This window comes from Streptomyces sp. NBC_01013 (assembly GCF_045162765.1).
Classification (GTDB): Bacteria; Actinomycetota; Actinomycetes; order Streptomycetales; family Streptomycetaceae; genus Streptomyces.
The window spans coordinates 7097501-7154074 of sequence record NZ_CP108687.1; the positions used below are offsets into that span (position 1 = coordinate 7097501).

At 69.7% G+C, this 56574-nt stretch carries 48 protein-coding genes, 3 rRNA genes and 1 riboswitch (2 of these 52 only partly in view); of the genes, 28 read left to right on the top strand and 23 right to left on the bottom strand.

What is annotated here, in order from left to right; translation table 11 throughout:
* The 13 genes from OG538_RS30960 to OG538_RS31020 all read left to right on the top strand — a co-directional run.
* A 16S ribosomal RNA gene (locus OG538_RS30960) occupies window positions 1-12 on the top strand; it begins 1514 nt to the left of the window's first position.
* A 298-nt stretch (window positions 13-310) separates the two neighbouring features.
* Window positions 311-3435, top strand: a 23S ribosomal RNA gene (locus tag OG538_RS30965).
* A 79-nt stretch (window positions 3436-3514) separates the two neighbouring features.
* Window positions 3515-3631 (top strand): 5S ribosomal RNA (gene rrf, locus OG538_RS30970).
* The 16S, 23S and 5S rRNA genes sit together here, the layout of an rRNA operon.
* A gap of 146 nt (window positions 3632-3777) precedes the next feature.
* Entirely contained in the window at window positions 3778-4386 is a 609-nt protein-coding gene (locus tag OG538_RS30975) for a CDP-alcohol phosphatidyltransferase family protein (protein ID WP_406098734.1), read from the top strand.
* A gap of 112 nt (window positions 4387-4498) precedes the next feature.
* Entirely contained in the window at window positions 4499-6994 is a 2496-nt protein-coding gene (locus tag OG538_RS30980; protein ID WP_406098735.1) for a sugar phosphate nucleotidyltransferase, read from the top strand.
* Between the two features lie 153 nt (window positions 6995-7147).
* Entirely contained in the window at window positions 7148-8071 is a 924-nt protein-coding gene (locus OG538_RS30985) for a DUF881 domain-containing protein (RefSeq protein WP_406098736.1), read from the top strand.
* The gene (locus tag OG538_RS30990) at window positions 8068-8400 is read left to right on the top strand and encodes a small basic family protein (RefSeq protein WP_003970459.1); all 333 of its coding nucleotides are present in this window, start codon (window positions 8068-8070) and stop codon (window positions 8398-8400) included. Before OG538_RS30985 ends, OG538_RS30990 begins: the two co-directional genes overlap by 4 nt.
* 5 nt (window positions 8401-8405) lie before the next feature.
* Entirely contained in the window at window positions 8406-9194 is a 789-nt protein-coding gene (locus OG538_RS30995; RefSeq protein ID WP_406098737.1) for a DUF881 domain-containing protein, read from the top strand.
* A gap of 190 nt (window positions 9195-9384) precedes the next feature.
* Complete coding sequence (locus OG538_RS31000) at window positions 9385-10173, top strand: FHA domain-containing protein (protein WP_406098738.1); 789 nt, start codon at window positions 9385-9387, stop codon at window positions 10171-10173.
* A 41-nt stretch (window positions 10174-10214) separates the two neighbouring features.
* Window positions 10215-10958, top strand: a complete 744-nt coding sequence (locus tag OG538_RS31005; RefSeq protein ID WP_406098739.1) for a MerR family transcriptional regulator — start codon at window positions 10215-10217, stop codon at window positions 10956-10958.
* A gap of 54 nt (window positions 10959-11012) precedes the next feature.
* On the top strand, window positions 11013-11486 hold the full coding sequence (locus OG538_RS31010; RefSeq protein ID WP_006123076.1) for a bifunctional nuclease family protein: 474 nt from the start codon (window positions 11013-11015) through the stop codon (window positions 11484-11486).
* Between the two features lie 166 nt (window positions 11487-11652).
* Window positions 11653-12270, top strand: coding sequence for a MerR family transcriptional regulator (locus tag OG538_RS31015; protein WP_406098740.1), 618 nt, complete (start codon window positions 11653-11655; stop codon window positions 12268-12270).
* Window positions 12271-12363: 93 nt separating this feature from the next.
* Complete coding sequence (locus OG538_RS31020; protein ID WP_406098741.1) at window positions 12364-13833, top strand: DNA polymerase IV; 1470 nt, start codon at window positions 12364-12366, stop codon at window positions 13831-13833.
* Here the strand turns inward: OG538_RS31020 and OG538_RS31025 are convergent.
* Window positions 13758-14126 (bottom strand): PRC-barrel domain-containing protein, encoded by a 369-nt coding sequence (locus OG538_RS31025; RefSeq protein ID WP_406098742.1) that lies wholly within the window; start codon window positions 14124-14126, stop codon window positions 13758-13760. The genes OG538_RS31020 and OG538_RS31025 overlap by 76 nt on opposite strands.
* Window positions 14127-14238: 112 nt before the next feature.
* A riboswitch (glycine riboswitch) is annotated at window positions 14239-14335 on the top strand.
* 192 nt (window positions 14336-14527) lie between these two features.
* Between OG538_RS31025 and gcvP the strand changes: the two genes are divergently transcribed.
* Window positions 14528-17413 carry an aminomethyl-transferring glycine dehydrogenase gene (gene gcvP / locus OG538_RS31030; protein ID WP_406098743.1) on the top strand — a complete coding sequence of 962 codons (2886 nt, stop codon included), beginning with the start codon at window positions 14528-14530 and terminating at the stop codon, window positions 17411-17413.
* A 93-nt stretch (window positions 17414-17506) separates the two neighbouring features.
* On the opposite strand, the gene OG538_RS31035 is transcribed toward gcvP, so the two are convergent.
* Window positions 17507-17713 carry a DUF5999 family protein gene (locus tag OG538_RS31035; protein ID WP_406098744.1) on the bottom strand — a complete coding sequence of 69 codons (207 nt, stop codon included), beginning with the start codon at window positions 17711-17713 and terminating at the stop codon, window positions 17507-17509.
* A 318-nt stretch (window positions 17714-18031) separates the two neighbouring features.
* Complete coding sequence (locus OG538_RS31040) at window positions 18032-18625, bottom strand: hypothetical protein (RefSeq protein WP_406098745.1); 594 nt, start codon at window positions 18623-18625, stop codon at window positions 18032-18034.
* 481 nt (window positions 18626-19106) lie between these two features.
* Here OG538_RS31040 and OG538_RS31045 point away from each other — a divergent pair, with 481 nt between their 5' ends.
* The gene (locus OG538_RS31045) at window positions 19107-20612 is read left to right on the top strand and encodes a glutamate-cysteine ligase family protein (RefSeq protein ID WP_406098746.1); all 1506 of its coding nucleotides are present in this window, start codon (window positions 19107-19109) and stop codon (window positions 20610-20612) included.
* A gap of 119 nt (window positions 20613-20731) precedes the next feature.
* Here OG538_RS31045 and OG538_RS31050 read toward each other — a convergent pair whose 3' ends face one another.
* Window positions 20732-22519, bottom strand: coding sequence for a substrate-binding and VWA domain-containing protein (locus OG538_RS31050; RefSeq protein ID WP_406098747.1), 1788 nt, complete (start codon window positions 22517-22519; stop codon window positions 20732-20734).
* A gap of 184 nt (window positions 22520-22703) precedes the next feature.
* Between OG538_RS31050 and OG538_RS31055 the strand changes: the two genes are divergently transcribed.
* Window positions 22704-23483 (top strand): CPBP family intramembrane glutamic endopeptidase, encoded by a 780-nt coding sequence (locus OG538_RS31055; protein WP_406100376.1) that lies wholly within the window; start codon window positions 22704-22706, stop codon window positions 23481-23483.
* A 66-nt stretch (window positions 23484-23549) separates the two neighbouring features.
* On the opposite strand, the gene OG538_RS31060 is transcribed toward OG538_RS31055, so the two are convergent.
* Entirely contained in the window at window positions 23550-24371 is an 822-nt protein-coding gene (locus OG538_RS31060; RefSeq protein ID WP_406098748.1) for a PhzF family phenazine biosynthesis protein, read from the bottom strand.
* A 272-nt stretch (window positions 24372-24643) separates the two neighbouring features.
* Here OG538_RS31060 and OG538_RS31065 point away from each other — a divergent pair, with 272 nt between their 5' ends.
* Complete coding sequence (locus OG538_RS31065; RefSeq protein WP_406098749.1) at window positions 24644-25276, top strand: PadR family transcriptional regulator; 633 nt, start codon at window positions 24644-24646, stop codon at window positions 25274-25276.
* 102 nt (window positions 25277-25378) lie between these two features.
* Here OG538_RS31065 and OG538_RS31070 read toward each other — a convergent pair whose 3' ends face one another.
* Complete coding sequence (locus OG538_RS31070) at window positions 25379-25810, bottom strand: SRPBCC family protein (RefSeq protein WP_406098750.1); 432 nt, start codon at window positions 25808-25810, stop codon at window positions 25379-25381.
* Window positions 25811-25871: 61 nt separating this feature from the next.
* Window positions 25872-26084 (bottom strand): hypothetical protein, encoded by a 213-nt coding sequence (locus OG538_RS31075; RefSeq protein WP_406098751.1) that lies wholly within the window; start codon window positions 26082-26084, stop codon window positions 25872-25874.
* A gap of 244 nt (window positions 26085-26328) precedes the next feature.
* On the opposite strand from OG538_RS31075, the gene OG538_RS31080 reads away from it, so the two are divergent.
* The 3 genes from OG538_RS31080 (at window position 26329) to OG538_RS31090 (ending at window position 29074) form a co-directional block, all read left to right on the top strand.
* Entirely contained in the window at window positions 26329-26856 is a 528-nt protein-coding gene (locus tag OG538_RS31080) for a Clp protease N-terminal domain-containing protein (RefSeq protein ID WP_406098752.1), read from the top strand.
* Window positions 26857-26954: 98 nt separating this feature from the next.
* Window positions 26955-27959, top strand: coding sequence for an EamA family transporter (locus OG538_RS31085; protein ID WP_406098753.1), 1005 nt, complete (start codon window positions 26955-26957; stop codon window positions 27957-27959).
* Between the two features lie 158 nt (window positions 27960-28117).
* Window positions 28118-29074, top strand: a complete 957-nt coding sequence (locus OG538_RS31090; RefSeq protein WP_406098754.1) for a DMT family transporter — start codon at window positions 28118-28120, stop codon at window positions 29072-29074.
* 52 nt (window positions 29075-29126) lie between these two features.
* Here the strand turns inward: OG538_RS31090 and OG538_RS31095 are convergent, their stop codons facing one another.
* A complete protein-coding gene (locus OG538_RS31095) occupies window positions 29127-29822 on the bottom strand; it encodes a pyridoxamine 5'-phosphate oxidase family protein (RefSeq protein ID WP_406098755.1) in 696 nt (231 codons plus the stop codon).
* Window positions 29823-29857: 35 nt separating this feature from the next.
* Between OG538_RS31095 and OG538_RS31100 the strand changes: the two genes are divergently transcribed.
* Window positions 29858-31189: an aminotransferase class I/II-fold pyridoxal phosphate-dependent enzyme gene (locus OG538_RS31100; protein ID WP_406098756.1), complete on the top strand. Its 1332-nt coding sequence runs from the start codon at window positions 29858-29860 to the stop codon at window positions 31187-31189.
* A 1-nt stretch (window position 31190) separates the two neighbouring features.
* On the opposite strand, the gene OG538_RS31105 is transcribed toward OG538_RS31100, so the two are convergent.
* Window positions 31191-32198 carry a DMT family transporter gene (locus OG538_RS31105; protein ID WP_406098757.1) on the bottom strand — a complete coding sequence of 336 codons (1008 nt, stop codon included), beginning with the start codon at window positions 32196-32198 and terminating at the stop codon, window positions 31191-31193.
* Window positions 32199-32272: 74 nt separating this feature from the next.
* Here OG538_RS31105 and OG538_RS31110 point away from each other — a divergent pair, with 74 nt between their 5' ends.
* Window positions 32273-33193, top strand: a complete 921-nt coding sequence (locus tag OG538_RS31110) for a LysR family transcriptional regulator (protein ID WP_406098758.1) — start codon at window positions 32273-32275, stop codon at window positions 33191-33193.
* 30 nt (window positions 33194-33223) lie between these two features.
* Here the strand turns inward: OG538_RS31110 and OG538_RS31115 are convergent, their stop codons facing one another.
* On the bottom strand, window positions 33224-33700 hold the full coding sequence (locus tag OG538_RS31115) for a pyridoxamine 5'-phosphate oxidase family protein (protein ID WP_406098759.1): 477 nt from the start codon (window positions 33698-33700) through the stop codon (window positions 33224-33226).
* A 112-nt stretch (window positions 33701-33812) separates the two neighbouring features.
* Between OG538_RS31115 and OG538_RS31120 the strand changes: the two genes are divergently transcribed.
* Window positions 33813-34490: a cysteine hydrolase gene (locus tag OG538_RS31120; protein ID WP_406098760.1), complete on the top strand. Its 678-nt coding sequence runs from the start codon at window positions 33813-33815 to the stop codon at window positions 34488-34490.
* Here OG538_RS31120 and OG538_RS31125 read toward each other — a convergent pair.
* From OG538_RS31125 to OG538_RS31175, 11 genes are all read right to left on the bottom strand, one after another.
* Window positions 34474-34929, bottom strand: coding sequence for a Rieske (2Fe-2S) protein (locus OG538_RS31125; protein ID WP_406098761.1), 456 nt, complete (start codon window positions 34927-34929; stop codon window positions 34474-34476). The genes OG538_RS31120 and OG538_RS31125 overlap by 17 nt on opposite strands.
* A gap of 73 nt (window positions 34930-35002) precedes the next feature.
* Window positions 35003-37180 (bottom strand): prolyl oligopeptidase family serine peptidase, encoded by a 2178-nt coding sequence (locus tag OG538_RS31130; RefSeq protein WP_406098762.1) that lies wholly within the window; start codon window positions 37178-37180, stop codon window positions 35003-35005.
* A 179-nt stretch (window positions 37181-37359) separates the two neighbouring features.
* Window positions 37360-38967, bottom strand: a complete 1608-nt coding sequence (locus tag OG538_RS31135) for an MDR family MFS transporter (RefSeq protein WP_406098763.1) — start codon at window positions 38965-38967, stop codon at window positions 37360-37362.
* 111 nt (window positions 38968-39078) lie between these two features.
* Entirely contained in the window at window positions 39079-39684 is a 606-nt protein-coding gene (locus OG538_RS31140) for a TetR family transcriptional regulator (RefSeq protein WP_406098764.1), read from the bottom strand.
* Window positions 39685-39944: 260 nt separating this feature from the next.
* A complete protein-coding gene (locus OG538_RS31145; RefSeq protein WP_406098765.1) occupies window positions 39945-42449 on the bottom strand; it encodes an ABC transporter permease in 2505 nt (834 codons plus the stop codon).
* Window positions 42446-43261, bottom strand: a complete 816-nt coding sequence (locus tag OG538_RS31150) for an ABC transporter ATP-binding protein (protein WP_406098766.1) — start codon at window positions 43259-43261, stop codon at window positions 42446-42448. Before OG538_RS31150 ends, OG538_RS31145 begins: the two co-directional genes overlap by 4 nt.
* Before the next feature lie 221 nt (window positions 43262-43482).
* The gene (locus OG538_RS31155; RefSeq protein ID WP_406098767.1) at window positions 43483-44271 is read right to left on the bottom strand and encodes an SDR family oxidoreductase; all 789 of its coding nucleotides are present in this window, start codon (window positions 44269-44271) and stop codon (window positions 43483-43485) included.
* Between the two features lie 35 nt (window positions 44272-44306).
* A complete protein-coding gene (locus OG538_RS31160) occupies window positions 44307-45380 on the bottom strand; it encodes an acyl-CoA dehydrogenase family protein (RefSeq protein ID WP_406098768.1) in 1074 nt (357 codons plus the stop codon).
* Window positions 45377-46369, bottom strand: a complete 993-nt coding sequence (locus OG538_RS31165; protein ID WP_406098769.1) for an acyl-CoA dehydrogenase family protein — start codon at window positions 46367-46369, stop codon at window positions 45377-45379. Before OG538_RS31165 ends, OG538_RS31160 begins: the two co-directional genes overlap by 4 nt.
* Window positions 46369-47544 (bottom strand): acyl-CoA dehydrogenase family protein, encoded by a 1176-nt coding sequence (locus OG538_RS31170; protein ID WP_406098770.1) that lies wholly within the window; start codon window positions 47542-47544, stop codon window positions 46369-46371. Before OG538_RS31170 ends, OG538_RS31165 begins: the two co-directional genes overlap by 1 nt.
* The gene (locus OG538_RS31175; RefSeq protein WP_406098771.1) at window positions 47544-48392 is read right to left on the bottom strand and encodes an enoyl-CoA hydratase; all 849 of its coding nucleotides are present in this window, start codon (window positions 48390-48392) and stop codon (window positions 47544-47546) included. The genes OG538_RS31170 and OG538_RS31175 overlap by 1 nt, the downstream gene beginning before the upstream one ends.
* Before the next feature lie 46 nt (window positions 48393-48438).
* Between OG538_RS31175 and OG538_RS31180 the strand changes: the two genes are divergently transcribed.
* The 3 genes from OG538_RS31180 (at window position 48439) to OG538_RS31190 (ending at window position 51740) form a co-directional block, all read left to right on the top strand.
* Entirely contained in the window at window positions 48439-49641 is a 1203-nt protein-coding gene (locus OG538_RS31180; protein ID WP_406098772.1) for an acyl-CoA dehydrogenase family protein, read from the top strand.
* The gene (locus OG538_RS31185; protein ID WP_406098773.1) at window positions 49638-50423 is read left to right on the top strand and encodes an SDR family oxidoreductase; all 786 of its coding nucleotides are present in this window, start codon (window positions 49638-49640) and stop codon (window positions 50421-50423) included. Before OG538_RS31180 ends, OG538_RS31185 begins: the two co-directional genes overlap by 4 nt.
* Before the next feature lie 159 nt (window positions 50424-50582).
* On the top strand, window positions 50583-51740 hold the full coding sequence (locus OG538_RS31190; RefSeq protein ID WP_406098774.1) for an acetyl-CoA C-acetyltransferase: 1158 nt from the start codon (window positions 50583-50585) through the stop codon (window positions 51738-51740).
* Between the two features lie 291 nt (window positions 51741-52031).
* On the opposite strand, the gene OG538_RS31195 is transcribed toward OG538_RS31190, so the two are convergent.
* Window positions 52032-53399: a M64 family metallopeptidase gene (locus tag OG538_RS31195; RefSeq protein ID WP_406098775.1), complete on the bottom strand. Its 1368-nt coding sequence runs from the start codon at window positions 53397-53399 to the stop codon at window positions 52032-52034.
* A gap of 234 nt (window positions 53400-53633) precedes the next feature.
* Here OG538_RS31195 and OG538_RS31200 point away from each other — a divergent pair, with 234 nt between their 5' ends.
* The gene (locus tag OG538_RS31200) at window positions 53634-55049 is read left to right on the top strand and encodes a helix-turn-helix domain-containing protein (protein WP_406098776.1); all 1416 of its coding nucleotides are present in this window, start codon (window positions 53634-53636) and stop codon (window positions 55047-55049) included.
* An 82-nt stretch (window positions 55050-55131) separates the two neighbouring features.
* The gene (locus OG538_RS31205; RefSeq protein WP_406098777.1) at window positions 55132-55602 is read left to right on the top strand and encodes a nuclear transport factor 2 family protein; all 471 of its coding nucleotides are present in this window, start codon (window positions 55132-55134) and stop codon (window positions 55600-55602) included.
* A gap of 116 nt (window positions 55603-55718) precedes the next feature.
* Here the strand turns inward: OG538_RS31205 and OG538_RS31210 are convergent, their stop codons facing one another.
* On the bottom strand, window positions 55719-56574 hold the 3' portion of the coding sequence (locus OG538_RS31210) for an NAD(P)H-dependent flavin oxidoreductase (RefSeq protein ID WP_406100378.1). It continues 149 nt past the right edge of the window; 856 of the gene's 1005 nt are visible here — the last part of the coding sequence; its start codon lies beyond the right edge, outside the window; its stop codon occupies window positions 55719-55721.

The window sequence follows — 56574 nt, forward strand, 5'->3', positions numbered from 1 at the left end:
ATCACCTCCTTTCTAAGGAGCACTTCTTACCGAGTCCGCTCGGTCAGAGGCCAGTACACCGGCGAATGTTCGGTGCTGGTTGCTCATGGGTGGAACGTTGACTATTCGGCACGACAGGTTGTTTTCACTAGTACTGCTTCGGCGTGGAACGTGAGGGTGATCGGTCGGGTCGGGCACGCTGTTGGGTATCTGAAGGTGCGGCCGTCATGGTCGTCCTTCGGTTGCCGGCCCCAGTGAACTCGCCTGTAAGGGTGGGGTGATGGGTGGCTGGTCGTTGTTTGAGAACTGCACAGTGGACGCGAGCATCTGTGGCCAAGTTTTTAAGGGCGCACGGTGGATGCCTTGGCACCAGGAACCGATGAAGGACGTGGGAGGCCACGATAGGCCCCGGGGAGCTGTCAACCAAGCTTTGATCCGGGGGTGTCCGAATGGGGAAACCCGGCAGTCGTCATGGGCTGTCACCCGCTGCTGAACACATAGGCAGTGTGGAGGGAACGAGGGGAAGTGAAACATCTCAGTACCCTCAGGAAGAGAAAACAACCGTGATTCCGGGAGTAGTGGCGAGCGAAACTGGATCAGGCCAAACCGTATGCGTGTGATACCCGGCAGGGGTTGCGCATGCGGGGTTGTGGGATCTCTTTTTCACGGTCTGCCGGCCGTGAGACGAGTCAGAAACCGTTGATGTAGGCGAAGGACATGCGAAAGGTCCGGCGTAGAGGGTAAGACCCCCGTAGCTGAAACATTAACGGCTCGTTTAAGAGACACCCAAGTAGCACGGGGCCCGAGAAATCCCGTGTGAATCTGGCGGGACCACCCGTTAAGCCTAAATATTCCCTGGTGACCGATAGCGGATAGTACCGTGAGGGAATGGTGAAAAGTACCGCGGGAGCGGAGTGAAATAGTACCTGAAACCGTGTGCCTACAAGCCGTGGGAGCGTCGCTGTGTGTGCTTGCACATGCAGTCGTGACTGCGTGCCTTTTGAAGAATGAGCCTGCGAGTTTGCGGTGTGTTGCGAGGTTAACCCGTGTGGGGAAGCCGTAGCGAAAGCGAGTCCGAATAGGGCGATTTAGTAGCGCGCTCAAGACCCGAAGCGGAGTGATCTAGCCATGGGCAGGTTGAAGCGGAGGTAAGACTTCGTGGAGGACCGAACCCACCAGGGTTGAAAACCTGGGGGATGACCTGTGGTTAGGGGTGAAAGGCCAATCAAACTCCGTGATAGCTGGTTCTCCCCGAAATGCATTTAGGTGCAGCGTCGTGTGTTTCTTGCCGGAGGTAGAGCACTGGATAGGCGATGGGCCCTACCGGGTTACTGACCTTAGCCAAACTCCGAATGCCGGTAAGTGAGAGCACGGCAGTGAGACTGTGGGGGATAAGCTCCATGGTCGAGAGGGAAACAGCCCAGAGCATCGACTAAGGCCCCTAAGCGTACGCTAAGTGGGAAAGGATGTGGAGTCGCAGAGACAACCAGGAGGTTGGCTTAGAAGCAGCCACCCTTGAAAGAGTGCGTAATAGCTCACTGGTCAAGTGATTCCGCGCCGACAATGTAGCGGGGCTCAAGCGTACCGCCGAAGTCGTGTCATTCACACATATAGGGCCAACGCCTGTGTGGATGGGTAGGGGAGCGTCGTGTGCCGGGTGAAGCAGCCGCGGAAGCGAGTTGTGGACGGTTCACGAGTGAGAATGCAGGCATGAGTAGCGATACACACGTGAGAAACGTGTGCGCCGATTGACTAAGGGTTCCTGGGTCAAGCTGATCTGCCCAGGGTAAGTCGGGACCTAAGGCGAGGCCGACAGGCGTAGTCGATGGACAACCGGTTGATATTCCGGTACCCGCTTTGAAACGCCCAATACTGAATCAGGCGATGCTAAGTCCGTGAAGCCGGCCCGATCTCTTCGGAGTTGAGGGTAGTGGTGGAGCCGACGAACCAGACTTGTACTAGGTAAGCGATGGGGTGACGCAGGAAGGTAGTCCAGCCCGGGCGGTGGTAGTCCCGGGGTAAGGGTGTAGGCCGTGTGGTAGGTAAATCCGTCACACATTAAGGCTGAGACCTGATGCCGAGCCGATTGTGGTGAAGTGGATGATCCTATGCTGTCGAGAAAAGCCTCTAGCGAGTTTCATGGCGGCCCGTACCCTAAACCGACTCAGGTGGTCAGGTAGAGAATACCGAGGCGTTCGGGTGAACTATGGTTAAGGAACTCGGCAAAATGCCCCCGTAACTTCGGGAGAAGGGGGGCCATCACTGGTGAGGGAACTTGCTTCCTGAGCTGGGGGTGGCCGCAGAGACCAGCGAGAAGCGACTGTTTACTAAAAACACAGGTCCGTGCGAAGCCGTAAGGCGATGTATACGGACTGACGCCTGCCCGGTGCTGGAACGTTAAGGGGACCGGTTAGCTGACTTTCGGGTCGGCGAAGCTGAGAACTTAAGCGCCAGTAAACGGCGGTGGTAACTATAACCATCCTAAGGTAGCGAAATTCCTTGTCGGGTAAGTTCCGACCTGCACGAATGGCGTAACGACTTCTCGACTGTCTCAACCATAGGCCCGGTGAAATTGCACTACGAGTAAAGATGCTCGTTTCGCGCAGCAGGACGGAAAGACCCCGGGACCTTTACTATAGTTTGATATTGGTGTTCGGTTCGGCTTGTGTAGGATAGGTGGGAGACTTTGAAGCGGCCACGCCAGTGGTTGTGGAGTCGTCGTTGAAATACCACTCTGGTCGTGCTGGATGTCTAACCTGGGTCCGTGATCCGGATCAGGGACAGTGTCTGATGGGTAGTTTAACTGGGGCGGTTGCCTCCTAAAGAGTAACGGAGGCGCCCAAAGGTTCCCTCAGCCTGGTTGGCAATCAGGTGTTGAGTGTAAGTGCACAAGGGAGCTTGACTGTGAGACCGACGGGTCGAGCAGGGACGAAAGTCGGGACTAGTGATCCGGCAGTGGCTTGTGGAAGCGCTGTCGCTCAACGGATAAAAGGTACCCCGGGGATAACAGGCTGATCTTCCCCAAGAGTCCATATCGACGGGATGGTTTGGCACCTCGATGTCGGCTCGTCGCATCCTGGGGCTGGAGTCGGTCCCAAGGGTTGGGCTGTTCGCCCATTAAAGCGGTACGCGAGCTGGGTTTAGAACGTCGTGAGACAGTTCGGTCCCTATCCGCTGTGCGCGTAGGAATATTGAGAAGGGCTGTCCCTAGTACGAGAGGACCGGGACGGACGAACCTCTGGTGTGCCAGTTGTCCTGCCAAGGGCATGGCTGGTTGGCTACGTTCGGAAAGGATAACCGCTGAAAGCATCTAAGCGGGAAGCCTGCTTCGAGATGAGTATTCCCACCCTCTTGAAGGGTTAAGGCTCCCAGTAGACGACTGGGTTGATAGGCCAGATGTGGAAGCCCGGTAACGGGTGGAGCTGACTGGTACTAATAGGCCGAGGGCTTGTCCTCAGTTGCTCGCGTCCACTGTGTTAGTTCTGAAATAACGAACGGCCGTGTTTTGTTCCGGTGTTGGTTAATTTCATAGTGTTTCGGTGGTCATTGCGTTAGGGAAACGCCCGGTTACATTCCGAACCCGGAAGCTAAGCCTTTCAGCGCCGATGGTACTGCAGGGGGGACCCTGTGGGAGAGTAGGACGCCGCCGAACAATCATTGTAGAAAGCCCCGTGCCCTTGTGGCACGGGGCTTTTCTGCGTTTCCCGGGAGTCCTCAGCACCCCCGTGCATCCGCCGGCCGTGGCTGAGGGTAAGGTCAGGGGGCACCATTGGCACGTTCCTCACAGGAGGCCCCCGGGTGGAGGTCCAGGAGACTCGCGTTCAGACGAACCGAGTACTCACCATCCCCAACATCCTCAGCATGGCTCGCCTCGTTGGCGTACCTGTCTTCCTGTGGCTGATTCTCCGTCCTGAGTTCGGCGGGCCCAAGAGCGATGGCTGGGCACTGCTGGTACTGATGTTCAGCGGTGTGAGCGACTACCTCGACGGGAAGCTCGCGCGCCGATGGAATCAGATCAGCAGCCTCGGGCGGCTGCTCGACCCTGCTGCAGACCGTCTCTACATTCTTTCCACGCTGGTCGGTCTGACCTGGCGGGAGATCCTCCCGCTCTGGCTCACCGCCGCGCTCCTCGCCCGGGAACTGATGCTTCTCGTGATGGTGGGAATCCTTCGCCGTCATGGCTACCCGCCGCCCCAGGTGAACTTCCTGGGCAAGGCGGCCACGTTCAACCTGATGTACGCATTTCCCTTGTTGCTGCTCAGTGACGGAAGTGGTTGGCTGGCATCGCTGGCCACTGTTTTCGGATGGGCGTTCGCAGGATGGGGTACAACGCTCTACTGGTGGGCAGGGATCCTCTACGTGGTTCAGGTCCGCCGGCTGGTCAAGGCGGATGAAGTAGCCGACTGAGCTTGTTGATGCGGTGCCGCGCGACGTGGCCGGCCCGCGGCTGATGACACAGATGCTGCCCCGACGGGCGAAGTCGGCTAGACCGTCGTCTCTTCAAGGAGGACGTTCCGACATGAAGGCCGTCGTGATGGCAGGTGGTGAAGGCACTCGCCTTCGCCCCATGACCTCAAGCATGCCCAAGCCGCTCCTGCCCGTGGCCAATCGGCCGATCATGGAGCATGTGCTGCGGCTGCTCAAGAGGCATGGGCTCAATGAGACGGTCGTGACCGTCCAGTTCCTTGCGTCGCTCGTGAAGAACTACTTCGGGGACGGCGAAGAGCTCGGGATGGAGCTCAGCTATGCGAACGAGGAGAAACCGCTCGGTACCGCGGGCAGTGTGAAGAATGCCGAAGAGGCGCTGAAGGACGACACCTTCCTCGTGATTTCGGGTGATGCACTCACCGACTTCGACCTCACCGATCTCATCGCCTTCCACAAGGAAAAGGGTGGGCTGGTCACGGTCTGTCTCACCCGAGTGCCGAATCCACTGGAATTCGGCATCACCATCGTGGACGAAGCCGGTCAGGTCGAACGCTTCCTGGAGAAGCCGACCTGGGGGCAGGTCTTCTCGGACACCGTGAATACGGGCATCTACGTCATGGAGCCCGAAGTCTTCAACTACGTCGAGGCCGACGTCTCCGTGGACTGGTCCGGTGACGTCTTCCCGCAGCTCATGAAGGAAGGCAAGCCCATCTACGGCTATGTCGCCGAGGGCTACTGGGAGGACGTCGGTACGCACGAGAGCTATGTGAAGGCTCAGGCGGACGTGCTGGAGCGCAAGGTCGACGTGGAGATCGACGGTTTTGAGATCTCTCCCGGTGTATGGGTGGCCGAAGGGGCGGACGTGCACCCCGACGCAGTGCTGCGGGGGCCCGTGTACATCGGTGACTACGCCAAGGTCGAGGCCGGCGTGGAAATCCGCGAGCACACCGTCATCGGGTCGAACGTGGTCGTGAAGAGCGGCGCTTTCCTGCACAAGGCCGTGGTGCACGACAACGTGTACATCGGTGATCACAGCAACCTGCGCGGCTGTGTGATCGGCAAGAACACCGACATCATGCGCGCTGCCCGGATCGAGGACGGGGCGGTCATCGGCGACGAATGCCTGGTCGGCGAGGAATCGATCATCCAGGGGAACGTGCGCGTCTACCCCTTCAAGACGATCGAGGCCGGCGCGTTCGTCAACACCTCGGTGATCTGGGAGTCCCGTGGACAGGCCCACCTCTTCGGCGCACGAGGAGTATCGGGGATCCTGAACGTCGAGATCACGCCGGAACTGGCCGTCAGACTGGCCGGCGCCTACGCGACGACGCTGAAGAAGGGCTCCACGGTCACCACCGCACGTGACCACTCCCGTGGAGCCCGGGCACTGAAGCGCGCCGTCATCTCGGCCCTTCAGGCCAGCGCCATCGACGTGCGCGACCTGGAGAACGTTCCGCTGCCCGTGGCCCGCCAGCAGACCGCACGCGGCAGCGCCGGCGGAATCATGATCCGTACCTCACCGGGTGTTCCCGACTCGGTCGACATCATGTTCTTCGACGAACGGGGAGCGGACCTCTCCCAGGCGCAGCAGCGGAAGCTGGACCGGGTCTACGCCCGGCAGGAGTACCGCCGTGCCTTCCCTGGAGAGATCGGGGACCTTCACTTCCCCTCCAGCGTCTTCGACTCGTACACGGGATCCCTGCTGCGGAACGTGGACACCGCGGGGATTGCCGATGCCGGTCTCAAGGTGGTGGTCGACGCCTCCAACGGCAGTGCGGGGCTCGTACTGCCCAGTCTGCTGGGGCGACTCGGCGTCGACGCGTTGACCATCAACCCGGGCCTCGATGAATCGCGGCCGACCGAGTCGGCCGAGGCCCGTCGGTCCGGCCTGGTGCGGCTCGGCGAGATCGTCTCCTCGGCCAGGGCGGCGTTCGGTGTTCGCTTCGACCCGGTCGGCGAACGGCTTTCGCTGGTCGACGAGCGGGGCCGGATCGTGGAGGACGACCGCGCCCTGCTGGTCATGCTCGACCTCGTAGCCGCAGAGCGCCGCAGCGGGCGGGTCGCTCTGCCCGTGACCACCACCCGCGTCGCCGAGCAGGTGGCCGCCTACCACGGCACCCAGGTCGAATGGACCATGACGTCGCCCGACGACCTGACACGGGTGGGACGTGAAGAAGGCACCATCTTCGGTGGCGACGGGCGGGGCGGTTTCATCGTTCCCGAGTTCAGCAGCGTCTTCGACGGCTCCGCCGCGTTCGTGCGACTCATCGGACTGGTGGCCAGGACGCAGCTCACCTTGAGCCAGATCGACGCACGCATCCCGCGCGCCCATGTGCTGCGGCGCGATCTGGCCACCCCGTGGGCCGTCAAGGGACTGGTGATGCGACGTGTGGTCGAGGCGGCGGGCGACCGCGATGTGGACACCACGGACGGCGTACGGGTGGTCGAGGCGGACGGACGCTGGGTGATGGTGCTGCCGGACCGGGCCGAAGCGGTCACCCATCTGTGGGCGGAGGGGCCCGACGACGCCTCGGCGCAGGCACTCCTCGATGAGTGGGCCGCCATCGTCGACAGCGCAGGTCAGTGAGGTAACCGGATGCCGGGGCGAGTGAGCGGTGCCGCCCCGGCATCCGGAAACGGCCTGAATGCGGCCGAGCGGCCGAGGCCGTCGTGCGACCGCAAGCCACACATGGGTGGGGCCATTCGGCGGTAGCCGCCGCGACATGCGACGATGTGCGGCATGCCGCAGCAGCCCCCCGATCGGAGTACCGTCTCGCCACCCCCGCGCCCCGACGCGTCCATGTCGCTGCTGACCAACGTGATGGACCACAGCCTGGACGACGGATACGCCGAGGCGTCGGCGCGTCGCAAGGCCGACGGGCTTACGGGGATGCCCCGTACCCTCAAGGCGAAACTCGGCTTCGCGGCGTGTCTGGTGCTGGCGGCGCTCGTCGTGACGCTCGGTGCCGCGCAGGCGCGGGTGGCCGCGCCGGTCCTGGCCAAGGAGCGCGAGGAGCTCATCGACCGGATCGACGGGGAGACGTCCGCGGCCGACACCCTTGAAGCGCAGGTGGAGGAGATCCGCGACGACGTGGGCAGGCGTCAGCGCAAGGCGTTGGAGAAGCATGGTGGTGACCAGACCGAACTGGTGGCCCTGCTCTCGGGGGCGACGACGGTGCACGGCCCCGGGGTGAAACTCGTTGTCGACGACGCGAAGGACACCGACCAGGGTGGTGGCGGACCGCGGGAGAGCAGCGGATTCTCCGATACCGGCCGGGTCCGCGACCGGGACATGCAAAGGGTCGTCAACGGACTGTGGCAGTCCGGCGCCGAGGCGATCGCCATCAACGGACAGCGTCTGACCGCCCTGTCCGCGATCCGCGCCGCGGGCGACGCCATACTGGTCGACAACAAACCGCTCGTGCCGCCGTACACGGTGCTCGCGGTGGGGGACGGGAAGAACCTCGGCGCCGCCTTCCAGGACAGTGCCGACGGGCAGTACCTGCAGGCGCTCAAGGACACCTTCGACATCAGGACCACTCTCTCCGTCCAGGAGAAGGTGACCCTCCCGGCAGCCCCGAGCCTGATCGTACGGACAGCAGAGCCTTATAAGGCCGCAGACACCGGCAGTGGTGCGGCAGACGCAGGGAAGGGCACATCGTGATCGCCGTACTGGGCCTCGTCGTGGGAGTCGTGGTCGGACTGTTGGTCCGGCCCGAAGTGCCGGCGGTGGTCGAGCCCTACCTACCGATCGCGGTCGTGGCCGCCCTGGACGCCGTCTTCGGCGGTCTGCGGGCCATGCTCGACGGCATCTTCGTCGACAAGGTCTTCGTGGTCTCGTTCCTCTCCAACGTGGTCGTGGCCGCGCTGATCGTCTTCCTGGGCGACAAGCTCGGCGTCGGAGCGCAGCTCTCCACCGGCGTGGTCGTCGTCCTCGGGATCCGGATCTTCTCCAACGCCGCAGCCATCCGCCGGCACGTCTTCAGGGCCTGACGCCGATGAGCAACGACGCATTCGACGGCGACCGCGAAGAGCCCGGCAAGCAGGCCGGGGGAGCACCCGAGGAGCTGACCGGGCGCCAGCGGCTGATCGCCGGGCTCTGGCCGCCCCGGGTCACCCGTGCACAACTCATCGTCGCGGTGCTGCTGTTCGTCCTCGGCCTGGGGCTGGCCATCCAGGTGCGGTCGAACAGTGACAACAGCGCCCTGCGCGGTGCCCGCCAGGAGGATCTGGTCCGCATCCTCGACGAGGTGGACGACCGTACGCAGCGGCTGGAGGACGAGAAGCAACGCCTCGTCGACCAGCGCACGGAGTTGGAGAACAGTTCCGACCAGGCCGAAGAGGCGCGGAAACAGACGGTGGAGAAGGAGCGCCAACTCGGCATCCTGGCGGGTACGGTGGCGGTGCACGGCCCCGGAATCACCCTCACCGTCAACGACCCGGGTGACGCGGTTCAGGCCGACATGCTGCTCGACGCGCTTCAGGAGCTCCGGGCAGCCGGCGCCGAGGCGATCGAGGTCAACGGCGTGCGAGTCGTGGCCAATACGTACTTCTCGGGAGACGGTGGGGCCGTCAAGGTCGACGACCACAAGATTTCCGCTCCGTACGTCTTCAAGGTCATCGGCAAGCCGCAGGATCTGGAACCGGCGTTGAACATCCCCGGCGGAGTCGTGCAGACGCTGGAGAAGGAGCAGGCCACGGTGCATGTGGCCCAGTCCGACGACATCGTCATCAACGCCTTGCGACCGGCGGAGCGGCCTGACTACTCTCGGTCGTCGACCCAGTGAACCCGGGACGCGTGAACGTCGGGGGACACGGGCAGAGGGTTGCGGGGGGTCGCCGCATCGTAATCGTGGTGCGTGGTGGAAACTGTCGAGTGCCTACGGACGTTGTGAAGATGTCCGGGTCGGCAGGTGTGTTCATTCAGGGTTCGTCCTGCCCCACGGGCGGGTCTGTTTCGGTCAAGGGGAATCGCCCGTGAAGTTGTTTGGAAAGTTGTTCGGCAAGAGTGCTCGCGATGAAGCTGCACGCCATCGCGCGCCGCGCCATGGCCAGACCGAGGAGCAGGGTGGCGAGCGCCCCCTCTTCCGCGATCAGGTAGCAGGTCCGGGGGGTGACATTTCGGGTGGTTCCGGCGCGTCGTCTGTTGACCCTGCCGGTCCCGGCCGCATAGGTTTCGGAGATCCGTCAACCTCAAGTACGGGTGGAGGGTTCGCCCCGAGGCAGGAGGCTTCGTCCATGCCGGTCTGTACGAGGTGCGGGCACCGCAACGCCGAGGCAAGCCGTTTCTGTTCCAACTGCGGTGCGCCCCTGCGGGGCGGGGTTCCGGAGCGGGCCTCGGAGACGACGTCGACCATCTCCATCTCGGGCCTGGAGGCCTACGAGGCGGAGGCGACGGGGCAGACGTCCGTGCCGTCGCTCTCGCCGGAGGCTCAGGCCGCCGTGGACGCCCTGCCGCTCGGTTCGGCGCTCCTGGTGGTACGGAGGGGGCCCAACTCGGGCAGCCGCTTCCTGCTGGACAGCGAGCTGACCACGGCCGGCCGTCACCCGCAGAGCGACATCTTCCTGGACGACGTGACGGTGTCGCGTCGGCACGTGGAGTTCCGCCGGAGTCCCGACGGCAGCTTCACGGTGGGGGATGTGGGCAGCCTCAACGGCACCTATGTCAATCGCGAGCGCATCGACTCCGTCGCCCTGTCCAATGGTGACGAAGTGCAGATCGGCAAGTACCGGCTGGTCTTCTACGCAAGCCAGCGCGGTATCTGACCCGGCCCCTGACTCCGTCGGGGGGACCCCCAGGAAGGTCCATGCTGAGAACACCGACGGGCGGTGCCGGACACGGCACCGCCACCGCCGACGACCGCCCGATGAGCATCGGCACGGTGCTCCTGCAGCTACGGGACGAGTTCCCCGAAGTCACCATCTCCAAGATTCGTTTCCTGGAGGCAGAGGGACTCGTCGAGCCGCAGCGGACCCCCTCGGGGTACCGGAAGTTTCGTCCCGGCGATGTCGAGCGGCTGGCTCAGGTGCTGCGGATGCAGCGGGATCACTATCTTCCGCTGAAGGTCATCCGGGAGCACCTGGACGCCCTCGCCCGGGGCGAGCGGGCGCCCCTGCCGTCTCCGGTCGGCGAGCCGGACCAGGCCGGCGCCGGCTGGGCCGACGGGGCCGGGCCGGCCACCGCTGCGCGGATCGGCCGTGCCGAGCTCCTTGCCGCCGCCGAGGTTACCGAGAGTGATCTCGATGCCTGGGAGTCGTACGGGCTGGTCGCACCGTCGGCGGGGGGCGGCTACGACGCGGAGACGGTCACCATCGCCAGGCTTGTGGCGGATCTGGGGCGATTCGGTCTGGAACCGCGTCATCTACGGGCGATGCGAGCGGCCGCGGACCGTGAGGCCGGGCTGATCGAGCAGGTCGTCGCACCCCTGCGCCGACACCGGAATCCGCAGACCAGGGCGCATGCCGAGGCCACCGCGAAGGAACTCGCGGAGCTCTCCGTACGACTGCACTCCGCCCTGGTCCGGACCGCCCTGCAGATCCGCCTCCACTGATCCCGGTGGGGGCCCGACTACCCAAACCTGCCGAGCACGTCCTAGGGTTGCTGTGTGAACGAGCTCGACGTTGTGGGTGTCCGGGTGGAAATGCCCTCCAACCAACCGATCGTGCTCCTGCGTGAAGTGGGAGGCGACCGGTATCTCCCCATTTGGATCGGTCCTGGTGAGGCGACCGCGATCGCCTTCGCCCAGCAAGGCATGGCTCCGGCCAGGCCGCTGACCCATGATCTCTTCAAGGATGTGCTCGAGGCCGTGGGCCAAGAGCTCACCGAGGTCCGGATCACGGATCTTCGAGAAGGGGTCTTCTACGCGGAGCTGGTCTTCGCCAGCGGAGTCGAGGTGAGTGCGCGGCCCTCCGACGCCATAGCGCTCGCCCTGCGCACCGGCACGCCGATCTACGGCAGTGACGGGGTGCTCGACGACGCGGGGATCGCGATTCCCGATGAGCAGGAGGACGAGGTGGAGAAGTTCCGCGAGTTCCTCGACCAGATCTCACCGGAGGACTTCGGCACGAACAGTCAGTGACGTCCCAAGGGGCCACACCGCCGCATCCGACAAGCCTTTCCCGGTCGTGAGTCACGGGAAACCACCCTCAGGGTGATTATCACTCGGCGTGCCGAGTGTGGCGATCGTTGACGCACCCCTGGTGACTGCCTACCTTCGAGTGGGCAGGTCAAGGACGGAGGTCGGCGTGAGAAGCAGCGGCGACGGTGCGGCAGTGGGTGGGCCGTATCCGCAGCAGGGGAGTACAGCCGGCCACACCATCAGGCAACCGGCTGCGCCGGATGCGGCGGCGGGGGACGGCGTGACAGCGGCCAACGAGATCGGCTATCGCGGGCCGACAGCATGCGCGGCAGCGGGGATCACCTACCGCCAGCTCGACTACTGGGCCCGCACGGGCCTGGTGGAGCCGAGCGTCCGTCCGGCCTACGGGTCGGGCACACAGCGGCTCTACAGCTTCCGGGACGTCGTCCTGTTGAAGATCGTGAAGCGTTTCCTGGATACCGGAGTGGCGCTCCAGAACATCCGCACGACCGTGCAGCACTTGCGGGCCCGCGGTTTCCAGGATCTCGAGCGCATGACGCTGATGAGTGACGGAGCGACCGTGTACGAGTGCTCCTCGCCCGCCGAGGTCGTCGAGCTGCTCCAAGGGGGCCAGGGAGTGTTCGGCATCGCTGTCGGGGTGGTGTGGCGGGACGTGGACGCGGCGCTGTCGCAACTGCACGGGGAGCGCGTCGACACCGGCGAGACGCTGATCGGCAACAACCCCACGGACGAGCTCGCACGTCGGCGCAACCGGGCGGGCTGACCGGGTGGGAGCGCGGACGAGCCCCCGAGAGGCGGGGCCGTCCGCCCCTCGTGGCGGGGCGACTGTCAGTGGCGTAGGGCACCATCGATTGATGTGAGAGCCGCGCCCACCATCCTGCATCTGGACATGGATGCCTTCTACGCGTCCGCGGAGCAGGCGGCGAAGCCGAGTCTGCGGGGCAAGCCGGTCGTGGTGGGCGGACTCGGGCCCCGGGGAGTCGTCGCCACCGCCTCGTACGAGGCGCGGCGATTCGGGGTGCACTCGGCCATGCCGATGGCGCAGGCCAGAAGGCTGGCGCCGAACGCTGCCTATCTCGTGCCGCGCTTCACGCTCTACCGAACCGTGAGTGACCAGGTCATGGAGCTGCTGGGCCGCCTCTCGCCCCTGGTTGAGCCGCTCAGTCTCGACGAGGCCTTCGTCGACCTGGAGGCGGGCGGCACGGCGGACGACACGGCCTCGGCACTGGAGATCGGCGAGCAGTTGCGCCGCGTCATCGAGGCGGTCACGGGGCTCAGCGGATCCGTCGGGCTCGCCGGTTCCAAGATGCTGGCGAAGATCGCCTCGGAGGAAGCGAAGCCCAACGGGATCCTGCTGATCGAGCCGGGCACCGAGCGGGAGCTGCTCGCGCCGATGCCCGTGCGTACTCTTCCGGGAGTCGGTCCCGCCACCGCGGACCATCTGCGCCGAGCCGGCATGACCACGGTCAACGACCTCGCCGAAGCGGGCGAGGCGGAACTCGTGCGGCTGCTGGGCAAGGCGCACGGCAGCTCCCTGCACCGGATGGCCTCGGGTCAGGACGACCGGCCCGTGGTCGCCGAAAGGGACGCGAAGTCGGTCTCCGTCGAAGACACCTTCGACACGGATCTTCACGACCGGGTCCGGGTGAGGGCCGAGGTGGAGCGGCTGGCCGACCGTTGCGTGCACCGGCTGAGGGCCGCGGGACGGTCGGGGCGCACGGTAGTGCTCAAGGTGCGGCGCTACGACTTCTCGACCCTCACCCGCTCCGAGACTCTCCGCGGGCCCTCGGACGACCCCACGGTCGTCAGAGAGGCCGCTGCGCGCCTTCTGGAGGCCGTGGACACCACGGGCGGTGTGCGCTTGCTGGGCGTCGGCGTCACAGGGCTCGCCGACTTCACCCAGGAGGACCTGTTCGCTCAGGCGGCCGGCGAGCGGGCCGCCGCCGAGCCCCCCGAGGCTGCCGAGACCGCCGAGGCGAGCTCGGACGCGGCGGCGCACGAAGGAGGAGGGGTAGACGCGGAGGCCGCGCAGGAGAGCGCCGAGAGCCTCGCCATGCGGCGCTGGCCGGCCGGGCACGACGTACGCCACGACACTTATGGTCACGGCTGGGTGCAGGGCAGCGGAGTCGGGCGGGTGACCGTGCGATTCGAGGAACCGGAGTCCGCCCCCGGCCGGGTCCGCACGTTCCGTATCGACGATCCGGAACTGCAGCCGGCCGATCCGCTACCGCTCGTGCGGAACCCGGTGGACTACTCCTCCTGGCCGGCCAAGCGGCCGAAATCCCGGTCCGGGGCGCTTTCCCCGGGAGCCGAGTCCAGACCGTAGTGCCGGTAGAGCTGGAGCTCCTGTTCCGGCGAGAGGTGACGGCCGACACCGAAATCGGGTGCGTCCTTGATCAGGGAACGGTCGAAGGGGATGCGCAGCGTGTCCTCGACGAACTCGCTGGGCTCCAGCGGGACGAAGGCGTCACGGCTGAACAGTCCGGTGCGCACGGCCGCCCACTCGGGCACACCGGTCGCGTCGTCGAGATACACCTCGTCCACGGTTCCGATCTTGGTGCCCTGGCGGTCGAACGCTTTGCGGCCGATCAGGCTGCGTGGATCGATGTCGGTCTGCACGGTCCCTCCCACTGGTCGTGGCTAGTCCACAGCACTACAGAAGTGCAGTTCCGTGGCGTTGGCCACTCGAGATCTGCTTCGCATACCCCGCTGGTAGGCTGGCAATGGCTGCTGACCCCGTGCGGGAGAGTTCTCCGGAGGAAGTCCGGAGGCGCCGAAGGAGCAAATCCTCCCCGGAATCTCTCAGGCCCCCGTACCGCTCGGACGAGGTCACTCTGGAAAGCAGGGCAGGTTCCGCACGGCCACGGCCGGGTGGGGCTCTCCCTCACCGACGGTGAAAGCCGGTGCGCCCCGCAGGCACCGGTGAAGCTCTCAGGTTGAGATGACAGAGGGGGAGGCCGTTCGGGCACCCCGCGCCGTGGTGCCCCTCGCAGGTCGTGACAGACCAGGAGGCCTCCATCATGACCCCCCGTCGCACTTCGCTTTCCCAGCTCGAACAGGGCATCCCGTTCGAGCAGCGCCACATCGGTCCCGATGCCGAGGCTCAGGCGAAGATGCTCGCCCAGGTCGGTTACGGCTCGCTCGACGAGCTCACCGCCGCTGCGGTGCCTGATGTGATCAAGAGCGCCGAGGCCCTGCAACTGCCGGCTGCGCGGACCGAGGCCGAGGTCCTCGCCGAGCTGCGCCTCCTCGCCGACCGCAACCAGGTCCTGGCCCCCATGATCGGGCTCGGCTACTACGGCACGTTCACCCCGCCGGTGATTCTCCGCAACGTGATGGAGAACCCCGCCTGGTACACGGCCTACACGCCGTACCAGCCCGAGATCTCCCAGGGCCGCCTCGAAGCCCTCCTGAACTTCCAGACCATGGTGGCCGAGCTCACCGGGCTGCCCACCTCCGGTGCCTCGCTGCTCGACGAGGGCACCGCCGCCGCCGAGGCGATGGCGCTGGCCCGGCGCGTCGGCAAGGTCAAGCAGGGCGTGTTCCTGGTCGATGCGGACACCCTTCCGCAGACGATCGCCGTCATCGAGACCCGGGCCGAGCCGACCGGCGTCGAGGTCGTCGTCGCGGATCTCACCGACGGCATCCCGGCCGGGATCGCCGAGCGCGGTGTCTTCGGCGTGCTGCTGCAGTACCCCGGCGCATCCGGAGCCGTACGGGACATCAAGCCCGTCATCGAGCAGGCCCATGAGCTCGGCGCGATCGTCACCGTTGCCGCCGATCTGCTGGCGCTCACCCTGCTCACCTCACCCGGCGAGCTGGGCGCGGACATCGCCGTCGGCACCACCCAGCGCTTCGGTGTGCCGATGGGCTTCGGCGGACCGCACGCCGGTTTCATGGCCGTGCGCGAGAAGTTCGCGCGCAGCCTCCCCGGCCGCCTCGTCGGCGTCTCCGTGGACGCGGACGGCAACAAGGCGTACCGGCTCGCCCTGCAGACCCGCGAGCAGCACATCCGGCGCGAGAAGGCCACCAGCAACATCTGCACCGCTCAGGTGCTGCTCGCCGTGATGGCCGGGATGTACGCCGTCTACCACGGTCCCGACGGGCTGCGGACGATCGCGCGACGCACCCACCGCTACGCCGCCATCCTGGCCGAGGGCCTGCGGTCGGCCGGTGTCGGCGTGGTGACCGGCGCGCACTTCGACACGCTCACCGTCCGGGTCCCGGGCAAGGCGGCCGCAGTCGTCGCCGATGCCCGCGAGCGCGGGGTCAATCTGCGGCTCGTCGACGGCGACCTGGTTTCGCTCGCCTGCGACGAGACCACCACCCGTGCACAGATCGCGGCCGTCTGGGCCGCCTTCGGCGCCGAAGGCGACATCGAGGCGCTGGACGCCACGACCACCGACGCGCTGCCGGACGGGCTGCTTCGCAGCGACGACTTCCTGACCCACCCGGTCTTCCACCAGCACCGCTCCGAGACCGCGATGCTGCGCTACCTGCGCAAGCTCGCCGACCGGGACTACGCACTGGACCGCGGCATGATTCCGCTCGGCTCCTGCACCATGAAGCTGAACGCGACCGCCGAGATGGAGTCGATCACCTGGCCCGAGTTCGGCGCGCTGCACCCGTTCGCGCCGGCCGAGCAGGCCGAGGGCTTCCTGACGCTCATCCGTGAGCTGGAGGAGCGGCTTGCCGAGGTCACCGGCTACGACGCGGTCTCCATCCAGCCGAACGCCGGCTCGCAGGGCGAGTTCGCGGGGCTGCTGGCCGTCCGCGCCTACCACCGCGCCAATGGCGACGAGCGCCGCACCGTCTGTCTGATCCCTTCCTCGGCGCACGGAACCAACGCGGCGAGCGCCGTGATGGCCGGCATGAAGGTCGTCGTGGTGAAGACCGCCGACGACGGCGAGGTCGACATAGAGGACCTCCGCGCCAAGATCGAGAAGCACCGCGACGAGCTCGCCGTGCTCATGATCACCTATCCGTCCACGCACGGTGTGTTCGAGGAGCACGTCGCCGACATCTGCGCGGAGGTGCACGACGCCGGTGGTCAGGTGTACGTCGACGGGGCCAATCTCAACGCGCTGGTCGGCCTGGCCAAGCCGGGCCACTTCGGTGGCGACGTCTCGCACCTGAACCTGCACAAGACCTTCTGCATCCCGCACGGTGGCGGCGGTCCCGGTGTCGGTCCCGTCGGTGTGCGCGCGCACCTGGCGCCGTATCTGCCGAACCACCCGTTGCAGCCCGCCGCCGGTCCGGAGACCGGTGTCGGCCCGATCTCGGCCGCTCCGTGGGGATCGGCCGGAATCCTGCCGATCTCCTGGGCCTACGTACGCCTGATGGGCGGCGAGGGACTGAAGCGCGCGACGCAGGTCGCCGTACTCGCGGCCAACTACATCGCCAAGCGGCTGGAGCCGCACTACCCGATCCTGTACAACGGCCCGGCGGGACTGGTCGCGCACGAGTGCATCGTGGATCTGCGGCCCATCTCCAAGGCCACCGGCGTCAGCATCGACGACGTAGCCAAGCGCCTCATCGACTACGGCTTCCACTCCCCGACCATGTCGTTCCCGGTCGCCGGAACGCTCATGATCGAGCCGACCGAGAGTGAGGACCTCGCGGAGCTGGACCGTTTCTGCGACACGATGATCGCCATTCGTGGCGAGATCGAGAAGGTGGCCTCGGGCGAGTGGAGCGCGGAGGACAACCCGCTGGGCAACGCCCCGCACACCGCGGCCGCGCTGGGCGGGGAGTGGGACCACGGCTACAGCCGCGAGGTGGCCGTCTTCCCGGCCGGGGTCTCGGCCGCCGACAAGTACTGGCCGCCGGTGCGCCGTATCGACGGTGCGTTCGGTGACCGCAACCTCGTCTGCTCGTGCCCGCCGCTGGACGCGTACGACAGCTGAACCATGACGCCGGAACACAGGGCGTGACGCGTACATGCGTGGGGGCCGGTGCGGAGAGACTCTCCGGGCCGGCCCCTTTTCCGTACCGGCCTCTCAGGCCGCTTTCACGACCCGGCCCGCTTCCAGCGGCCGGTGCGGGGCGATGATCTGCCCGTCCGGAAGCAGCTCACCGGTGTCCTCGAAGAGCAGGACGCCGTTGCACAGCAGGCTCCAGCCCTGTTCCGGATGGTGCGCCACCAGACGGGCGGCTTCCCGGTCGGCTGAGTCGGCTGTCGGGCAGGGTGGCTGGTGCTGGCACATGGATGGGTTCTTTCGCTGCGTTGATGTGAGTGACTTGCGGCTTGAAGAGGTGTTCATGGCCGCCCCCCGTATCGATCGGTCCGTCCCAGTGTTGCCCCACGGGCGTCAATCCGCAGGGATTTCGCCGCAGCGCTTCCTCTCCTCTCAGGACGCATCACCCGCCCGGACGGTTCGACGCAACTGCACTGTCACTTCGGGTGGTTCGGGGTGGCCGGATGGGGCTAGTCCGGATGGGCACAGCGCTCACCCCGAGGGCACGGTGCCCTGCCACCGAAGGTCGTCGCAGGGCGGAGCCGCAGTCAAGTCCGAAGCCGGGAATCAGGCGGGAGAGCCGAGCAGGGGGCCGGGGCCGGGTGCGATGCGGGTGGTGATCACGGGGAGCAGATCAGCGACCCGGTGCGGGCGGTGTGCCGCGATACCCGGTGGGGCGGGAGCCAGCGGTACCAGCAGATCGGCAGGGGCGGGGGACCCGAGGGATGCGTCGGCCTCGGTGTCCTCGTGCAGCCACAGCGCCAGCATGTAGAGCTCGGGAATGGACAGCAATCTCGGCTGGTAGGGCGTCGCCGCGGCTTCGGCCTGGCGCAGGGCGAGCTCGGTCGAGGCGATGTACGGGCCTTCGAAGAAGTGCGAGAAGGCCCAGCCGTCCGGGGTCAGCATCGTGTCCGCCGCGGCGACGCACCGCTCCGTGCTGCGGATCAGGAAGCGCCATGCGGCAAGCCGCGTGGTGGGTGCGAGCCCGCTCGACCCGGTCCGGTCCAGCACGTGGACGGGGAGCGGGTGTTCGGGGCTCAGCGGTCCCTGGGCGGACCGCAGGGCAGGGGTGCGGGCCTCGCGGACCGCGGTCGGTGAGCCGAGCGCCGCGAGAACGCTGCGCAGAGCGGGCGCGGGAGCCGGGGGTACATGCAACGGCATAGTGGGTCGCCTCTCACTTCGGAGACACGGTGGAGCGTGGGTGGGTGCAGACGGCGCTGTCGGCGTGCGGGGCCAGAGGAGGCCGGTGACTGGGCCGGTGCGTCAACTCTCTGCCTCGTCCGCGGAGTTTATACGACACGTGTTCACACGGTGTTTCCACTAGCCGTCGCAGCTATTGCTGACAAGGCGGTATCCGGACTCAATTATGCGGAGATTATGCTGATTCAGTGCGAGCGGCGCAGCCGCCGCCTCGGATTTTTCCCGCGTGGCGGTAGGCTGAAACGTGTCGGCTCTTTCCCTGCCTGCCGAACGGGAATCTGCTCGCTGCATCATGCCGAGTGAATGTGCCCCCGGCCTCGGCCATCACATTAGCGGGTGCGGGGCCTGCGTGGGGGAGTTATGGATCTCCCCGTCTGGGCATTATCGATCGTGACGCGGGCGGCCTGGGCCGCGGGCCGCCCACTCGAGGAGGGACACTTCGATGGGGGAGAAGGTCGTCGGAGGCGCCTTTGACCTGTCCGACCGGCATCAGTACCGGAAGAAGCTCCACCAGTGCCTGGAGGGGCTGGGGAGGCTCCTGGCGGAGAGGAGGTTCGACCGGCCGCGCAACCTCATGGGCATGGAGATCGAGCTGAATCTGGCCGGGTCCGACGGTATGCCGAAGATGTTGAATGGACAGGTTCTGGATCGGATCGCGAGCCGCGATTTCCAGACGGAACTGGGGATGTTCAATCTCGAAGTGAACATAGTTCCCCACAATCTTTCAGGCCGCGTTCTCGACCAGTTGGCCGAAGAGTTGCGGACCGGCCTTGGATATGCCGACCGGAAGGCTGCCGAGGTCGACGCCGGGATCATGATGATCGGAATACTGCCCACCCTGGGTCGGGAGGACATGGTCCGGTCCAACCTCTCCGACGTGGATCGATACGCGTTGCTCAACGATCAAATGGTGGCGGCGCGGGGCGAGGATTTCTCCCTGGATATCGAAGGCGTGGAGCGACTGGTCTGCACCTCCGGATCGATCACCCCGGAGGCGGCCTGTACGTCGGTGCAACTGCATCTGCAGGTGACTCCGGAACGCTTCGCGGACGTGTGGAACGCGGCGCAGGCCGTCGCGGCGGTGCAGGTGGCGATGGGGGCCAATTCCCCCTTCCTGTTCGGCCGGGAGCTGTGGCGCGAGTCGCGGCCACCCCTCTTCCAGCAGGCCACGGACACCCGGCCGCCCGAACTGCAGAACCAGGGGGTCCGCCCGAGGACCTGGTTCGGTGAGCGGTGGGTCGATTCGGCGTACGAGCTGTTCGAGGAGAACCTCCGGTTCTTTCCCCCGCTGCTGCCCATCTGTGACGACGAGGACCCGCTCCGGGTCCTCGATGACGGCGGGGTGCCACGGCTCCAGGAACTGGTCCTGCACAACGGCACGGTCTACCGGTGGAACCGCCCGGTCTACGGGGTGGCGGACGGCGTACCGCACCTGCGGGTGGAGAACCGGGTTCTGCCCGCGGGGCCGACCGTCGCCGACGTGATCGCCAACACCGCGCTCTACTACGGACTCGTCCGTGCGCTCGCCGAGGAATCCCGCCCGGTGTGGACCAGGATGCCGTTCACCGCGGCGGCCGAGAACTTCGAGACCGCCTGCCGCCGCGGAATCGACGCCGAGCTGCTCTGGCCCCGGCCGGGCCGCTCGGGCGGCCTGACCCGGGTGCCGGCCGTCAAACTCGTCCGGGACGAACTGCTGCCGCTGGCGGCCGCGGGGCTCGACGCCTGGAACATCGAGCCCGCGGACCGCGACCACTACCTCGGGATCATCGAGGAGCGCTGCCGACGGCGGACCAACGGGGCGTCCTGGCAGGCGGACACCTACCACCGGGCCCGCGAGTCAGGTCTGGGGCGGGACGAGGCGCTCGCCGCCATGACCCGGCGGTACGCCGAACTGATGCAGGCCGGTGAGCCGGTGCACAGCTGGCCGGTGGGCGTTCCCGCCCGATGAGGCGGGCGGGGGCGGCCGGTTGCCGCGGCTGCCCCGGGGTGCCCGGCTCCGGGGGTGGAGTACTCCCGCAGCGGTCCGGGGGACCGGTACCGCCCTGGCCGGAGGGGACGGCGGTACCTCTACTCCCCGGCTGCGCGGCCGCTCTGTCCCGCGGTCATGACGGCCTGCAGGATCACCGCTTGGATCTCCGCCGGGTCGCTGACCTGGTACCCGCCTCCACCGGTCACCTTCGCTATCTCGTTCACCTCTTCGCGGTCGGCGTCGGGGCCGACCGCGATGCCGAGCAGCGGTACCGGGCGCTCCGGGTCGTTGAGCTTCGTGAGTTCCGCGATCAGGGCGGTGCGTGAGATGGACCGCTCGTCCTGGTTCGAGCCGTCGGTGAGGATCACGACAGCGTTGAACTTTCCCTTCACATAGGTACGCTGCGCCTCCTTGAAGGCCGCCAGTGCGGTGTCGTACAGACCCGTCGCACCGTCGGGAACGGGCTTCAGCGCGGAGAACGCCGCGGCGAGCTTGTCGCGGTGCGTCCCGCCGCCCTTGGCCGGGTCACCGAGCCGTCCCGTCGCCACCAGCCTGCGGTAGTCCTTGTCCCCGTCGAGCGTGGTGGCGAACTCCCAGAGGCCGATCTCGTCATTCGGGGTGAACTGGTTGAGTGCCTGGATCAGCGAGGCCTTGGTGACGTCCATCCGTGACTGGTTGCGGCCCGGCACGATGGTGGCCATCGACCCGGACGCGTCGACGACCGTGGTGAGCCGCGCGCTCTGCACGGTGATCGTCCACATGCCGAGCGTCTCCTGCAAGGTCTCGTCCGAAGGCGCGATACCGGGCGATGTGGCGTACGGCTGGGGCGACTTGCCGCCGGCCGACGCGACCAGGGCCTCGTCGGCCGTACCGTCGATGGTGCGGAAACCGTGCTGCTCCAGTGTGCGCTGGGCGGCGTCCTCGGAGAGCAGCGTCATGAACCGCAGCGCCGCCCGGCTCTCGTCCGTTGTCTGCTCATCCTCGTTGACCAGGGTGAACGGGTAGTTGAGGAGCGGGGTGCCGTCCTTGGGGTAGAAGAGGTCGAGCTTGCCTCCGTCCGCCGACTCGGTGTTGTGGGCGAACGCGGCCTGCTCGGAGAGGAGCACCGCCTGGTTGCGTGCCGGATTTCCCTCTTCCGCGCCGGAACTGTCCTGGGGCAGGGTCTCGACCACCTGGGTGTCGCCGTCCGACATCCGCTGGGCCAGGAGCTTGGCCGTGGCCGCCGCCCGGGTGTCGCTGTCGCCGCCCAGCTTGTCGGAGGAGGTCCCGATGCTCGTCAGCGCCAGCAGCCCCGTGGCGCTGCGCGCGGGGTCGGCCGAGCCCAGGCGCACCTTGTCGGACTCCATGGCCGCGGCCGTCAGTTCGGCCCAGGAGTACTTCTTCTCGGGCCAGCCGAGGCGCTTGGCGGCGGAGGGCACCATGGCGAGGGTGACGGGTGAGGAGGCGACGGAATCGCCAGGGGTGATCGGGATGGCGTCTCCCGTGCCCTTCGCCCGGTTCAGCCAGAGATCGGAGTCGGGGAGCCACATCTGGTAGTCCGGTACTCCCGTGCCGCGGGCGAGCGCGTCCGCGACCTTGTACGAGTCACGGGCCACCACGTTCACGTCCACACAGTGGCCGTCGGATCTCAGGTCGTCCTTGCGCGCCTTGTCGGCGACGGCACGCACGGCGGGAGCGATGTCCGGTGAGGTCATCATGGTCAGGTGCACGGCGGTGTCCTCGCAGGACTTCGAGAACGACAGCAAGCCGCCCTGTGCCGCGACCGCAGTTCCCGCGGCCACGGCGAGAACGAGCGTGGTGGCGATGGCCACGGTGCGCCGGCGACGCGGCGAACGGTCCCCGCTTCCGTCCGTGGCGTAGTCGTCGGGCAAGCTGTGACGTCCCATGTCGGTGGTGCCCCTCCTTGAGGATGTACAAGGAAAAGGGGGACCGCACCATCGGCAATGGTGCTCGTCCCCCGGCCTGTCGCGCATGATCTTCGTACCTGCATTCGAGACCCTAGCGGGGTGGGGGGCGGCATGGGACGTGAATGCACAACTGAAGGCAGGTGTACAGGTGGAGGTGGGGCGTGTGGCTGATTCTTTTCCTCGGGAGGCCGTCTCACGACGGATCTTGCGGTCCGAGACGGTGCTGGTCCTGGCTCTCTCGCTGGGCGCGAGCGGGGTGTCAGCCCTGATCAGTTTTGTCGGGTCGCTGACGAAACCGGGGGGTTTGAAGGACCAGGCGGCTACGCTCAACAGCTCCTACGCGCCGGGGCGTCCATGGCTGGATCTCGCCTGGCAGCTGTTCGGAATCACGACCGCACTGGTGCCTGTCGCGCTGGTGGCGCACCTGCTGATCCGGGAGGGTGCCGGGCTGCGGGCCATCGGCTTCGACCGAACCGCTCCCTGGGTCGATCTCGGGCGCGGGGCGTTGGTGGCGGCGGGTATCGGCAGTGCGGGGCTTGCCTTCTACATGGTCGCCCGGACCGCCGGTTTCAACCTCACGGTCGTTCCCGAGTCGCTGCCTGATGTGTGGTGGAAGTTCCCGGTTCTCATCCTGTCGGCGATCCAGAACGCCGTGGTGGAGGAGGTGATCGTGGTCGGGTATCTGCTGCGCCGGCTGGGGCAGTTGGGGTGGACTCCGATGGCCGCGCTGGTGGCCAGTTCGGTGCTGCGCGGCTCTTACCACCTGTACCAGGGCATCGGCGGCTTCATCGGCAACATGGTGATGGGCGTCGTCTTCGTGCTGCTGTACCGCCGCTGGCAGCGGGTGGGGCCGCTGGTCGCCGCGCACGCCCTTCTCGACATCGGCGCGTTCGTCGGCTACGCGCTGCTCGCCGGAAAGGTGGGCTGGCTGCCGACGCCGTGAGCCGGGAGAGGCGGGTGCCAGGGGGTGTGCGGGGACGGACCGCACACCCCCTGGCGCGCGTTGTCGTCACAGGGTGACGAGCAGTTCACCGTCCACGACCGTCACCGCACGTCCGGTCAGCAGTGTGCGGTCGCCGCGCAGTGACGTGCGAACCAGTCCGGCCCGGGCGGAGGCCTGCAGGCCCGTCAGCTCGTCGCGGCCGAGGCGGGCCGACCAGAACGGCGCGAGGGCGGTGTGGGCGCTGCCTGTCACCGGGTCCTCCTCGATACCCACGGCGGGAAAGAAGCCGCGGGAGACGAAGTCGTAGCCGCAGCCCGGCGAGGCGGCTGCCGCTGTCGCGATGATGCCGCGCGGTGAGTGCGTGACCAGCGCGGGGAAGTCCGGCGAGAGCCCTCGTACGGCCGCCTCGTCGGCCAGTTCCACGAGCAGATCGCCGATGTGCGGGCCCGTGTCGTGCACGGATACGGGCTCCGCGCCCAGGGCGGCGGCCAGCCCCGGTGGTGTGGCTTCGGGGGTCAGGGGGGCGGTCGGGAAATCGAGTGCGATCGAGCCGTCGTGAGCCGCGGTCGAAGTGAGGACCCCGCACCGGGCGGCGAAGCGCACCGTGCCGCTCGCGGTCGATGTGGTGTGCAGGACATGGGCCGTCGCGAGGGTGGCGTGGCCGCACATGTCGACCTCGGTGGACGGGGTGAACCAGCGCAGCGCCCAGTCGGCGGCGCCGCCCGGCGGCAGCGGGTGGGCGAACGCCGTCTCGGAGAGGTTCATCTCCGTGGCGATCTGCTGGAGTCGCTTGTCCTCGGGGAAGCCCTCCGGGCCCAGCAGCAGGACGCCTGCGGGGTTGCCGGAGAAGGGGCGGTCGGTGAACGCGTCGACGATGCGGATCCTCATGCTCCGACCGTAGGGGCAGAGGGAAGCCGCAGGCCAAGGCCAATTCCGGGTTGGCGGCTCCCAGCGACCTGTCCACCGCTCCTGCACCGCCTGCGAGCGCCCCCTGACACCGGACACCCGCGTCTCCTGAGGGCCGTCCCATCAACCTTCGCTGAGACAGGTCACCGAAATCCCGCACAAGGGGTTTGTCAGCCGATCGGTTCCGATATATCGTTGACGCATCGCGACAGTGCGGTGATAGGCGAACGATCAACGGGAGAAGGAGAACGGTCATGCGTTCACATGGACACGAGCACGGCCATGGACACGGCCATGGGCACGGCCCCTGCGGGCCCGGTCAGCACGAGCGGGGCGACTTCGAGGGGCGTCGGGCGGCCTTCGGTCAGTTCGGCCCGCCGTTCGGCGGCGGCCCCTTCGGTGGCGGCCCGTTCGGCGGAGGGCGCGGCCGCGGTGGTGGCCGGGGGAGAGCGCGCCGCGGTGACGTGCGTGCGTCGATCCTCGCGCTGCTGAAGGACCGGCCGATGCACGGATACGAGATGATCCAGGAGATCGGCGAGCGCAGCGGAGGGGCTTGGCGGCCCAGCCCGGGTTCGGTGTACCCCACCCTTCAGTTGCTGGAGGACGAGGGTCTGATCGTCAGCGCGAGCGAGGGCGGCAAGAAGCTGTTCACCCTCACCGACGCCGGTCGTACCGAGGCGGATTCGGGGGCCGACGCACCCTGGGAGGAAGCCGGGCGCGGCGTCGACTGGGAGAGTCTCAACGAGGTGCGGCAGGCGGGGTTCGGGATGATGGAGGCGTTCGGCCAGGTCTGGAAGACCGGCTCGGCCGAGCAGCGCGAGAAGGCGCTGACGGTCATCAACGACGCCCGGAAGAAGCTCTACCTCATCCTCGCCGACGAGCACTGAGCCCGCGGTGGGAGAGCAGAGGAGAAGTGCGGCGAGGGGCCCTGCGGCGCTGCTGCGGGGCCCCTCGGTGTCGTCGGCGTCACAGTGCCGTCCCGTGGGTGATCAGGCGACGATCAGTCCGTCCAGTCTGCGCAGCGACTCGATGAGGGCCGCGGTGGCCGAGTCCTTCAGTTTGCCGGCCATCAACGAGACGGCGGCCCCGGTGAATTCGCCGTCGATGCGGATCGTGGTGGCGTCCGCGTCCGGCGTCAGTACGTAGCTCATCTTCAGGCTGACCCCCATCGGCCCCTTCCCCGTGGTCGTCAGCAGGCGGCCGTCCTCCAGCTCCGACACCGTCCACGTCACCTCGGCGGGGAACCCCATGAGCTTCATGTTCTCCTCGTAGGTCCCGGCGAGTTCCAGTGTGGCCGGGGGGCCCTTGGGAAAGCTGGTGTGAGTGGCGTTCCACTCCCCGTACGTGCTGAAGTCGGTCAGCTGGGCCCAGACCTTCCCGGCCGGTGCTTCGATGCGCGTCTCTGCACTGACTTCGGCCATACGACCACCCCTTCTCGACGGGTTACGGTGTCGCGGAACGTAGCCGCAGCCGTGAGAACATTCAATACTGATGAAGCGTCAGCTTTGCCGGATCGGTTCCGGTCCGCCAGATCAGGGCCGCGTCGAACCGGTCGCAGGCGCGTGGATGCGGTCCGTCGTCGTGGCAGTGGAACGCTGCCCAGAAGAGATCCGCGCGCAGCGCGTCGGACGGTGCGTGGACGCGGTAGACGTAGTCGCGTCCGTCGAGCGCCGGCAGCGAGACGAGCCAGCTCACCAACGGCACCCCCTCCCGCAGCCGTAACGGTGCTCCGGCCTGTGAGACGTGTACGGGGAGGCTTCCGGTTGCTCCGGGAGCGCGAAGCAAGGCGGCGCGCGCCGTTTGTGTGAAACCGGCCGCGGATCGGCGCGATCTCATCCGCAAGGAGGAGGACTCGCTTCTCTGTGCCCAACTCGGGTGGGATGCGGCAATGCAACTCGACGGGGACGCTTCGGCACATCACGGCTGATGGGGTGGAAGTGTGCAGAACCGGACGCCGCGGATCCCTCAGCAGCCCGCGCAGAACCATCGGGCTGAGTTCGACGCCGGACTCACCCCGGAGCTGGCCGCCGTGGTGACCGGCGCGCGCAGGCGCGCCCTGCGGGACGGCGACCGGCAGATCGACACGGCTCATCTTCTGCACTCCCTCATCGAGTCGGACCCCGAGGTGCGCACCGCTTTCGACGGCGGCCCGCAGTTGGCCCGGGTGCTCGGCTACCTCGTCCAGCGCAGCATCGGATACGGGCTCCGCTGGCAGGGGGCGGTCGAAGGCTCGGGTGCGGTCGTGGCGGACGCGGGTGTGGAGGGCTGGTCGCCCTCGGCGACGTCCGCCATGGCGGATGCGTACCGTCGTGCGCGGTCGACCGGATGTGAAAGGGCCGGCGGCGTTCACCTGCTCGCCGCGCTGGCGGCGGACCGGGGGTGCCGGGCCGTCGAGGTACTGGAGCGGGCGGGCGTCGACGCGGCGCTGCTCGGGGACCGGATCGCGGAGGCGCCCGGCCGGGCGTGAGCAGTCCGTCATGTCAGGGGCACCAATGACATGGGAGTGTTACCCGCGTCAGGCGTCACAGGGGTGACGCTCCTGACGTCACCTGTCATGATGTGCCGATGCACGCGTCTCAGGGGAGAAGCGCCGGCTTGGGACTCGCCCTCGCCTCGGCCTTCGCATTCGGCGGTTCCGGTGTGGCGGCCAAGCCGCTCATCGAGGCGGGGCTCGATCCGCTCCATGTGGTGTGGCTGCGGGTGGCGGGGGCAGCGCTCGTCATGCTGCCCGTCGCCTGGCGCCATCGGAGCCTGGTCCGCAGCCGCCCCGTGCTGCTGCTGGGATTCGGACTGCTCGCCGTCGCGGGCGTCCAGGCCTGCTACTTCGCCGCCATCTCCCGCATCCCGGTGGGCGTCGCGCTGCTCGTCGAGTACCTTGCGCCGGCGCTGGTCCTCGGCTGGGTCCGATTCGTCCAGCGCCGTCCGGTGACGAGGGCTGCCGCCGTCGGTGTCGTCCTCGCGGTCGGCGGCCTGGCCTGCGTCGTCGAGGCGTGGTCCGGACTGAGCTTCGACGCTGTCGGGCTGCTGCTCGCGCTCGGCGCCGCCTGCTGCCAGGTCGGCTACTTCGTCCTCTCCGATCAGGGGAGCGCGGATGCGGCCGAGGGCGTCGAGCCGCCTCATCCCGTCGGCGTCATCGCCTACGGACTGCTCATCGGGGCCGCCGTGCTCACCGCCGTGGCGCGGCCGTGGGGCATGGACTGGTCCGTGCTCGGCGGTGACACCGCCATGAACGGCACGGATGTACCCGCCTGGCTGCTCCTTGTCTGGATCGTGCTGCTCGCCACGGTCATCGCCTATGTGACCGGGGTGATCTCGGTGCGGCTGCTGTCACCCGCGGTTGCCGGTGTCGTTGCCTGCCTGGAAGCCGTCATCGCTACTGTGCTGGCGTGGGTGCTGCTCGGCGAACACCTGGCCGCACCCCAGCTCATCGGTGGTGCGCTCGTGCTCACCGGCGCCTTCATCGCCCAGTCGTCGACGCCCAAGGCGCCTTCCGGCCCGCTCGCTTCGGGGCGGGGCGGTGGGCAGGGGGCGGCCCCCAGGGAATTGCCCGCCGGCCGTGCCGCCTCCTAAGGTGACGATCATGCATCTGACCGTACTTCCGCCTCCTGCCGTCTAGCGCGGGCGGCCACCCCTGACGAAGACCGGGCTCGGGCAGTCCCCGAGCGGTTCGTCGCTGCCCGCGTGCGGAGCCGAGCGACCACCTTCCTGTCTTCCTCTGGAGAAGTCACGTGTCGAACCCTGCTGTCGGCCTGCCCGTCGGGCGGAGCCTGTGCTATCTGATCATTGCCGGAGTGGCCTGGGGTACGGCCGGAGCGGCCGCCTCGCTGCTCTTCGACGCCAGTGATCTCGGCCCCCTGGCTCTGTCGTTCTGGCGCTGCGCGGGCGGCCTCGCGCTCCTGCTTGCCGCGCTCGCGCTGCGGCCCGCCCGCACGGCCGCCGTCGCCGAGTCCGGGCGGCGGCGACTGCTGCGCATCCTGGGAACCGGCGTCGGCCTTGCGGTTTTCCAGACCGCGTACTTCGCGGCCGTCCAGGTCACGGGCCTCGCGGTCGGCACCGTGGTCACGCTCGGCGCGGGCCCCGTCCTCATCGCCGTCGGTGCCCGGCTGATGATGGGGGAACGGCTCGGCCTCGGCGGCCTCGCCGCGGTCGCCGGAGCGCTGACCGGGCTCGCCGTACTGGTGCTCGGAGGCGATGCGGGTACGGTGCGCCCTGCCGGGATCGCGGCGGCCCTGCTCTCCGCGGCGGGCTACGCCGCGATCACCCTGCTCACCCGATGGCTCGGCCGTGACGGCGGGGGCGCCGACGCGCTCTCCACCAGTGCCTGGGCGTTCGGAATCGCCGCGGTCGTCCTGCTGCCGATGGCAGCCGGTGAGGGACTCGTGCCGCGGACGGAGCACGTCACACAGGTGGTGACCCTGCTCGTGTACATCGCGGCGATCCCCACCGCCCTCGCCTACGCGCTGTACTTCGCGGGCGCCGCGGTGGTGCGGGCCGCCACCGTCTCGGTGATCATGCTGCTCGAACCGGTCAGCGCGGCCGTCATCGCCGTCGTCGTGCTCCACGAGCAGCTCACGCCGGCCACCGTCGCCGGGACGGCGCTGCTGCTCACCGCGGTGGTGGGGCTGGCCGTCGCCGAGACGCGAGGTGCCGCGAACGCCCGCCGGGAGGCGGCCGTCCCGGCGTGAGCGGGTGCGGGGGCGGGCCGGTGCGGCAGCGCGCGCTCCGCCCCCGGCTCGTTCAGAGTGTGCTCAGGTATTCCGGGACGGCGATCGAAGGATCGAGGTCGTCCGCCGGAACCGGCTCGGCGTGACCGCGCGTGAGGGGGACGACGCCGGACCAGTGCGGCAGCGCGAGATCCCGTTCGTCGTCGCTCGGACCGCCGGTCCGGACCTTGGCGGAGACCTCGCGCAGGTCCAGCCTGATCACGGCGGTGGCCGCCAGTTCCTTCTCGTCGGCGGGCCGGGAGTCCTTGGAACGCCCGGGGACGACCTGCTCCATGATCGCGTCGAGCGCGATGCGCCGCTCCTCGGGGTCGGTGACCGGGTGCGCCGTGCCATGGACGATCACGGAACGGTAGTTGAGCGAGTGGTGGAAGGCGGAGCGGGCCAGCACCAGCCCGTCGACGTGTGTCACCGTCAGGCACACGGCCAGTCCCTCGTCGCTCCCGCCCGCCGCCCGCAGCGGGCGGGAGCCGGTCGAGCCGTGAACGTAGAGGCGTTCGCCGACCCGGCCGAAGAGCGTGGGAAGGACGACAGGTGCGCCGTCCCGTACGAAGCCGAGGTGGCAGACGTAGGCCTCGTCAAGTATCGAGTGGACCTGTTCCCGGTCGTAGGTGGCCCGGTCGCGGGAGCGGGTCGGGACCGTGCGTCCGGTCGGGGTGTAAGCGGCTGCGGCGTCCGGGGTCGCGGTTTGCTGGGGTTCGGTCTCCGGCATTGCGTACTCCATTGCACTAGTGCATACTGTGTTTTGTGCTAGGAGAGTATCCGATCAGTGGGCGGCGTGCATCGGAAATTGCCGCCAGCGTGGAGCGGGCGGTCGGTTCCGGTGAGTTGACGCCGGGACAAGTGCTGCCTCCGATGCGGGAGTTGGCAAGTGTGTTGGGGGTGAACCCCAACACGGTGGCGGCCGCCTACCGCAGCCTCAGGGAGCGGGGCGTGATCGAGACGGCAGGGCGCAGAGGCAGCAGGGTCCGGCCGCGGCCGGCGAGCACCGCGCGCGGGTCGGTGCGGGTGGAGGCGCCGCCGGGAGTGCGGGATCTGGGGGAGGGCAACCCCGACCCGGCGCTGCTGCCCACGCTGGGGGAGGCCTTCGCCACGGTCACCGACGCGTACGCGCAGGCGCCGGGGATGTATGCGCAGGCGCCTGTGGATCCCGAGTTCGCCGCAATGGCGCGCGCCGGGTTCGACGCGGACGGGGTCCCGGCCGGACCGGTGATCGCCACGTCGGGCTCGCTGGACGCCATCGAAAGGGTTTTGGTCGCCCATCTCAGGCCCGGCGACGCGGTCGCGGTCGAGGACCCCGGCTGGGGCGGTCTGCTGGATCTCGTCCCGGCGCTGGGCATGCGTCCGGTTCCGGTGCCGGTCGACGACGACGGGCCACTGCCCGAGGCCCTCGCCGCCGCGCTGAAGGCGGGTGCGCGTGCGGCCGTCATCACCGACCGGGCGCAGAACCCGACCGGGGCCGCGATCGGAGCCGGGCGTGCGGCCCAGCTGCGGGCGGTGCTGGCCGGACACCGGGATGTGCTGCTGATCGAGGACGACCACGGGCACGCCATCGTCGACCTGCCGCTGCACCCTCTGGCCGGAGCGACGGACCGCTGGGCGTTCGTACGGTCCGTCGCCAAGGCGTACGGGCCGGACCTGCGGGTCGCCGTGCTCACCGGCGACGCGGTCACCGCCGACCGGGTCTCGGGCCGGCAGCGGCTCGGTCCCGGCTGGGTGAGCAGGCTGCTGCAACGGGCGGTGGTGCACCTGTGGAAGGCCGGCGCGGTCGACTCCCGCGAGGTGGCCCGGGCGTACGCGCGGCGCCGTGACGCACTCGTCCTGGCTCTGGAGGACCGGGGCGTCCAGGCGCACGGTCGCAGCGGGATGAATGTGTGGGTGCCCGTGAGCGACGAGACGGGGGCCGTGGCGCGCCTGTTGCACGCGGGCTGGGCGGTGGCGCCCGGAGCCCGCTTCCGGATGACCACGCCCCAGGGGGTACGGATCACCGTGTCGCCGCTCACCGCCGCCGACATCGGACCGCTCGCGGACGCGGTGGCGGCGGCGGCGGGACCGGCGAACCCGCTGAGCTATGGATGAGCTACGACGACTGCCGGCGCCGCGGTCCGGGGGCGGGCGTCCGCGGGGCGGACGCTCCGGTCGTGCGGGGTCTGCTCTGGGTGAGGGCTGCACCCGCCAGGACGACGAGGGCGCCGACCGGGGTGTTCCAGCTGAGTTGTTCGCCGAGTACGGCAATACCCGCCGCGGTGGCGATCACCGGAATGAAGTAGGTGACCATCTGCGCGGTCGTCGGGCCGACCTCGGTGACCAGGCCGTATTGGAGGAGCACGGCGAGTCCCGTCCCCAGGGCCCCCAGGGCGACGACGGCCAGGGTGGGCCACAGCGGGAATCCGTCCGGTGCCGAGGTGAACAACGGGGTCACCAGGGCGAGCTGCACCGTGCCGAGGAAGAGCTGGCTGCCGGTGAGGGAGAGGGCGGAGGAACCGCTGCCCGCCAGAGTCCGGCGCACGTAGATCCAGCCGACGGGATAGCTGAGGGAGGCCAGGAGCGCCATCGCCGTACCGCTGAAGTCCAGACCGGAGAAGCCCTGCCAGGCGCCCAGCACGGTCAGGACACCGAGGAAGCCGAGCCCGAGACCGGCGACGCGGCGGCGGGTGGGGCGGTCCTCGGAGAGAGCGACGAGGGACAGGGCCATGCCCCACAGGGGTGAGGTCGCGTTGCAGATGCCGGCCAGGGTCGAGGGGATGGTCAGTTCCGCATACGCGAACAGGGAGAACGGCAGGGCGTTGAGGAAGAAGGCGGCAACGGCCAGGTGACCCCACGTGCGGACGGTGCGCGGCAGTCGCTCCCGCTTCACCATCATGGCCACGGCCAGCACCGCGGTCCCCGACAGCAGGCGGCCGAGCGTGACCTGGAACGGTGCGTAGCCATCGGTCCCGACCTTGATCAGGAGGAAGCTGAAGCCCCAGATGAGTGAGAGCGCCGCGAAGCGCAGCCGCCAGTCCAGCGCGGGGCGGGCCACGGGATGGGAAGGCTCGGTCAGGGGGGATGCGGGGACGGTCAGCTCGGTTGCGGGCGGTGCGCTCATGAGGTCAACGATGACGAATGCAATCTCGTAGCACAAGTGAGACTTCGTTCGAGAGTCCGCGTAGCATTGCTTACATGTTGAACCTGGAGCGCCTGCGTACCCTGGATGCCCTCGCCCGGCTCGGTTCGGTCAGCGGCGCCGCCGAGGGGCTGCACGTCACCACGTCGGCCGTCTCCCAGCAGATGGCGAAGCTGGAGCGTGAAGTGGGCCAGCAGCTGCTCGCCAGGAACGGCCGGGGGATCCGGCTCACCGACGCGGGGCAGTTGCTCGCCGACCACGCGGCCCGGATCCTCTCGCAGGTCGAGCTCGCGCAGTCCGACATCGAGGCCCAGCGGGGGGAGGTGGTGGGCGAGATCCGGCTGGGCGCGTTCCCCACCGCGGCGCGCGGACTCTTCCCCTCGACGCTCCTCGCCCTGCGCGCCGATCACCCCGAACTCCGGGTGCGTACGCAGGAACTGGAGCCGGAGGACGGTATCCGGGCTGTACTCAGAGGGGACATCGATCTCGCCGTGGTGCTGGACTGGAGCAACAAGCGGCTGCCGGTCCCCGGCGGGCTCGCCCGTGCGCAACTGCTCGACGACGCACCGGACATCGCCATGCCCGCGGGCCATCCGCTGGCGGAGCGGGACAGGGTCGACCTGGAGGACTTCGCCGACGACGACTGGGTGTCGTGGCCCGAGGGCGAATTCTGCTACGACTGGCTGATGTTCACGCTTCGTTCCAAAGGGATCGAGCCGCGCATCGCCCACCTCGCCGGCGAGCACCACACCCAACTCGCGCTGATCGCTGCTGGAATGGGGGTCTGCGTGGCGCCGCGGCTGGGCCGCGGGCCGGTGCCCGACGCTGTGCGGCTGGTGCCGGTACGGCAGAAGATGCGGAGGCATGTCCATGCCGTGTGGCGCGCGGACGCGGACAGGCGCCCGTCGATCAGGGCGGCGGTCGCGGCGCTACGGGAGGCGGGGCGGGAGCTGGACGATCCGTTGGGAGACGCGTAGCGGCCGGGTTCCCCATCGGGATCCCGTTGCTCACGTGCCGGCCGGAGCGGCCATTTTGCCGAAGTCCCAGGAGGTGACGGCATCGGGCGTGAGCCGCATCCAGGCGTGCCGCCCATCGTGAGGCATCGTCTCCATGTTGAAGTACTTCGCCGCGAACAGCTCCTCAGGGACAGTGAGTTCCGGGCAGGGTTCGCCGGTGCGCGGAGCCTCGCCGACGAAGACGGCCTCGCCCGCGAGCTCGATGCCGCGCAACTCGCCGTACTCCACCCCGTCGTCGACGATCACGGAGATCCTCGGGTCGTGGCGCAGCTGCGACCAGCGCAGGCTCCGGGTGATGGAGTACAGCCACAGCGAGGTTCCGTCCCAGCAGAACCAGAGCGCACCGACGTGCGGGCGGCCGTCCGCGCCGACGCTGGCGACCCGGCAGGTGCGCTGCCCGGTGAGGTAGGCGTCGCGCTCCTCGTCCGTCATCATGATCCGGCGGCCGCGCCGTTGACTGACGGCCATGGGAAGCCCCCTCCTGTTGGCTGACTAGGTGTCAGGAATCATGAGGCCTCTTCCTTCATCGCGCAATGGACGTTAGCCTCGCGCGCCCGATCCGTCTCCGAGAGGGGCAGCCGTGCCGACGAGGGAACAGCTTGCCGAACTGACCGATCCCGCCACCACCGTCCTGCTGACGGTGGAATGCCAGCAGGGTGTCGTGGGACCCGGCAGCGCGCTGCCCGAACTGGCCAGGGAGGCCAGGTCCTCCGGGGCTCTGGACAACGTCGCGCGACTGGTCTCCGCCGCCCACGAGGCAGGCGTCCAGGTACTGCACGCGGTGGCCGAACGCCGCCCGGACGGCCGGGGCGCCAACAGCAACGCCCGCCTCTTCCGCGCCGCGGGGCGGCTTCCCGTACAGCAGCACTCCGGCAGTACGGCGGTACGGATCGCGGAGCCCATCGCGGTGGCGGACGAAGACCTCGTCGTCCGCCGGCTTCACGGGCTGTCGCCGATCGCGGGCACGGACGTGGACGCCCTGCTCCGCAACCTCGGCTGTCGCACCCTGGTCGTCACCGGCGTATCGGCGAACGTCGCCGTTCCCAACGCGGTCTTCGACGCGGTGAACCTCGGGTACACCGCGGTGGTGCCCGCCGACGCCATCGCGGGGGTGCCCGCCGACTACACCCCCGCGATGATCCGCAACACACTCGCCCTGGTCGCCACCGTGACCTCGACCGACAGCCTGCTCGACTGCTGGCTGAGCGGGCGGACCGGGAGGCGGCAGGGCGGCCGGGGCGCTACGACGCCAGGCTGATCGAATCGCCCTGGACCGTGATCGCGGCGGGGGGCAGCGGTGTGGTGGCCGGACCCGTGGTGACGGCGCCCGTCGCCACGTCGAACATGCTGCCGTGACAAGGGCAGTTGATGGTGCCGTCGGACACGCTCGACACCGCGCACCCCGCGTGGGTGCACTTGGACGAGAAGGCCTTGAACTCACCGGCCGCGGGCTGCGTCACCACGACCCCCTGCTCCGCGAAGATCTTCCCGCCGCCCTCCGGGATGTCGGTGGTCTTCGCGAGGACCGCCCCTGCGCTGCCGTCCCCGCTGTCGTCGTACTGCTCGACGACACCGGAACCGGCCGCCTCCTTCGAGCCGCCGCACGCGGTCAGTACGGCGGCCACGGAGACGGCGCCGGCCGCTGTGACGACTGCCCGGCGTCCGATGCGGACCTCGTGGTCCTGCGATGCGCTCATGCTGGCATTTCCTTCCGGGGTGTTCTCGGCTGCGACGCTTCGTCCAGGGGTACGCGCAACCGGTGATCTGTGTTCAAAGCCCCAGGGACTTCCTCAGGAAGTCCCGCTCCAGCAGCAGCAGACCGCTCGCGGTCCGTTCCTGCCCCACGAGGTGTCCGGCGCCCGAAAGCGGCAGAACCGTGTGCGGCCTGCCCGCGGCGAGCAGTGCTGCGGAGAGCCGCAGGGTGTGGGCCACGGCCACATTGTCATCGGCAAGTCCGTGCACGAGCATGAGCGGCCGCGACAGTGCCGCCGCTTCGTCCAGGAGCGAATTGCGGGTGTAGTTCGCGGGCTGCACGTCCGGGTGGCCCAGGAAGCGCTCCTCCCAGTGGGTGTCGTAGAGACGCCGGTCGGCGGGGGCCGCGCCCGCCACTGCCGCGTGGAAGACCTCCGGGTGCCGCAGCACGGCCGCCGCTGCCAGGTAGCCGCTGAACGACCAGCCGCGCATCGCCACCCGGGTCAGGTCGAGGTCCGGGTGCTGGGCGGCCGCCGCGTGCAACGCGTCGATCTGATCCTCCAGAACGGCCGTCAGACGGTCGCCGTGCACCGACTTCTCCCACGCCTCGCCGCGCCCCGGCGTGCCGCGTCCGTCCGTGACCAGCACTGCGAACCCCTGCTCGGCGAACCACTGGGCGACCGCGGCCCACCAGGCCCGGACCTCCAGGACAACCTGCATGCCGTGACCGGCGTAGGGGCTGAGAAGGACCGGCAGGGCGCCGTTGCCCGGCCGGTGCCAGGACGGCAGGTAGAGCCTGCTGCGCAGCTCCCGTTTCCCCAGGCTCAGGGCCAGCGGGCGCGGGACGACGAGCGGTTCTTCGGCCAGGACGGCGATGCTCCCCGTCGGCACGCCGGCCCGGAGCACCGTCACCGTACGGCCGTGGGGTGTCCTGCTGTCGAGGACCGACGTCGGGCCGCCGACTGCCGCGGTGTGCACACCGGGTGTGCTGCTGACGCGTACGGGACTCCCGGTGGGATCACCGACGGCGTACGACCAGACGTGGATCTCGGTCGGCTCCTCGCTCGCGGTGAAGAACACCCGTCCGTCCGCCGTGCCGATCACCTCGCGGACCTCCAGGCCCGGGGGCGTCGTGGCGCCGCCGATGTCCAGCCCCTGGGTGTCGCCGCCCGGGCGCGCGGGGACGACGAGTCCTCCCGAGGCGAGGCGCAGCGGCGTACCGGGACGCAGGGCGACCCAGGCGGGGTCATGGGTCCGGTGCGCGGTGAGGGTCGAGCCCGTCACCTCGTCCACCTCCAGGACGTGGACCGACCGCTGGTCGCGCGTCTGTACGGAGACGAGCGGACCGTGGTCGTCCCAGCCCGCCGCCACGACGTACTCGAACGCCCGGTCCGTCCAGACGCCCTCGGGGTGTGTCTCCCCGGCCTCGCCGGGCAGGTGGACATCGATCCGCTCCCCGGACACCCGCAGCAGATGCAGCGACACCTTGGCGTTCGCCGTCCCGGCGGCCGGGTAGGCCACCACCCGGGGCGGCCGCTCCGGGTCGGAGGGGTCGGCGATGTACCGGCGCCGGACCTTCGCCGTGTCCACCCTGGCGACCAGGAGCGCATCGCCGCGAGGCGACCACCAGTAGCCGCGCGAGCGCCCGATCGACTCCTGTGACACGTAGTCGGACAGCCCGTACGTCACGTACTCGCCGTCCGGTCCGGCGAGCAGCCGCTCGCCCGTCCCGTCCTGCCGTACGGTCCGCAGCGCACCCCCGGAGACGTACGCGATCAGGGAGCCGTCGGGGGAGGGACGCGGATCGACGACCGGGCCGGCCGTGGCTACCCGGCGCGGGGGGCCGCCGTCGGTGCTGAGCACCCAGAGGACGCCCTGGAGCGCGAAGGCGACCAGCCGTGCGGAGGCGTCGGTGGCGTAGGACACCACACCCGAGGAGGTCACCCGGGCGCGCTCGCGACGGGCCAGTTCCTCGGGCGGCACCCCGCCCGGGGCGCCGTCCGCGAAGTCGGGCCCGAGGGGATCGGCGAGCAACCGCTCCGCGCCGTTCTCGTACAGCCAGAGTCTGCTGACCGGGTCGGTACCCGAGGTGGTCCGGACGAAGAGCACCCGTTCGCCGTCGGGGGAGACGGTGAACTGCCCGGGCACGCCGAGCGAGAAGCGCCGGGTGCGGGCGAACTGGAAGGGGAATCTTTCCGCGGCGGTCGCGGGCGCGTCCGCGGACACGTCGAAGGGGGAGTCGGGCGGGGGAGTCATGGCGACACCATGGCAGGTGGAAATCCGCTCGATCCATCCCGGTCCGCCCCCATGCGGTGCGGGGCTCGGCTCCGGCGGAGCGGGAGCCCGCGGTCTGCCGGGGCGGACATCGCCGGAGCCCCGCGTCACACGCGGACAGACGCGTGCGACGCGGGGCTGAGTGATCCGGTGATCAGCGATCAGGAGGCCGGGGCCGCGGCGGACTTCGCCGCCGCCGCGCTCTCCTCCGCGAGCCGCTCCATCCCGCTCTGCGTCCTGAGCGGCTTCTCCTTGATGAACAGCACCGCGATCAGGGCGAGGAACGCGAAGGGGGCGCCGATCAGGAAGACGTCCGCGGTCGCCACGCCGTATGCGTGCTCGACCACCTGCCGGGCCGGTTCGGGGAGGGTGCTGAGGTCGGGAACGCCGTGCCCGGCACCTCCGTTGTCCGCCGCCCCGCCGAACCCCTTCTCCATCTCCGAGGCCACCCGGTGGCCGAGGACGGCCCCCAGCGCGCTCGTGCCGATCGCCCCGCCGAGGCTCCGGAAGAAGGAGAGCACCGAGGTCGCCGCACCGAGCTCCGAGGCGGGTACGTCGTTCTGGGCGGCCAGCACCAGGTTCTGCATCAGCATGCCGACGCCGATGCCGAGCACGACCATGTAGAGGCTGAGCACGCCGAACGAGGAGTCGGCGCCGATCGTGGACAGCAGGCCCATGCCGGCTGTCATGATGACGCCGCCCGCGATCAGGAAGCCCTTCCACTTGCCCCGGGAGGAGATGATCTGCCCGGCGACGGTCGTGGAGACCATCAGACCGAGGATCATCGGCAGGCTCATCAGGCCCGCGACGGTCGGGGTCTTGCCGAGCGAGATCTGGAAGTACTGCGAGAGGAACACCGTGCCGCCGAACATGGCCACGCCGACCAGCATGCTCGCGACCGTCGTCAGCGCCACGGTGCGGTTGCGGAAGATGTCCAGCGGGATGATGGGTTCCTTGACGCGGGACTCGACCAGGACCGCGGTGCCCAGCAGGACCACGCCCGCGGTGACCAGTGCGGCGGTCTGCCACGAAGCCCAGTCGAACCGGTTGCCCGCGAGGGTCACCCAGAGCAGCAGGGCGCTGACGCCGCTCATGATCAGGAGGGCGCCGAGATAGTCGATCCTGACTTCCCTGCGGACCGTCGGAAGCTTCAGGGTCAGTTGGAGCAGGACGATGGCGAGCAGCGCGAACGGGACGCCGATGAAGAAGCACCAGCGCCAGCCCAGCCAGGAGGTGTCCACGAGCACGCCGCCGATCAGGGGGCCCGCGACGGTGCCGACGGCGAACACGGCACCGAAGATGCCGGAGTAGCGGCCCAGCTCACGCGGCGGGATGATCGCCGCCATCACGACCTGGGCGAGTGCGGTGAGACCGCCCGCACCGATGCCCTGCACGACGCGGCTCACGATGAGCAGGCCCACACTGTGCGAGAAGCCGGCGACGAGTGAGCCGACGACGAACATCGACAGTGAGAGCTGGATGAGCAGCTTCTTGTCGTACAGGTCGGAGAGCTTGCCCCAGATCGGGACGGTCGCCGTCATGGCGAGGAGCTCGGCCGTGACGACCCAGGTGTACGAGGACTGGCTGCCGTTCAGGTCGGCGATGATCCTGGGCAGGGCATTGGAGACCACGGTGGAGGCCAGGATGGCCACGAACATGCCGGCCATCAGGCCGGACATGGCCTGGAGTATCTGGCGGCGCGTCATGCCGGACGCGGGCCCCTCGGGCGCGCCGGCGGTACCGGCTTCGGGTGTGACGGCAGCGGTCATCGGCTGACGTTCCTCATTTTCTGGTGACTGGTCTGTGGTGACTGGTGTTGCGGAGCGTGGTCCGCGGAAACCGGTTCTGCGGTGACGGGTGAAGTCCCGTGATGCGGAGCGTCAGGTCTTCAGGCCGGTGGCCAGCGAGGCGAACGCCTCGCGGTAGAGGCTCTGGAACGTACGGGTGCGGCCCGAGGCCACCCAGACCTCCACGGTGGCGCGCACGGCGGCGATCGCCACGTGTGCGAGCAGCCGGGGCTGGAGATCGGTCTCGGGGTCCTGGCCCAGACGCTCGGCCAGGACGGCGACCAGAGCTCGCTCGTCGGCGCCCTGGGCAGCCAGGAAACCCGGGAGCAGCGAAGGGCTTCTCCTGAGGACCGCCATCTGGAGTTCCCAGCGTTCGTGGTCCTCCTCGATCTGCGCGAGTTCCTGGGCGAGCGCCTCGCTGAGGGCTTCGAGTGCCGTGAGGTGTTCCGGTGCGTTCAGCACCGCCCGACGGGTCCGTTCGGCGTTCTCCTGACCTGGGCGGGTGATCGCTTCGTCCAGGCACGGGAAGTAGTTGAAGAACGTACGCACGGAGACGCCGACGGCATCGGTGACCGCTTCCACGGTCACGTTCTCGATGCCGCGCTCCGCCGCCATGCGCAGCGCCATGTCGGCAAGGGCGTCGCGTGTCGCGCGCTTCTTGCGTTCGCGCAGCCCGAGGGCGGGATCGTCGGCACTCATGAAGGTGCATGCTATGCAATTTTGCTCCCTGGGCAAAATTCCTCTCGTGCCTGGTCGGAGCAGTGCCGCGCCGGCTCGAACACACGGCCTCCGCCGGGGACCCGGGCGCCTCGCCCCGCGGAGTGGCACCGACGACCCCGGCCCACGGAGTCGTGACGCCGGTCCTCGGTGTGTGACTCCCGGAGCGGAGGCAAGGGCCCGGGCCTTCGGCCCGACGATCGAGGACAACCCGGTGCGCCGCGCCCCAGGTCAGGCCCGCGTCAGCCCCGCCGTTCGCGGAGCGCCGCTCGCGCCGGCAGGGTGACCGCGAACAGGGAGAGAGCCACCGCGGCCGCGGCGAAGGACCCGTACGCGAGCGGGGGCACGTAGGGGGCCTCGCCCGTCAGCCCGCGCATCATCGGGACGAGGGTGGCCGCGGCGATGGCCGTGCCAAGGACGATGCCGGCCACCGCCACCAGCAGGCCCTCCCAGCGCAGCATGCCCATCACCTGGCGCCTGGTGGCGCCGACCAGGCGGAGCATGCCGAGCTCGCGGCGGCGGTCGAGGACGGTCATCACGAGGGTGTTGGCGGCGGCGAGGGCGGCGAAGCCGCCCAGGACAGCGGCCATCGTGTAGTTGGCCCAGGCGTTGAGCTCTCGGTCGGCGGTCTGCTCGACCGCGTAGCCGGACGCGTCGGTGACCGTGCCCAGCGGGGAGAGGGCCTTCGCGTGCCCGCCACGTACCAGCAGCGTGGTGTCGAAGCCCGAGGTCACGTGGCCGGCCAGCGACGCGCGGTCCATGGTCACGGCCGCCAGGCCGAGACCTCGCCCGTACACGGCGACGACCTCGGGGCTGGTCCGGGTGCCGTCCGGGAGGTACATCGGCAGCTTGTCGCCGACCTCGGCCTCGGCCGACGTGGCGAGCGTCCGGTCGATGGCGATCCGGCCCTCGCCCACCCGGTCCAGGCTGCCGCTGCGCACATCGAGGTCCTGCACCTGTCCGAGTCGCGCGCCCGAGACGCCCTGGACCGGCGAACCCTGCAGCCACCGGTCGCCCCCGGAGCCGACGGGCACCAGCACCTGCGTGTCGAGCAGGCCCACGGCCGCGTCGACGCCGGGCGTGCGGGCGGCCCGGCGCACGGCGTCGGACGGCAGCCCGGCGGGGTGCGTGACGACATGGTCCGCGATGACGCCGGCACGCAACTGCTTCGCCGCTGCGTGGCTCTCGCTCGTATGCATGAAGGCGAGCGTCGAGGCGAAGGCCATGGCCAACACGATCGGGGTGATCGCGGAGGCCAGCCGACGCGCGTTCGTACGGGAGTTGGCGGCGGCGAGCGTGGCCGGGGCGCCGCCGCTGCCGTCCAGCGCGAGCCCGAGCAGTGCCGCGCACAGCCGCGCCACCAGCGGGCCGAGAAGGGCGACGGCGAGCATGAACAGCATGACGACGCCGAGGGCGGCGTTGGCCGCGTCGTCGCCCGACGAGCGGGCGGCGAAGGCGGTGAAGAATCCGCCGCCGACGAGGGCGACCAGACCCAGCACCGTACGGATCACGCCGGGCCGCAGCCGCTCCACCGACGCCTCGGCCAGCGCCCGGCCCGGCTTGATCTTCGCCGGCCGGCGTCCGGCCGCCCAGCCTGCGGTGAGCGCGGTCAGCAGCACCGCACCGACCGCGGCGACGAGCGGGATCCAGGAGACGTGCAGATCCACCGGGCCAGGGACGGCCCCGCGTTCCTTGAGCTGTGCGAACCACCAGCGCGCGAGCCCGACCCCCGGCAGGCAGCCGACCAGCCCGGCCAGTGGTGCCACGAGCAGCGACTCGGCGGCGACCGCGCGGCGGATCTGCCGCGGGGTGGCGCCGACCGCGCGCAGCAGCGCGAACTCCCGGGCCCGCTGGGCGACGGACAGCGCGACCGTGCCGGATGCCGTGAAGACGGCGACCAGGGTGGCGATCCCGCCGAACGAGCCGCCGAGCCCGGTGAGTGTCTCCTTGGCGTACGCGAGTCCGTGGTTCTCGACGGAGCCGCGGCCGTCACCCGTGTGCACCTGGGCTCCGGTGCCGGCCAGTGCCCTCTTCACGCCGGCGACGAGGGCGGCGTTGTCTGCCGGGGACGCCCCGTCCTTCGCCAGGACGGCGATGGCGTCCGCCTTGCCGGGGTGCCCGGCCAGTGCAGGGGACTGGGCGTCGGTGAACCAGCCCGTGGCTCCCTCGGTCACAGCGTCGCCGGATCCGGCCCTCGCCAGCCCGGAGACGCGGAAACCGGCTCGCCCGGTGGCGGTTTCGAGCGTGACGGTGTCGCCGACGCCCGCCTTCGCGGCCCGTGCGGCGGCGGCGTCGAGCACGACCTCGCCCGCCCGGGGGGCGGTTCCGGAGGCGAGCGCGGTGCCGGTGAAGGCGTGCGATCCCCAGCCGTGGCCCGTCAGCGCGCCCTCGCCCAGACGCACCGGGAACGTGAAGTCAGGGACCGCCGTCTCCGCGCCCGGCACGCGGGCTGCCCTGCCGGCCAGGGCGGTGTCCACACGAGCGGTGTCCGGCAGCGGGCTCGCCGACTCGGAGCGGCTGTCTCCGCTGCCCGTGACGAGACGGGCGTACTGGTCCGCCGCGGCGACCACCGGCGCCTTCGCGTACCGCTGGGCCGGCACCGAGGCGCGGGCGCCCGTCTCCAGGAGGATGCCGCAGGCGGAGACGATCAGCGCCGCCATCATCAGCGCGACGAAGGTGCCGGCGAAAGACGCCGGCTTGAAGCGGACGGCCGCGCGGGCCAGGCCGTTGGGGGCGAAGCGGCTCACGCGGCGACCCCCGCCCTCGCGTCGGGGCGGGAGGTGAGAGCAGCCATGCGTGCGCCGATCTGTTCCGCCGAGCCGCGGTCGAGGGAGCCGGCGAGGGCGCCGTCGGCGAGGAAGAGCACGCGGTCGGTCCAGGCGGCGGCGGCCGGGTCGTGGGTGACCATGACGACGGTGGCGCCGAGGGTGTCCACCGCATGCCGGAGCAGGCCGAGGACCTCGGCGGCGGTGACGGTGTCGAGGGCGCCGGTGGGCTCGTCGGCGAAGATCACGTCCGGCGCCGTGATCAGAGCGCGGGCGATGGCCACGCGTTGCTGCTGGCCGCCGGAGAGTTCGCCCGGCCGGCGCTTCGCCTTGTCGGCGAGGCCGACCTGCGCGAGCACCGATGCCGCCCGGCGGCGGTCCTGACGCTGTCCGGCGAGACGCATCGGGAGCAGCACGTTCTGTTCCACGGTCAGGGAGGGCAGCAGGTTGAAGGCCTGGAAGACGAAGCCGAGGCGGCTGCGGCGCAGCTCGGTGAGCTTGTTCTCGTTCATGCCGGTGATCTCCGTACCGCCCAGGCGCACCGTGCCCGCCGATGGCCGGTCGAGGCCGGCGGCGCATTGCAGGAACGTGGACTTGCCGGACCCGGACGGTCCCATCACCGCGGTGAACGTGCCCCGCGGCAGCGCCAGATCGACGCCCGCGAGCGCATGGACCGCGCCGGCGCCGCGACCGTACTGCCTGCGCACGCCGTGCAGTTCGACGGCCGGACCGAGGTCACCCCGGACCTCCGGCCGGTCACCCGTCTGCTGTCCTTTGCCGCCGTGCTGCCTCATGCCGTCCCTCTCACGATCCTTCGAGCCGATGCATTCGACGCTACGGATCACGGTGATGACGGGCCATGGCGGCTGCTGGCGGATGCGGGGTGGGGATAACCCGAGGCCGGGGACCTTTGGCCGGCAGCGGCGACGAGGAGCCAGGGGCCGGCTCGACCTGGAAACATCGGGCCACCCGGTCGAGGGAGCCGGGGGAAAGCCCCCGGCACGTCGCGCAGCTGTCAGCCCGGCCCGGCAGCCGCCTTCGCCGCCAGATAGCGCGCGGGGAACTCCCCGCCCCCGTGCACCGCCAGGTCCGCCCCGCTGACGTATCCGGACAGACCACCGGCGAGGAACAGACAGGCGTGGGCGACATCGTCGGGGACCGCCATCCGTCCCATCGGGATGATGCCCGCCACCGACGCCCCGCCGTCGGCGCCGTAGACCGCCGCCGCGCTCTCGGTGCGGATCAGCCCCGTGGTGATGTGGTTGACCCTGACCGCCGGTGCCCATTCCAGGGCCAGCGCCTTGGTGAGGGCCAGCAGCCCTGCCTTGGCGGCCGAGTAGGCCGCGGTCCCAGGCTGCGGGTCCTGGCCGGAGACGCTGCCGATGTTGATGACCGAACCGCCGCCGTCCTGAGCCCGCATGACGCGGTGGGCCGCCTGTGCCACGTAGAACGGCGCGAGCAGATTCAGTGCGACGACCCTCTCCACGAACCGGGGCGAGACGGTGGCCGCGTCGGCGTCCGGGGAGCCGCCCGCGTTGTTGACGAGTACATCGAGCCGGCCGAAGCGTTCCACCGCCGCGTCCACCAGCGAGGACGCCGCCGCCGGATCGCGTACGTCGGCGGGGACGAAGACCGCGCGACGGCCCTCGGCAGCGGGCAGTGTTTCCGGGGTGGTGCGGCCGCAGACCACCACTTCCGCCCCGGCGCCCAGGAACGCCCCGGAGATGGCGGCACCGATTCCCCTGGTCCCGCCGGTGACCAGGACCACCTGCCCCGTGAAGTCCAACGGACCGCCGATCTCCATGCGTCGCGCCCCCTGATCCGTCTGCTGGAACCTGCTCAGTGAGTGGTGAGACCGAGCCCGGCGGCGAGCCGCGCCCTGTGGTGGGCGGCCGGCCCGAACAGTTCGCCCGCCCCGTGTGCCCGCTTGAAGTAGCGGTGCGCGTCGTGCTCCCAGGTGATGCCGATCCCGCCGTGCAGCTGGATCATCTCGCCGGCCACCGCCGAGAACGCCTCGGAGCAGACCGACTTCGCGACGGCGGCGGCCCGCGGCAGCGCACCCGGGTCCCTGTCGGCGGCGAACGCGGCACCGAGCGCCGCCGAACGCGCCGACTCCACCAGGACGTAGGCGTCGGCCAGCCGGTGCTTGACCGCCTGGAACGAACCGATGGGCCGCCCGAACTGGACCCGGTTCCTGGTGTATTCGACGGTGAGCTCCAGACAGTGCCCGGCCGCACCCACCTGCTCGGCGGCGAGTGCGGTGCAGGCCAGGTCCCTTACGTGCTCCAGGCACCGCCCGCCTTCGCCGTTCACGCCCAGCAGGCGCCCCTCGGCACCGTCCAGCATCCACCGGGCCTGGCCCCGGGTCTCGTCCATGGTCACGACGGGCTCCCGGCGCACCCCGGGGGCGTCGGGAGCCACCTCGAAGAGCGACACCCCGTCTGCCGTACGGGCCGCGACGAGCAGCACGGCCACGCCGGACCAGTCCAGCACATACTCCTTGGTCCCGGTGATCAGCCAGCCGCCACCCGGACGCGCCAGCGCCTCGGCGCGTATCGCCTCCTGGTCCCAGGAACCCCGTTCGGCCCAGGCCAGGGTGCCCACCGAGCTGCCCTCGGCGAGTCCCGGCAACAGCCGCCCGCACGCCTCCTTGTCACCGGAGGCGAGCAGGGCCCCGACCGTGAGCACCGAGGAGCCCAGGCACGGCAGCGGGCTCAGGCTCCGGCCCAGCTCCTCCATCAGCACATGGACATCGCGGGCGCCGCCGCCCGCCCCGCCGTACTCCTCGGGCACGGCCAGACCGGCCGCACCGATCTGGGTGGTCAACGGCGCCCAAGCGGCATGTCGCTGATGTCGCGTCAGCAGAGATCGCAGGGCGGACCGCAGCTCGTCCTGTTCCTGCGTGAGTCTCATCGGTCCGCTCCCATGACGCGGGCCCGGCACGCGGCCGGGGTGCCCCAGGCGTCGCGCAGGGGCCGGGCCTTGCGGATCCACAGGGAGAGGTCGAGCTCGTCGGTGTAGCCCACGGCGCCGTGCAGCTGGAGGGCCGTGCGCGCCGCCGTGTATGCGGCTTCGCCCGCCGTGACCTTGGCCGCGGCGACGTCGCGGCCCGCCCCGTCGTCGCCGGCGGCGAGCGCGAGCGCGGCGCCGTGCACCAGCGGGCCGGCGAACTCCAGGGCCAGCAGGGTGTCGGCCAGCCGGTGCTTGACCGCCTGGAAGGAGCCGATCGCCACCCCGAACTGGGAGCGCTGCTTGACGTATTCGACGGTACGGGCCAGCAGGGTCCGGCCGACCCCGAGCGCCTGGGCTGCCGTGGCGAGCGCGGCCACGTCGGCCGCGTACGCGACGGCGGCGGTCACTGCCGGGCCCTGGGCGAGAACCGTCCCGTCCGCCGGCCGTGACAGTCGCCGTGCCGGGTCCGCCGAGGGCTGTACGGTTCCTGACCCGTTCGCGAGGCGCAGGGTGTCGCCCGCCACCACGAACACCGCGTCGGCCGCGTCGGCGTCCAGGGCGTACGGGCCGAGGGACGTCAGACAGAGGGAGGCGGCCGACTTCCCCGATGCGATGCCGGGCAGCCGGTCCGCGGCGAGGCGGTCGTCGTCGAGCCGGTGCAGCAGGGCCGCCGCGGCAACCGTCTCCACCAGCGGCCCGGGGACGGCGTGCCGTCCCAGCGCCTCGAAGGCGAGGGTGAGTTCGAGGGGAAGAGGACCGAACCCCTCGTACTTCTCCGGAACCGCGAGTGCGAACACCCCGGCCTCGGCCAGCCGCGCCCAGACGGCACGCCCCGGGCCGTGGTCGCCGGCCGCCCAGGACCGCACGACGGCCGGGGTGGCGCAGGAGGTGAGCAGAGCGTCGAGGGAGTGGGCGAAGTCCCGCTGCTCGGCGTCCAGGAGGAAACGCATCAGCGGCGCCCCTTCGGCAGGCCGAGCAGCCGCTCGGCGATGATGTCGCGCTGGATCTCGTTGGTGCCCGCGTAGACGGGACCGGCCAGCGAGAAGGTGTAGCCCTCGGACCAGTTGCCGTGGTCCGGTGATTCCGTCGCGTGGTCGGCGAGTTCGCCGTAAGGGCCGAGCAGGTCGAGCGCCGTCTCGTGCAGTGCGATGTCCAGCTCGGACCAGTAGATCTTGTTGAGGCTGGAGGCGGCCCCGGCCGGCCCGCCCGCCCCGTGCAGGATCTGGGAGGCCCCCGCGTACGAGAACAGCCGATAGGCGCGGGCCCCGATCACCGCGTCGGCGACCCTGTCGCGCAGCGCCGTGTCCGCCGGGTCGCCGTACTCGCGCCACAGGGCGGTCAGCCGGTCCGCGGCCGCCGTGAAGCGGCCCGGGCTGCGCAGGGTGAGCCCCCGTTCGCTGCCGGTGGTGCTCATCGCGACGCGCCAGCCCTGGCCCGGCTCGCCGATGACGTCCTCGTCGGGTACGAACACCTGGTCCAGGAAGAGCTCGGCGAAGGCGGGCTTCCCGTCGAGCCGCCCGATGGGCCGCACCGTCACCCCCTCCGCGTCCAGCGGGAACATCAGATACGTGAGCCCCCGGTGCGGCCGGTCCCGTTCGGGGTCGCTGCGGAACAGACCGAAGGCCCGGTCGGCGAAGGCGGCCCGGGAGGACCAGGTCTTCTGGCCGCTGAGCAGCCAGCCACCCTCCGTCCGTACGGCGGTCGACTTCAGTGAGGCCAGGTCGGAGCCGGACTCCGGCTCGGACCAGGCCTGCGCCCAGATCACCTCACCACGTGCCATCGCGGGCAGGACCCGGGCCCGTTGCTCGGCGGTGCCGTGCTCGAAGAGGGTCGGGGCCAGCAGATTGATGCCGTTCTGGCTGACCCGGCCGGGCGCCCCGGCAGCGTAGTACTCCTCCTCGAAGACCAGCCAGCGCAGCAGGGAGCTCCCTCGCCCGCCGAACTCCTCGGGCCAGGAGACGACCGACCAGCGGTCGGCGGACAGGACCGCCTCCCACTCCCGGTGCGCGGCGAAGCCTTCGGCGGTCTCCAGCGACGGCAGGGGCGCGACCGGGACGTGGTCCGCCAGCCAGTCACGCACCTCGGCACGGAACGCCTCGTCGGCCGGCTCGGAATCGAGGTCCATCAGCCGCCCGCCTTCTTCATCGCCCGGATGTCCATGCCCCCGAGCGCGTCCGGCGCGGTCTCGGCGTTGTGCGCGTGCGCCAGGTGATGCAGGCCGAACACCGAGTCCATGCCGGTGTGCATGCCCTGCAGGTCCTCGGCCTGGTTGACCGCGCGCTTCGTCAGGGCAAGCCCCATGCGCGGCATCTCCGCGATCTTCAGCGCCAACTCAGCTGTGCGGTCCGCCAGTTCGTCGCGAGGGACGACCCGGTTGACCATGCCGACCTCGTAGGCCCGCTGTGCACTCATGCGGTCGCCGGTGAAGAGGAACTCCTTGGCGATTCTTGGCGGCATCACCCACGGGTGGGCGAAGTACTCGACGCCGGGGATACCCATCCGGACCACGGGATCGGCGAAGAAGGCGTCCTCCGAAGCCACGATCAGATCGCACACCCAGGCCAGCATCAGGCCGCCCGCCACACATGCGCCCTGCACGGACGCGATGACCGGTTTGGGCATTTCCCGCCAGCGGCGGCACATGCCCAGGTAGACCTCGGACTCGCGGGCGAACCGGCTCTCCGCGCCCTCCTTGTCCGAGTGGTCCCACCAGAGTCCCGCCCGCCGCTCGAACGGCAGATGAGCGTCCCGCTCCGGGGTTCCGATGTCGTGGCCGGCGGAGAAGTGCTTGCCCGCCCCGGCGAGGACGACGCTCTTCACCTCGCTGTCGTCGGCCGCGCGGTAGAACGCGCGGTCCAGGGCGTAGGTCATCGCGGAGTTCTGCGCGTTGCGGTAGTCGGGCCGGTTCATGGTCACCGTCGCGACCGGGCCCCGCTTCTCGTAGCGCACCGGTTCGTCGTGGGCAGCGGACATCGGACGCTCCTTCCCTAACAAGTGTTTGGTAGATTAACGTACCCCCATGAGCAGCGTCGAGGAGTTCCGCGCCGAGATCCGCGGGTGGCTGGCAGCCCACCTCACCGGCGCCTTCGCGGGTCTTCGCGGCCGCGGCGGACCCGGTCGTGAGCACGAGGCCTTCACCGAACGGCTCGCCTGGGAAAGGCACATGGCGGCCGAGCGCTGGACCTGTGTGGGCTGGCCCGAGGAGCACGGAGGCCGGGGCGCCACCCTCGAGCAGCAGATCGCCTTCCACGAGGAGTACGCCCTGGCCGATGCCCCGGCACGCGTCAACCACATCGGGGAGCAGCTGCTCGGCCCGACCCTCCTGGCGTTCGGCACACCCGAGCAGCGTGCCCGCTTCCTGCCGCGCATCGTCGCCGTCGAGGAGCTGTGGTGCCAGGGGTACAGCGAGCCGGACGCCGGGTCCGATCTGGCGAACATACGGACCAGGGCCGAGCGGGACGAGGGGGGCGCCTCCCGCTCGAGCGGAGCCGAGAGCGGGGGCGACTGGGTGGTCACCGGCCAGAAGATCTGGACCTCACTCGCCCATGAGGCCCAGTGGTGCTTCGTCATCGCCCGTACGGAGGCGGGCTCCACGCGCCATGCGGGTCTGTCCTGTCTCCTCGTCCCGCTCGACCAGCCGGGCGTGGAGATCAGGCCTGTCCAGCAGCTGACCGGCACCTGCGAATTCAACGAGGTCTTCTTCGACGGCGCCCGCACCAGCGCCGCGCACATCGTCGGCGCACCCGGCGACGGCTGGCGGGTGGCCATGGCCACCCTCGGCTTCGAACGCGGCGTCTCCACTCTCGGCCAGCAGGTCGGCTTCCGACGAGAACTGGAAGCACTCATCGCGCTGGCCCGGCGCAACGGTGCCGCGGACGACCCGCTGATCCGCGATCGTCTCGCCCGCGCCTGGGCGGGACTGGAGACCATGCGGTGCAACGCCCTGCGCACGCTCGACGGCGTCGCGGCCGGCGCACCCGGGCCCGAGGCGTCCATCGGGAAGATCTTCTGGGCCACCTGGCACCGCGAGCTCGGCGAGCTGGCCATGAGCGTCCTGGGCGCCGGCGGCATGACCGCTCCCGGTGCGCCCTACGAACTCGACGACTGGCAGCGGCTGTTCCTCTTCTCCCGCTCCGACACCATCTACGCCGGATCCAACGAGATCCAGCGCAACATCATTGCCGAGCGCATCCTCGGCCTGCCCAAGGAGATCCGCCCGTGACCCCGCAGCCGCCCTACGTACCGGGCCACTCCCTCCTGGCCGGACGCACCGCGGTGATCACCGCCGCCGCGGGCTCCGGCATCGGCGGAGCGACCGCCCGCAAGTTTCTGGAGGAGGGCGCACGGGTCGTCATCGGTGACGCCCACGAGCGCCGCCTGAAGGAGAGCGCCGCCGCCCTCGCGGAGGAGTTCGGCGCCGCCAGCGTCGCGGCACTGCCCTGTGACGTCACCGACCAGCAGCAGGTCGACGCGCTGTTCGCGCTCGCCGCCGAGCGCCATGAAGGGCTCGACATCGTCGTCAACAACGCAGGCCTCGGCGGCACCGCCGACCTCGTCGACATGACCGACGAGCAGTGGTCGAAGGTCCTCGACGTCACCCTGAACGGGACCTTCCGCTGCACCCGCACTGCCCTGCGGTACTTCAAGGACCGCGGCACCGGCGGCGTCGTCGTCAACAATGCCTCCGTCATCGGCTGGCGCGCGCAGCGCGGTCAGGCACACTACGCCGCCGCGAAGGCCGGAGTGATGGCCCTCACCCGCTGCGCAGCCCTGGAGGCGGCGGACTTCGGCGTACGCGTCAACGCCGTCGCCCCGAGCCTGGCGATGCACCCGCACCTGGTGAAGGTCACCACCGGGGAACTCCTCGCCGAACTCACCGCACGCGAGGCGTTCGGCCGGTACGCCGAGCCCTGGGAGATCGCCAACGTCATCGTCTTCCTGGCCGGCGACTACTCCTCGTACATGACGGGGGAGACCGTCTCCGTCAGCAGTCAGAGGGCGTGAAGGCGATCACCGGCTTCACCGGCTTCACCGGCATCGACTGGTCCGCCCCGGCGGTACCCACAGCCCGGAGGAGACCACCCGCCCGTACCTGCCGATGGTCCTCGTGGGGATCACCGCACGCACCTGATACGCCCTCACATTACATACGTAGGAGCTGACATGGCCGAGGCCTACATCGTCGAAGCGGTACGCACGCCGGTCGGCCGGCGCCGGGGCGGGCTGTCCGCCGCCCACCCCGCCGACCTCGGGGCTCACGTCATCAAGGCGCTGGTCGAACGCAGCGGGATCGACCCGGCAGCGGTGGAGGACGTCGTCTTCGGCTGTCTGGACACCGTCGGTCCGCAGGCCGGGGACATCGCCCGTACCGCCTGGCTGGCCGCGGGCCTTCCCGAGGAGGTGCCCGGCACCACGGTGGACCGCCAGTGCGGCTCTTCCCAGCAGGCCGTGCACTTCGCCGCCCAGGGCGTCATGTCCGGCACCCAGGACCTGGTCGTCGCGGGCGGCACCCAGAACATGTCGATGATCCCCATCGCTTACGCCAGCCGTCAGGCCGCCGAGCCCCTGGGGCTGGCCGACGGCCCGTACGCGGGCTCCCGGGGCTGGCGCGCCCGCTACGGCGACGCGCCCGTCAACCAGTTCCACGGCGCCGAACTCATCGCGGAGAAGTGGGGCATCACCCGCGAGGACATGGAGCACTTCGCACTCCGTTCCCACCGGCGGGCTCTGCGCGCCATCGACGAGGGCAGGTTCGCCCGGGAGACCGTCGCGTACGGCGAGGTGACGGTGGACGAGGGCCCGCGCCGCGACACCTCACTGGAGAAGATGGCCGGCCTCAAGCCGGTCGTCGAAGGCGGCCGGCTGACCGCCGGTGTCTCCTCGCAGGTGTCCGACGGCGCCTCGGCGCTCCTCGTCGCCTCCGAACGGGCGGTCGCCGCACACGGCCTGACACCCCGTGCGCGCATCCATCACCTGTCCGTGCGCGGTGAGGACCCGATCCGGATGCTGTCCGCGCCCATTCCGGCGACGGCGTACGCGTTGAAGAAGGCCGGGATGTCCATCGGTGACATGGACCTCGTCGAGATCAACGAGGCGTTCGCCCCGGTCGTCCTCGCCTGGCTGAAGGAGACCGGCGCGGACCCGGACAGGGTCAACGTCAACGGCGGTGCCATCGCGCTGGGCCACCCGCTCGGCGCCACCGGTGCCAAGCTGATGACGACCCTGCTGCACGAACTGGAGCGCACCGGCGGCCGCTACGGCCTGCAGACCATGTGCGAGGGGGGCGGTCAGGCCAACGTCACCATCATCGAGCGCCTCTGACCGCGTCATACGGGACCGGACCCCGGAGGCCCGCCCCGTGGCGGGCCGCCGGCGTGCGGTTTCGGAAGAGGGTTCCCTCCGGCAGGACATCTGGTGTCTTGGTGTTGCCTCCGCGCGGCCCAAGGAGCGTGCTCCTACGTGCGAGCGAAGATCCAGGCTCCCGGCCACGCCACCGTCGACGAGTGGCTCGCGACGGGCCACGTCATGCGGCTCCTGCCCGAGCCCGTTGGCCGCCCCGGCGCCGCACCTGCCGCGGCGGTGAGGGACGGCAGGTGCGCTGTCGGCCGGCCGTCAGGGCCGATTCGGGGCCGTGCGCCCGGACGCCTTGACCGTCCAGGTCAGGCGCTCGGTGGCCTCGGCGCGGACCTGGGGGTCGCGGATCGACGTGGTCCGGTCCGCGGACTCCACCGTGACGGTGTGCGTCCTGCCGTCCGCGCGAACGCCCAGCGCGGCGGGGACGACAGCGGTCAGGCCCTGAGCCCGCCCCACCCGGACGCCGTCGACGTACCAACGCAGCTCCGGCGCGGCGAGGCCGCTCAGCTCTGCCCGGGAGACCTTGATGTGCCTGGTCCTGAGAATCGCGCCGCGCGTGCCGACCTCGCTGCTCAGCGCGTTGGCCTCGCGGTAGAAGCCGGCGATCATGGCCTCGCGTCCGGGGAGGTTGAAGTCGCTGGTGTTCAGGGCCCGCATGAGGGAGTTGGCGGTCGGACGGTAGATCCCGAACGGGTAGTAGCTGCTGCCCTCGTACGTGCCGACCGTGCCGCCGGTCGGGTCGGTTTCGCCGAGCCAGCGGTACCACTTCGTCCGGTCGGCGGCCATCCGGTCCGCGGTGAAGGTGCTGGAGTTGATGTCGGGGAGCTCACCGCCCGGCCAGGTGCCGTAGCTGTCGTACGTGTACTCGTCGGCCAGGAGGCCCACGGAGTGGGCGATCTCGTGGGCGGCGATCATGCTCGACTGCGCGTTGTCCGAGGAGAGGGTCGAGACGCCGTCGAACGGGTAGCCCTCCGCCTCCAGGCCCGAGTAACCGGCGCCGCCGTACTTGGTGGAGTTGGAGACGACGATGACCAGGTCGGCTTCGGGGGCCCTGTCGGCGTAGGAGGCGACCTTGTCGATGTCGGCGCAGATCAGGCGCTCGGTGTCCGAGCACCAGAAGTAGCTGCCGAGGGCGGTGTCCTTGGTGACGTCGGCGGTGGGGTCACCGCTGATGCCGGATTCGGCGGACACCGCGTCGACGGTCCACACGTTCATCAGGCCCTGATAGCTCGCATAGGGCTCGATGCGGGTGATGGCCGCCCACTTCGCCGCAGCCGCGGTGTGGAAGGCGTCCTGCTGGCCGGCGGTGTAGCCGTCGCCGACGATGACCACGTCCAGCCGGTCGGCCGAGGAGCCCGTCACCGACAGCTGCCCGACCTCTCCGTCTGTCGTCCCCGCAGCGGGTGCCATGCTCCGGGCAGCCGAACGGCCAGGAACAGTCGGTGTGTTGACCGGAACCTCGGTCCGCCGCCCCTCGCTGCCGGGCTCGGGGAAGTACTCGACGGAGACGCGCGGCTTCTGGGTGGGCTCCGTGTCCACGGCGGCCGCGGGAGCGGCCAGCGCCGCGCCTATGATCCCCGTGAGCGCGACGCCCACGGATATGACAGCAGATCTGGTCGTGCGCATGTCGATCCTCACTCTGGTGTCCGGCTGGAGGAGAAGACGGAGCAATGGGTGATGACTACGTGCCTGGCTCCTCGGTTAATTGCCGAGTTCAGTACGTTTGAGTTGCCGGTTAACTTAAGCTGCGCCGGGGATGCGCACAACGGGTGCGAGGGCCATGGTGATGTTGCTTTTGAGTAACTGAGCCCGTCGTCTGCGGAAGAATCCGGGCATCAGGACGGGAAGAGGGGGCTTGTCATGGCGGGAACCAGCAAGGCGACGACGGACGGCAACAGGACTCCCGACCTTTCGGAACAGGCGCAGGCGCAGGACGCACCGGCCGCGATCGGCCGCCGGGTGAAGCGCCTGCGCAAGGAACGCGAGCTGACCCAGCGACAGCTCGCCGAGCCCGCGTACACCGCCGCCTACGTCTCCACCCTGGAAGCCGGCAAGGTGCGGCCCTCCGAGGCCGCCCTCCGGTACATCGCCGAGCGGCTCGGAGTCGCCCATGAGGAGCTCGCCACGGGCAAGCCCACCCACATCGCCGCAGCCCTGCGGATGGAACTGGCCGACGCCCAGCGGATACTGGCCATCGAGGACGCTGCCGACGCCAGGGCCGCCTACGAGCGGATCCGCGGCCGCGCCGAGGAGTACGCGCTCACCCAGGAACGGGCGGCAGCGCTCGTAGGCCTCGGTGAATGCGCGCTGGAGACGGGCGAACTGAGCGAGGCCCTGGCCCGGTTCGAGGCAGCCGAACGCGCACTCGCCGACGAGCCGCTCCCCGCCCGGGCGAGGGCGGTCCGGGGGAGGTCGGTCGCCCACTACCTGGCCGGTGAACTGCGCTACGCGTGCTACCTGCTGGAAAGCGCCATCGATGAACTGAACACCTCCGGACTGCACGACCCCGGCGCGCTGCTCCAGCTCTACACGGCCTCGATCGCCCCGTACATGGACATGGGTGCCCACGCCCGCGCCGCGCAGGCCGCCGAACTCGCCCTCGCCCTGGTTCCGCAGGTGTCCGATCCCGCCCTGGTCGCCACCATGCACCGGACCGTCGCCCGCACCCTGCTCGCCGAAGGAAGGGTCGACGCCGCACAGGCATCGCTGGCGCGGGCCACCGAGCTCTACCAGCAGCTCCAGATCCGTACCGAACTCGCTCACTGCCACTGGATGCGAGGTTATGTCTGCGCCCAGCACGACGACCTCGCGCAGGCGGAGAAGGAGCTGCGCACCGCGCACTCGATGCTCGTGTCCAGGCGGGCGGCCCTGTACGTCTCACAGGTGGAGGTCGAGCTCGCCGACGTCCTGCGCAGGAGCGGGAAGTCGACGGAGGCCGCGGAACTGCTGGAGAGCCTGCTGGCCGGACTCAAGCCGGGCCGCGGCGCGTTGCACGCCGGTGGCGCCCACCGGCTTCTCGGACTGATCGCGGAGGAAGCGGGTGACGCCGAGGCGGCCGAGCTGCACTACGCCACCGCGCTCTCCCTGCTCGAACAGACGGGGGCCGCCGGAGACCTCGCCGACATCTGCCGGCTGCTCGGAGACCTGCTGCGCAGCGAGGGCCGGACGGAAGCCGCACTGAACGCCTACCGCACCGGGCTCGGGCACCGCGCCGAACCGGGGACCACCACGCTCGGCCCCGCTCCCGCCCGGCCGCCCTTCGCGCCTTGGGCCTGATGCGGGCCTGCGGGTCGCCGGCGCTGTGAGGTGGCGTCCGGGCGCCCCGAGGAACGAACGTTCTCCATGCGAGGAGGCAGCAATGTCACAGGATCGCCCGCCCTGCCCGCCCTGCCCGCCGTTCACGCGGGAGACGGCCCTGCAGAAGGTCCAGACCGCCGAGGACGCATGGAACGCCCGCGACCCCCAACGGGTGGCGCGGGCCTACACGCCGGACTCGGTCTGGCGGAACCGGGACACGTTCGTCACCGGGCGCGAGGAGATCGTCGACTTCCTGACGCGGAAGTGGGAGCGCGAACTGGACTACGCGCTGCGCAAGAGCCTCCGGTCGTTCCGCGAGAACCGCATCGCCGTCCGCTTCCCGTACGAGTGGCACGATGCGGAAGGCCGGTGGTGGCGCAGTTACGGCAACGAGCTGTGGGAGTCCGACCAGCACGGCCTCATGCGGCGCCGCGAGGCAAGCACCAATGACGTGGGCATCGCGGAAGCCGACAGGTGGATCAACGGCCCCCGGCGCGCTGACGAATTCGGGATCGACATCCCGCTCCGGTAGCGCGCCGTCCCGAACGGCCGGATCGTCCGGCGCGCTCGCGTGAGCGGGAAACCGGTGTCCCGGCACGGCGCCGCGGCGGAGGGGGAGCCCGCGGCTCCGGCCGCCCTCCACTCGCGTCACCTAAGCGCCACCTCACCCCCCGGCAGTGACTTCAGCGCCGTCCGGGCCTCGTTCATGATTCGCCCGACCAGCTCCGAGCAGGAGGGCAGATCCTCGATCAGACCCGCTACCTGTCCGGAGGCCATCACCCCGATGTCGGTACGGCCCTCGACCATCGAGGCCCTCAGCAGCATCGGGGTGTTCGCGGCCAGCAGTACCTGGCTCCAGGTCAGTTCCCTGCCGTGCTTCATCGCCAGCCCGTCGCGGACGAGCTGGGGCCAGCTCGCCCCGGACTCCTTCCGGAAGGCCGAGGCGTGCCGCAGCGCCCGCAGAGTCGAGGTGACGCGGCCGGAGTGCTCCAGCGAGTCCACCATGGTGGTCCGCAGCATGCGGTGGGGCAGACCGTCGACCTGTGTGGTGACCGTGACGTCCCTGACGGTGGCGGACAGGTACTTCGCCTTCACCGCGTCGGGGACGGTGCTGTCGGAGGTGAGCAGGAAGCGCGTGCCCATGCCGATCCCGGCCGCCCCGTAGGCGAGCGCCGCGATCAGACCGCGGCCGTCGTGGAAGCCGCCCGCCGCGATCACGGGGATGCCGACGGCGTCCACCACCTGGGGGAGCAGCACGGTCGTGGCCACCTCGCCCGTGTGGCCGCCGCCCTCACCGCCCTGCACCATCACCGCGTCGGCTCCCCAAGCGGCGACCTTCTCCGCGTGACGGCGGGCGCCGACGGAGGGGATGACGACGACCCCGGCGTCCTTGAGCCGGGCGATCAGGTCCTTGGAGGGGGCGAGTGCGAAGGAGGCCACCCGGACCCCCTCGTCGATGATGATCCGGACCCGCTCTCCCGCGTCGCCCGCGTCCGCCCGGAGG

What these genes read in the sequence shown, in the direction of transcription:
- OG538_RS30980 (WP_406098735.1), top strand. Translation starts at nt 4,499, where the DNA reads ATGAAGGCCGTCGTGATGGCAGGTGGTGAAGGCACTCGCCTTCGCCCC.
- OG538_RS30985 (WP_406098736.1), top strand. Translation starts at nt 7,148, where the DNA reads ATGCCGCAGCAGCCCCCCGATCGGAGTACCGTCTCGCCACCCCCGCGC.
- OG538_RS30995 (WP_406098737.1), top strand. Translation starts at nt 8,406, where the DNA reads ATGAGCAACGACGCATTCGACGGCGACCGCGAAGAGCCCGGCAAGCAG.
- OG538_RS31005 (WP_406098739.1), top strand. Translation starts at nt 10,215, where the DNA reads ATGCTGAGAACACCGACGGGCGGTGCCGGACACGGCACCGCCACCGCC.
- gcvP (WP_406098743.1), top strand. Translation starts at nt 14,528, where the DNA reads ATGACCCCCCGTCGCACTTCGCTTTCCCAGCTCGAACAGGGCATCCCG.
- OG538_RS31035 (WP_406098744.1), bottom strand. Translation starts at nt 17,713, where the DNA reads ATGTGCCAGCACCAGCCACCCTGCCCGACAGCCGACTCAGCCGACCGG.
- OG538_RS31040 (WP_406098745.1), bottom strand. Translation starts at nt 18,625, where the DNA reads ATGCCGTTGCATGTACCCCCGGCTCCCGCGCCCGCTCTGCGCAGCGTT.
- OG538_RS31045 (WP_406098746.1), top strand. Translation starts at nt 19,107, where the DNA reads ATGGGGGAGAAGGTCGTCGGAGGCGCCTTTGACCTGTCCGACCGGCAT.
- OG538_RS31050 (WP_406098747.1), bottom strand. Translation starts at nt 22,519, where the DNA reads ATGGGACGTCACAGCTTGCCCGACGACTACGCCACGGACGGAAGCGGG.
- OG538_RS31060 (WP_406098748.1), bottom strand. Translation starts at nt 24,371, where the DNA reads ATGAGGATCCGCATCGTCGACGCGTTCACCGACCGCCCCTTCTCCGGC.
- OG538_RS31065 (WP_406098749.1), top strand. Translation starts at nt 24,644, where the DNA reads ATGCGTTCACATGGACACGAGCACGGCCATGGACACGGCCATGGGCAC.
- OG538_RS31070 (WP_406098750.1), bottom strand. Translation starts at nt 25,810, where the DNA reads ATGGCCGAAGTCAGTGCAGAGACGCGCATCGAAGCACCGGCCGGGAAG.
- OG538_RS31085 (WP_406098753.1), top strand. Translation starts at nt 26,955, where the DNA reads ATGCACGCGTCTCAGGGGAGAAGCGCCGGCTTGGGACTCGCCCTCGCC.
- OG538_RS31095 (WP_406098755.1), bottom strand. Translation starts at nt 29,822, where the DNA reads ATGCCGGAGACCGAACCCCAGCAAACCGCGACCCCGGACGCCGCAGCC.
- OG538_RS31105 (WP_406098757.1), bottom strand. Translation starts at nt 32,198, where the DNA reads ATGAGCGCACCGCCCGCAACCGAGCTGACCGTCCCCGCATCCCCCCTG.
- OG538_RS31110 (WP_406098758.1), top strand. Translation starts at nt 32,273, where the DNA reads ATGTTGAACCTGGAGCGCCTGCGTACCCTGGATGCCCTCGCCCGGCTC.
- OG538_RS31115 (WP_406098759.1), bottom strand. Translation starts at nt 33,700, where the DNA reads ATGGCCGTCAGTCAACGGCGCGGCCGCCGGATCATGATGACGGACGAG.
- OG538_RS31125 (WP_406098761.1), bottom strand. Translation starts at nt 34,929, where the DNA reads ATGAGCGCATCGCAGGACCACGAGGTCCGCATCGGACGCCGGGCAGTC.
- OG538_RS31130 (WP_406098762.1), bottom strand. Translation starts at nt 37,180, where the DNA reads ATGACTCCCCCGCCCGACTCCCCCTTCGACGTGTCCGCGGACGCGCCC.
- OG538_RS31135 (WP_406098763.1), bottom strand. Translation starts at nt 38,967, where the DNA reads ATGACCGCTGCCGTCACACCCGAAGCCGGTACCGCCGGCGCGCCCGAG.
- OG538_RS31140 (WP_406098764.1), bottom strand. Translation starts at nt 39,684, where the DNA reads ATGAGTGCCGACGATCCCGCCCTCGGGCTGCGCGAACGCAAGAAGCGC.
- OG538_RS31150 (WP_406098766.1), bottom strand. Translation starts at nt 43,261, where the DNA reads ATGAGGCAGCACGGCGGCAAAGGACAGCAGACGGGTGACCGGCCGGAG.
- OG538_RS31155 (WP_406098767.1), bottom strand. Translation starts at nt 44,271, where the DNA reads ATGGAGATCGGCGGTCCGTTGGACTTCACGGGGCAGGTGGTCCTGGTC.
- OG538_RS31160 (WP_406098768.1), bottom strand. Translation starts at nt 45,380, where the DNA reads ATGAGACTCACGCAGGAACAGGACGAGCTGCGGTCCGCCCTGCGATCT.
- OG538_RS31165 (WP_406098769.1), bottom strand. Translation starts at nt 46,369, where the DNA reads ATGCGTTTCCTCCTGGACGCCGAGCAGCGGGACTTCGCCCACTCCCTC.
- OG538_RS31170 (WP_406098770.1), bottom strand. Translation starts at nt 47,544, where the DNA reads ATGGACCTCGATTCCGAGCCGGCCGACGAGGCGTTCCGTGCCGAGGTG.
- OG538_RS31175 (WP_406098771.1), bottom strand. Translation starts at nt 48,392, where the DNA reads ATGTCCGCTGCCCACGACGAACCGGTGCGCTACGAGAAGCGGGGCCCG.
- OG538_RS31180 (WP_406098772.1), top strand. Translation starts at nt 48,439, where the DNA reads ATGAGCAGCGTCGAGGAGTTCCGCGCCGAGATCCGCGGGTGGCTGGCA.
- OG538_RS31190 (WP_406098774.1), top strand. Translation starts at nt 50,583, where the DNA reads ATGGCCGAGGCCTACATCGTCGAAGCGGTACGCACGCCGGTCGGCCGG.
- OG538_RS31195 (WP_406098775.1), bottom strand. Translation starts at nt 53,399, where the DNA reads ATGCGCACGACCAGATCTGCTGTCATATCCGTGGGCGTCGCGCTCACG.
- OG538_RS31200 (WP_406098776.1), top strand. Translation starts at nt 53,634, where the DNA reads ATGGCGGGAACCAGCAAGGCGACGACGGACGGCAACAGGACTCCCGAC.
- OG538_RS31205 (WP_406098777.1), top strand. Translation starts at nt 55,132, where the DNA reads ATGTCACAGGATCGCCCGCCCTGCCCGCCCTGCCCGCCGTTCACGCGG.